Here is a 56687-nt window from a genome sequence, read left to right on the forward strand (position 1 = left end):
CGCAGGTCGGCGTCGACCAGTACGACACCCCAGCTCGCGTCCTCGAACAGCGCCTCGCTCAGCGCGATCGACCGCTCCAGGTCGATCTGCGCGTGCACCTCGCTGAAGGCGCAGTACACGCCTGCGGGCTTGCCGTCGGGCCCACGCACCGCGGCGGACTGCGTGCGCACCAGCACCCGCCCGCCGTCCTTCGTCAGCAGCGCGAACTCGTGCACCTGCCGTCCGGGGGCCTCCATGGCGGACATCAGCCGCGCCTCGACCTCCTGGGCGTCCGCCTCGCGCACCGCCCATCCGGCGAACCCGTGCCGCCCGACCGCCTCGGCGGCCGTCCAGCCCAGAATCCGCTCGGCCTCGCGGTTCCAGTGGGTCACCACACCGCCGGCGTCGAAGGCGCACAGCGCCGCGTCCATCCCGTCGAGCAGCGCGGCCAGCAGATCGGAGCCGTCAGGGCCCGCCGGACCTACCGGCTCGGGCTCGTCCGGCCCCAGCTCGTCGGTGGTCCCACTACGCCGGGAAGCACTCACCTGGACCCCCTGCCAAGCTGCGGCGTCCGCACCTACAGCGCGTCGGTTCGCTCACTTGCAATCATCCAACCTGAACGTGACACAGCACACACCGAGTTCCCCAAGATTGAAGGAATCGTTGCAACGCCGGCCACTCCTATGATCCGCCGTCCACCAGCCGAAGATCAATCCACAGATCGTCCTCGCCGTCCAGCACATACCGCTCGACCTCGACGAACCCATGCTTTTCGGCAAAGCGCAGGCCGTCCTCGTTGACCGCCAGAACGCATGTCTCGACCACGCCTGCCCGCAGCACGCGCGCGTAAGCGAGCCCCTTGAGGTAAAGCGCCGTCCCGAAGCCCCGCCTCCGGTACGCGGGCAGCACGCGCGCGATGACGGTCGCCACCGCGTCCGCGTCCCCGGGCGGCCGTACGGTCGAACAGCCGACGAGCTCGTCACCGACGTAGGCGTTCTCCAGCCGGTACCGCCCCGCCCGCTCCCGCACCTCGTCGAGGGACATCGCCGCGGGCGGCACGATCACGTTGTGCACATGCCGCCACTCCTCGAGCATGGCGTCCCCGGCCACCGGCTCCATCCGCAGACCGGTCACGCGGGCTCCCCGTTCCGCCGCGCGTACACCTCGATCTCGATCTTCATCCGGGGATCCGCGAGCCCGACGACCATCATCGTCGCGGCCGGCCGGACGTCCCCGAACACCCTCCGCAGGACCGGCCAGCACGGCTCGAAGTCGGCGCGCTCGGGCAGCAGATAACGCACCCGTACGACATCGCCGAAGCCGCACCCCGCCTCCGTGAGCGCCGTGCCGATGTTCCATATGCACTGCTCGGCCTGCTCGACCACGTCGTCGGAGATCGTCATCGTCGTGTAGTCGAACCCGGTCGTCCCGGAGACATGCACCCACTCCCCGTCCACCACGGCCCGGGCATACCCGATCTGCTCCTCGAAGGTCGACCCACTGAGGATCGCGCGTCGCTGCGTCATGGGCGAAACGCTAGGTCACGGGCCTGAGTCAAAAAAGAGGTTGATCGTGCGCCGAGCGGTTCTTAGGGTGTGGCGTACACGAGAAGGGAGGTGGTTCGGCAGATGTATGAATACCGGACGCGTGAGGTGGCTGCGGGCTAGCGGCTCGTCACCACATCCAGTGCGGTGCCGGACCAGCACGTGAGAGAAACGTGCAGCCGGCCCAATCCCAGCAGTCACCCGACCCGCGAGCTCGCCGGTACGTCCGGCCGGCTCCCTGCCGTAAGGCGGGGAACCCGAGCTCGCGGGTCGTCTGCGTTCCAGGAGCGTCCAGCGGCTCCTCAGGGACTGAGCCGCTCCACCTGCCAGCCGCCGTCCGCCCGCGCCACGTACCGCAGCCGGTCGTGCAGCCGGTTCTCGCGGCCCTGCCAGAACTCCACCGACTGCGGGGCGACCCGGAAGCCGCCCCAGTGCGGCGGGACCGGGACCTTCTCGCCCTCGGGGTAGCGCGCGGCCAGCTCGGCGTACGCGGTGTCGAGTTCGGTGCGGCCGGAGATCACGCTCGACTGGGCGCTGGCCCAGGCGCCGAGCTGTGAGCCGTGCGGGCGGGTGCGGAAGTAGGCGGCCGTCTCGTCGCGCCCGGTGCGGCGGGCGATGCCCGAGACGATGACCTGGCGTGCCATCGGGTGCCAGGGGAAGAGCAGCGAGACGTACGGGTTCTCCGCGAGGTCGCCCGCCTTGCGAGAGGCGTAGTTGGTGTAGAAGACGAAGCCCTGCTCGTCGAAGCTCTTCAGCAGTACGGTGCGCGAGCTGGGGCGGCCCTCGGCGTTCGCCGTGGAGACGACCATGGCGTTCGGCTCGAAGAGATGGGCCTCGGTCGCGGCCTGTCCGAACCAGCGGGCGAACTGGGCCACCGGGGTCGCGGGCAGGTCGGTCTCGGCGAGACCCTCGGCCCGGTACTGCCTGCGCATCGCGGCGGGGTCGAGGGGGACGGCGTCTCGGTCGGTCACGCGGTCATCTTGCCGTACGCGCGCGTGCCGTCCGGAGGGGTGTCCTTCATGATGGGAGAGTCGGAGGTGGCACTGAGTGCCGCGGAGTCTCCCCAAAACTGGCACTCGGAGATATCGTGCTGGTCCGTTCTGGTTGAGCGACCAGTCGTACGGGGCATCACCACCGTGGCCACCCAGGACCACGAGTCGCACGAGCGGCCGGGGATCCGGCGGTGGGCCGCCCCTTGAGTCGTGCATATCCGCCGTACACATCACGAGGAGCCGCCTGATGTCCGACTTCGTACCCGGACTCGAGGGAGTCGTCGCGTTCGAGACGGAGATCGCCGAACCGGACAAGGAGGGCGGCGCCCTTCGCTACCGGGGCGTCGACATCGAGGACCTGGTCGGTCACGTCTCGTTCGGCAATGTCTGGGGGCTGCTCGTCGACGGCGCCTTCAACCCCGGCCTGCCGCCCGCCGAGCCGTTCCCGATCCCCGTGCACTCCGGCGACATCCGCGTGGACGTGCAGTCGGCGCTGGCCATGCTGGCGCCGGTGTGGGGCCTGAAACCGCTGCTGGACATCGGCGCCGAACAGGCCCGCGCGGACCTGGCCAGGGCGGCCGTCATGGCGCTCTCCTACGTCGCCCAGTCCGCCCGTGGCCAGGGCCGGCCCATGGTTCCGCAGCGGGAGATCGACAAGGCCCACTCGATCACCGAGCGCTTCATGATCCGCTGGCGGGGCGAGCCCGACCCCAAGCACGTGGCGGCCGTCGACGCCTACTGGACCTCCGCCGCCGAGCACGGCATGAACGCCTCCACCTTCACGGCACGCGTGATCGCGTCGACCGGTGCGGACGTCGCCGCCGCGCTGTCGGGCGCCGTAGGAGCGATGTCCGGGCCACTGCACGGCGGCGCCCCCTCGCGCGTGCTGGGCATGATCGAGGAGATCGAGCGGACCGGGGACGCCGAGGCGTATGTGAAGCAGGCGCTGGACAAGGGCGAGCGCCTGATGGGCTTCGGGCACCGCGTCTACCGCGCCGAGGACCCCCGCGCGCGCGTGCTGCGGCGCACGGCCCGCGAGCTGGGCGCGCCGCGCTTCCAGGTGGCCGAGGCGTTGGAGAAGGCGGCTCTGGAGGAGCTGCACGCCCGCCGCCCGGACCGGGTCCTCGCGACCAACGTCGAGTTCTGGGCGGCGATCGTCCTCGACTTCGCCGAGGTCCCGGCCCACATGTTCACGTCGATGTTCACCTGCGCCCGCACGGCCGGCTGGTCGGCGCACATCCTGGAGCAGAAGCGGACGGGACGGCTGGTGCGGCCGTCGGCCCGGTATGTGGGGCCGTCGTCGCGGAGTCCGCAGGAGATCGTGGGGTACGAGGACATCGCCCGCTGAGGTGGACGGTGCGGGGATGTCGCTGCTCCGGTGCGCTCAGCCGAGTGCCTCGTCCAGCAGTGACGCCCACTGTGTGACCACCCGTTCCCGTCGCCCCCCGTCGTCCGTGAGCAGGTTCGCGAGGCCGAGGCCGCGGGCCATGTCGAGGAGGCCCTGGACGGTTTCGCGGACGCCGGGGCGGGACTCGTCGGCGGCGAGGAGGTCGACGGCTATGCGGTGGGTCTCGCGGCCGACGCGGGCCTCCAGTTCGGTGACGCGGGGGCGCAGCTGCTCCTCGTTGGAGGCGGCGACCCACAGGTGGAGCGCGGCCCGGAACAGGGGGCCCGTGTAGAGGTCGACGAGGGCGGTGACCACGGCGCGGCGGTCTCCGGACGCGCCGTCGGGGAAGAGCGCGCGCATCGCGGTGGAGCGTTCCTCGGCGACGTATTCGACCGCTGCCGTGAACAGGTCCTCGCGGGTGGGGAAGTGGTGCTGGGCGGCGCCGCGGGAGACGCCGGCGCGTTCGGCGACGACGGAGACCGTGGAGCCCGCCCAGCCGTGCTCGGCGAGACAGGCCACGGCGGCCTCCAGGAGCCGCTGCCGGGTGGCCCGGCTGCGGTCCTGCTTGGGCACGCGGTCGACCGAGGTCACGGCAGCCATCTCACAGCACCCATGTCGGATCCCGTCGTTCCAGGAAGGCGGTCATCCCCTCACGGGCCTGCGGGGAGGCGAACAGCCGGGCCGAGAGCGCGGTGAGATCGGCCGCGTCACGGTCGAATGTCTCGAGCACCTTAGCCGTGAGCAGCTGTTTCGTCTCGGCCAGCCCCTGGGGGGCGGACCGGCGCAGACCGTCGAGGATCGGGGCCAGGGCCTCGTCCACGTCCTCGCCGGCGACCGTCACCAGACCGATGCGGGCGGCCTCCGCGGCGTCGAAGCGCTCGCCGGTGAGGTAGTAGCGGGCCAGCGCGCGCGGGTCGGTGCGGGGCAGCAGGGGCAGGGAGATGACCGCGGGGGCCACTGCGATCCGGACCTCGGTGAAGGCGAAGGTCGAAGTGCTGGAGGCCGCCGCGATGTCGCATGCCGCGAGCAGGCCGAGGCCGCCGGCCCGTACGTGTCCGGTGACCCGGGCGACGACGGGTTTGGGCAGCGCGACGATCTGCCGGAGCACGCCCACCAGGGCGTCCGGGTGCGGCGGGTCGCGCAGGTCGGCGCCCGCGCTGAAGGTGTTGCCGGTGTGGGTGAGGACGACCGCGCGCACGTCGCCGTCCTTGGCGCACTCCGTCAGCGCGTCGGCCAGTTCTCCTACGAGTGCTGCCGACAGCGCGTTGCGGTTGGCCGTGGAGTCGAGGCTGAGCGTCTCGAGGCCACGCGCGCGCGTGCGTCCGATCAGGGTCACGTCTGCTCCCTCAGGGCCCGCAGTTCGCGGCGCAGGATCTTCCCGGAGGCGGCCCGGGGGACGCCGTCGATGAAGGTGACCTGGCGGACGCGCTTGTAGGGGGCGACGCGTTCGGCGACGTACATCATGACCTCTGACTCGGAGAGGCCGGCCGCGTTCGGCCGGCGCACCACGTACGCGTGCGGGACTTCGTTGTTGTCCTCGTTGTAGACGCCGATGACGGCGGCGTCGGCGATGCCGGGGTGGGTCAGCAGGAGGGCCTCGAGTTCGGCGGGGGCCACCTGGAAGCCCTTGTACTTGATGAGTTCCTTGACCCGGTCGACGACGAACAGCCAGCCGTCCTCGTCGACGTGGCCCACGTCGCCCGTGTGCAGCCAGTCCTCGGGGTCGATCATCTGGGCGGTGGCGTCGGGGCGGCCCAGGTATCCCTTCATGACCTGGGGGCCGCGGATGAGGATCTCGCCGGACTCGCCGGGGGGAAGGTCCTTGTCGGGGTCGTCGAGGGAGACGATGCGCATCTCGGTGCCGGCGATGAGCTTGCCGACGGTTCCGGGCGGCGCGTCGCGCATGGCCTCCAGCGGGACGACGTGGGTGCCGGGCGACAGTTCGGTCATGCCGTAGGCCTGGCCGACGGGCGGCAGGCCGAGGCGGTGGGAGCAGGCGGCGGCGAGGGCGGCGTCCAGGGGCGCGGCGGCGCTGACGATGTGGGTCAGCGACGACAGGTCGTACTGGGCGACCAGCGGGTGCTTGGCGAGGGCCAGGACGATGGGCGGGGCCACGAACAGGCCGGTGATGCGGTGGTTCTGGATGGCCGCGAGGAAGGTCTCCAGCTCGAAGCGCGGCAGCACGACGACTGTGGCGCCCTGCCTGAGGGGCGCGTTCATCAGGGCGGTGAGGCCGTAGATGTGGAAGAAGGGCAGGACGGCGAGGATGCGGTCGCCGGGGCCGGCCGGGATGAGCGGTTCGAGCTGGGCGAGGTTGGTGCCGATCTGGCGGTGGGTGAGCATCACGCCCTTGGGGATGCCGGTGGTGCCGGAGGAGTACGGGAGGGCGGCGACGTCCTCGGCGGGGTCGATGCCGATTTGGGGCTCGGGGGCGGCGGAGGCCAGCATGTCGATCAGCGACCGGTGTCCGGGCGCGCTGTCGCAGACGAAGATCTCCTGGACGCCGCCCGCGAGTTCGGCCGCGCGGCGGGCGGTTTCCAGCAGCGGGGACACGGTGACGATCCATCGGGCCGCCGAGTCCTTGAGCTGCTTGCCGAACTCCTCGGCCGTGGCCAGCGGGTGCACGGTGGTGACGGAGGCACCCGCGCGCGTGGCGGCGTAGAAGGCGGTCGGGAAGGCGATGGTGTTGGGGCTGTGCAGGGCCAGCACGTCGCCCTTGCGCACGCCCGCCTCGGCGAGCGCGGCCGCGATGCGCCGGTGGAAGCGGTCGAGTTGTTCGTACGACAGTGTGGTGCCGTCGGTCCCGTCGATCAGCGCGGGCGCGCCCCCGAACTCGGCGGCCCGGCCCAGGACCGCCTCGTGGATGGGGAGTTCGAGGGGCGGGACGTCGGCGTACTCGCTGCGGAACACGGTTCCTCCTAGGCGGCGAGGGGGTGTCTTCTGGACCAGGTCGGCCGTAGAGAACTGCGCGTTGCAGCCGACCCGAGCGGGGTCTGGTGCGTGCAGCGACAAGGCGGAGGAGGGCGTCGACGCGGAGCGTCGGCAACCGACGACAACGCGGCGGATGGGCGTGCCAGACCCCGCGACGCCGACATGGTCCCGAAGACACCCCCTCAGTACGACTTGGGCAGACCCAGGGTCTGGTGGGAGACGTAGTTGAGAATCATCTCCCGGCTCACCGGAGCAATACGAGCCACACGGGAGGCGGTTATCAACGAGCCGAGCCCGAATTCGCGGGTGAGGCCGTTGCCGCCGAGGGTGTGCACGGACTGGTCGACTGCCCGCACGCACGCCTCGCCCGCCGCGTACTTGGCCATGTTGGCGGCCTCACCTGCGCCGATGTCGTCCCCGGCGTCGTAGAGGTGGGCCGCCTTCTGCATCATCAGGCGGGCGAGTTCGAGGTCGATGTGCGCCTGGGCGAGGGGGTGCGCGATGGCCTGGTGGGCGCCGATGGGGGTCTTCCAGACCTGGCGGTCGCGCGCGTACTCGACGGCGCGGGAGAGGGCGTAGCGGCCCATGCCGATCGCGAAGGCGGCCGTCATGATGCGTTCGGGGTTGAGGCCGGCGAAGAGTTGCAGCAGGCCCGCGTCCTCGTCGCCGACGAAGGCGTCGGCGGGCAGCCGTACGTCGTCGAGCGTCAGCTCGAACTGCTTCTCGACGGCGCTGAGTTCCATGTCGATCGCGCGCCGGGTGAAGCCCTCGGCGTCGCGCGGGACGATGAACAGGCACGGCTTGAGGTTGCCGGTGCGGGCGTCCTCGGTGCGGCCGACGATGAGGGTGGCGTCCGCGAGGTCGACGCCGGAGATGAAGACCTTGCGGCCGGTGAGCAGCCAGTCCCCGGTCTCGGGGTCGCGACGGGCGGTGGTGGTGATGCGGTGGGAGTTGGAGCCGGCGTCGGGTTCGGTGATGCCGAAGGCCATGGTGCGGGTGCCGTCGGCGAGGCCCGGCAGCCACGCCTGCTTCTGGCTCTCGGTGCCGAAGCGGGCGATGACGGTGCCGCAGATCGCGGGGGACACGATCATCATCAGCAGGGGGCAGCCGGACGCGCCCAGCTCCTCCAGGACGATGGAGAGTTCGGCGATGCCGCCGCCTCCACCGCCGTATTCCTCCGGCAGGTTGACGCCGAGGTAGCCCAGCTTGGCGGCCTCGGCCCAGAGGGCTTCCCGGTCGTAGCCGCGGCCGTGGCGTTTGCCGAGGGCGGCGACGGCGGCGCGCAGCGCCTTGTGCTCCGCGGTTTCCAACGTGGCGCTCACTGGTCCTCCTGAGAGACCTCGACTACGGCGAGCAGGGCACCCACTTCGACCTGAGCACCGCAGGCGGCGTGCAGCGCCGTGAGCGTGCCGGTGACCGGTGCGGTGATCTTGTGCTGCATCTTCATGGCCTCCAGCCACAGCAGGGGCTGTCCGGCCTGTACGGCCGCCCCGGGTGCCAGGCCGTCGGCGATCTTCACGACGGTGCCGGGCATGGGGGCGAGCAGGGTGCCGGGCGCGTGCTGGGTGGTGGGGTCGGGGAAGCGGGGCAGGGCCGTCAGGGCGGTGGCGCCGACGTACACCTGGTCGCCGTACCGCGTCACCTCGAACTTCCGCTGCACGCCGTCCACTTCGAGGACGACGAGGCCGGAGGTGGCCCGCACCACGCGTACGCCGTCCGCCTCCAGGCCCGCGCGGGTGTGCCGGTAGCGGACCTCTTGCTCCTCGCCCGCCGTCGCGTACCGCTTCAGCTGCGGCTGGGCGGGCAGGTTGCGGTAGCCGCCGAAGCGGGAGACGCGGGTCTGCGCGTCGGCGAGGGCGGCGGCCAGCGGGGCGTACGGGTCGGGGGCCGGTTCGGTCAGTTCCGCGAGGTGGCGGTCGTAGAAGCCCGTGTCCATGCCGGCGCCGGTGAACTCCTTGTGCCGGAGGGAGCGGACGAGGAGGTCGCGGTTGGTGACCGGGCCGTGGATCGTGGCCCGCTCCAGGGCGCCCGACAGCCTGCGGACCGCCTCCGCGCGCGTGGGGGCGTGGGCGATCACCTTGGCGAGCATGGGGTCGTAGTGGACGCCGATGCCGTCGCCGTCGCCGTAGCCGGTGTCCAGGCGAACGTCGTCCGGGACGGTGAGACGGTGCAGCGTGCCGGTCTGCGGGGCCCAGTCCGCCGACGGGTCCTCGGCGTACAGGCGGGCCTCGACCGCGTGGCCACGCGCGCGTGGCGGGTCGCTTTCGAGAGCGTGGCCCTCGGCGACGCGGATCTGCCCGGCCACCAGGTCGAGGCCGAACACCGCTTCCGTGACGGGGTGTTCGACCTGGAGGCGGGTGTTCATCTCCAGGAAGTGGGCGCTGCCGGCCGAGGAGACGAGGAACTCGACGGTGCCGGCGCCGACGTAGTCGACGGCGCGGGCGGCGCGCACGGCCAGCGCGTGCAGTTCGTCCCTGAGCTCGCTGGAAAGGCCGGGTGCGGGCGCCTCCTCGATCACCTTCTGGTGGCGCCGCTGCAGGGAGCAGTCGCGGGTGCCCAGCGCCCACACCGTGCCGTGGGTGTCGGCGAGGACCTGCACCTCGACGTGCCGGCCGCCCTCCACGTACGACTCGACGAAGACCTCGCCGTCGCCGAAGGCGCTCGCGGCCTCGGCCCGTGCGCCCTCCAGCGCCCCGTCGAGGTCCGCGAGGCGGCGCACGATCCGCATGCCGCGCCCGCCGCCGCCCGCGGCGGCCTTCACCAGGACCGGCAGATCGGACTCGGTGACCCGGTCCCGGTCCAGGGACGGGATGCCCATCAGCTGCTTGGCGCGCGTCTTGGACGCCATCGCCTCGATCGCCTCGGGCGGCGGCCCGATCCACACCAGCCCGGCGTCGATCACAGCGCGGGCGAAGTCGGCGTTCTCGGAGAGGAAGCCGTAGCCGGGGTGGACGGCGTCCGCGCCGGAGGCGACGGCCGCCTTCACGATCAGGTCACCGCGCAGATACGTCTCCGTGGGCGCGGCACCCGGCAGCCGTACGGTCGTGTCGGCCACGCGTGCGTGGAGCGCATTCTCGTCGGCGTCGGAGTGCACGGCGACCGTCCGGATGCCCAGCTCCCGGCAGGTCCGGAAAATCCGGCAGGCGATCTCGCCGCGGTTGGCGACGAGCAGAGAAGTGATCACAGAAGCTCCTGTTGTCATCACGTGACCCCTCACATCCGGAAGACGCCGAAGCCGCCGCGTGCGCCCTCGTAGGGCGCCGTGTGGACGGCCGACAGGCACAGGCCGAGAACGGTGCGGGTGTCCCGCGGGTCGATGACGCCGTCGTCGTACAGCCGCCCGGACAGGAACTTCGGCAGCGACTCGGCCTCGATCTGCTGCTCCACCATGGCGCGCAGCCCGGCGTCCGCCTCGTCGTCGTAGGGCTGCCCCTTCGCGGCCGCCGACTGGCGCGCGACGATCGACAGGACGCCGGCGAGCTGCTGCGGGCCCATGACGGCCGACTTGGCGCTGGGCCAGGCGAACAGGAAGCGCGGATCGTAGGCCCGCCCGCACATGCCGTAGTGCCCTGCCCCGTACGAGGCACCCATGAGCACCGACAGGTGCGGGACCCGGCTGTTGCTGACCGCGTTGATCATCATCGCGCCGTGCTTGATGATGCCGCCCTGCTCGTACTCCTTGCCGACCATGTAACCGGTGGTGTTGTGCAGGAAGAGCAGCGGGATGTCGCGCTGGTTGGCGAGCTGGATGAACTGGGCGGCCTTCTGCGACTCCTCACTGAAGAGCACCCCCTGGGCGTTGGCGAGGATTCCGACGGGATAGCCGTGCAGGCAGGCCCACCCGGTGGTGAGGCTGGTCCCGTACAGCGGCTTGAACTCGTCGAAGTCGGAGGCGTCGACGATCCGGGCGATGACCTCGCGCGGGTCGAAGGGGATCTTGAGGTCACCGGGGACGACACCGAGGAGCTCCTCCTCGTCGTACTTGGGGGACGCCGCGGGTCCCGGATCCTCGTACGCCTTGCGGTGGTTGAGGCGAGCCACGACCCGCCGCGCCTGCCGCAGGGCGTCCGGCTCGTCCACGGCGAAGTAGTCGGCGAGGCCCGACACACGCGCGTGCATCTCGGCGCCGCCCAGCGACTCGTCGTCGCTCTCCTCGCCGGTGGCCATCTTCACCAGGGGCGGACCGCCGAGGAAGACCTTCGCGCGCTCCTTGACCATGATCACGTGGTCGGACATACCGGGGATGTACGCGCCTCCGGCGGTCGAGTTGCCGAAGACGACGGCGACGGTGGGGATTCCGGCGGCGGAGAGCCGGGTCAGGTCGCGGAAGATGGCGCCGCCGGGGATGAAGATCTCCTTCTGGGAGGGCAGATCGGCCCCGCCCGACTCCACCAGGCTGATGCAGGGCAGCCGGTTGGCGAGCGCGATGTCGTTCGCGCGCAGGGCCTTCTTCAGCGACCAGGGGTTGCTGGCGCCGCCGCGCACGGTCGGGTCGTTGGCCGTGATCAGGCACTCCACGCCCTCGACGACCCCGATGCCGGTGACGAGCGAGGCGCCCACGGCGTAGTCGCTCCCCCAGGCGGCGAGCGGCGACAGTTCCAGGAACGGCGTGTCCGGGTCGAGGAGCAGCTCGATGCGCTCGCGGGCGAGCAGCTTGCCGCGCCTCCGGTGCCGCTCGACGTACTTCTCGCCGCCGCCCGCGAGCGCCTTCGCGTGCTCGGTGTCGAGGTCGGCGAGCTTGGCGAGCATGGCCTCGCGGTGCTCCCGGTAGTCTGAACCGGCCGTGTCCAGGCTGGAGTTGATCACGGTCACTGCAGGTCCTCCGGGATGTCCAGATGGCGGGAGCGCAGCCATTCGCCGAGGGCCTTGGCCTGCGGGTCGAAGCGGTGCTGGGCGGCGACGCCCGCGCCGAGGATGCCCTCGACGACGAAGTTCAGCGCGCGCAGATTCGGCAGGACGTGCCGTACGACGGTCAGGTCGCCGGTCTCCGGCAGCAGTTCACGGAACCGGTCGACGGTGAGGGTGTGCACCAGCCACCGCCAGGCCTCGTCCGAGCGCACCCACACCCCGACGTTGGCGTTGCCGCCCTTGTCCCCGCTCCGGGCGCCTGCGACGCGGCCTAGAGGCGCACGCCGGGTGCGCGCATCCGGCAGCGGCTCGGGCGCTGCGGGCTCCGGCAGGTCTTCGAGTACGAGGCTGTCGTGGGCCGGCGGCACGGGAATGCGGCGCCCGTCGTCGAGCACCGCCACATGCCCGACGTCGCCCTGGGGGACGTGGACGGCCTCGAAGACACCGTAGGGCGCGCCCTTTCCGGGGGGCGCGAGCACATGGAAGCCGGGATAGCTGGCCAGTGCCAGCTCGATGGCGGCACCGCTCAGCGGCCACCCGACGACCGCCTGGTCGGGGTCCCGTACGACGAGCCGGAGCACGGCGCTCGCGGTCTCCTCGGTCCCGGCGTCGTCCTTGTCCGTGCGAACGAGGTCCCAACGCACCTCTGCAGGCGGGGATTTGGCGAGCGCGTCGGTCATCTGCTCCTGAACGAGCGCGGCCTTGGCCTCGATGTCGAGGCCGGTGAGGACGAAGGCGACCTCGTTGCGGAAGCCGCCGAGCCGGTTGAGGCCGACCTTCAGGGTCGGCGGCGGGGCCTCGCCGCGTACGCCCTCGACCCGGACGCGGTCGGGTCCGTCCTGGACCAGGCGGATCGAGTCGAGGCGGGTGGTGACGTCGGGGCCTGCGTACCGGGCGCCGCCTGTCTCGTACAGGAGCTGCGCGGTCACCGTGCCGACGTCGACGAAGCCGCCGGTGCCGGGGTGCTTGGTGATGACGCAGCTGCCGTCCTCGTGGACCTCGGCGAGCGGGAAGCCGGGCCGCCGGAGGTCACGCGCCTTCTCGCCGAAGAACGCGTAGTTGCCGCCGGTGGCCTGCGTCCCGCACTCGAGGACGTGCCCGGCGACGACGGCGCCCGCGAGCCGGTCGTACTCCCCCGGCCGCCACCCGAAGTGCGCGGCGGCGGGCCCGGTGACCAGCGCCGCGTCCGTGACACGGCCGGTCACGACGACGTCCACGCCCGCCCGCAGGCACTCGGCGATCCCGAACCCGCCGAGGTAGGCGTGGGCGGCGAGGCTGCCCGGGTGGGCGGCGGTGAGGTCGTCGCCCTCGACGTGGGCGACACGGACGGGGATGCCGAGGCGGTCCGCCAACTTCCGTACGGAATCGGCGAGTCCGGCCGGGTTGAGGCCGCCGGCGTTGGTGACCATGCGGACACCGCGCTCGTGCGCGAGCCCGAGGCACTCCTCCAGCTGGCGCAGGAAGGTGCGGGCATAGCCGGCGGCGGGGTCCTTCAGCCGGTCCCGGCCAAGGATCAGCATCGTCAGCTCGGCGAGGTAGTCGCCGGTCAGGACGTCCAGTTCACCGCCGGTGAGCATCTCGCGCATGGCGTCGAAGCGGTCGCCGTAGAAGCCGGAGGCGTTGCCGATGCGCAGGGCCGTCATGCGGCGCCTCCCTTCGGCGGGCGGCCGTCACCCGGCGGCCCGGCGAAGGCCTGGGCGATGTCCAGCCAGCGGTCGGCGTCCTCGCCCACGGCCTCGACGGCGAGGTCGGAGCGATGGGCGCGCTGGGTGACAAGGAGGCAGAAGTCGAGGGCGGGGCCGGTGACGCGGTTGTCGGCGTCCTCGGGGCCGTATGTCCACAACTCACCGGAGGGTGCGGTGAGTTCGATCCGGAACTCCTCGAACGGGACGGGCAGCCCGTGCACGCCGAAGGCGAAGTCGCGGGTGCGGACGCCGAGGCGGACGATGTGCCGGAGCCGGTCGGTGGGGGTGCGCTTCACGCCCAGCGCCTGCGCCACGTCCAGCCCGTGGGCCCAGGTCTCCATGAGGCGGGCGGTGGCCATCGAGGCGGTGGCCATGGGCGGCCCGTACCAGGGGAAACGGGCGCCGTCCGGCGCGGCCCGCAGCGCGTCGGCGAGCGCGGTGCGACCGGCCCGCCAGTCCGCGAGCAGCTGCGCGGGCGGTTTGCCTGCGCCCTCCTCCGCGCCGTTGTCCACGAAGTCGCCGGGCTGGGCGAGCGCCTTCTCGACCTCGCGGGAGAAGGCGTTCCGGTCCGTCACCGCCAGCACGGAGTGGTGGTCGGTCCAGGCCAGGTGCGCGATCTGGTGAGCGACGGTCCAGCCGGGAGCGGGGGTCGCGAGCGCCCACTGCTCCGGGCTCAACTCGGTCACGATGCGGTCGAGTTCCTCGCTCTCCGCGCAGAGATCGTCGATCACGGGCGTCGGGTCAGCCATGGGGCGAGCATGGCAGCGGCACCAGAAACAATCAAGCGTGCTTGCATTAATTTGTTTTCCACAGGAGGGGATCTCTGCGCGTCCGCTTGGCTACTCTCGGTGATGGGAGGTGGTGGCCGTGCACATCCGCGAACTTGATCCCAGCGGGTCGCCCTTGGACTACTACGGATACGAGCTGCGGCGGGCTCGGGAGGCAGCGGGGCTGACCCAGCAGGCGCTCGGTTCGATCGTGTTCTGCACGGGGTCGCTGATCGGCCAGATCGAAACGACGGTACGGGTGCCGACGCGGGAGTTTTCTGAACGCGTGGATGCGGCGCTGGGGACGGACGGGACGTTTTCGCGGCTGGTCGGGTTGGTGTTGCGCAGCCAGTTGCCGAGCTGGTTTCAGCCGTATGCGGAGATGGAGGGGAGGGCGGTGTACATCTCCACCTTTCAGGCGCAGTTGGTGGACGGCCTCCTCCAGACACACGGATATGCACGTGCGGTCCTGGGTCTCCGCGACGCCCGGGAGCTCGAGTCGAAGGTGGCGGCACGGCTGGACCGGCAGCGCGTGTTGAGCCGAGATCGTCCCCCGACGACGTGGGTGGTGCTCAGCGAAGCGGTGCTGCACCAGGAGGTCGGCGGTCGGGGGGTCATGCAAAACCAACTCTCCCACCTGTTGACCATGCGCAACCGGCCGTGGGTGAAGGTGCAGGTTCTGCCGTTCGAGGCAGGCGCGCACACCGGGATGATGGGCTCGTTCGCTCATCTGCGCTTCGACGGGGACCCCGACATCATCTACACCGAGGACTTCGTCCAGGGGCACATGACGGCCAATCCGGACGCCGTCCGGGAAGGGTCGCTCCGTTACGATCAACTCCAGGCCGCAGCGCTCTCCGTGGAGGATTCCGCGGCCCTGATCGCCCGCGTGATGGAGGAGCGTTATGGCAACGAACCCGAGCCTGCCGGGCGCGATATGGCGTAAGTCCTCGTACAGCGGCGACACCGGAGGTCAGTGCGTCGAGGTCGCCGACCTCACCCCCCACACAGCCATCCGGGACTCCAAGAACCCCGCCGGAGGCGTGGTCACCGTCTCCTCCGGCGCCTTCTCCTTCTTCCTCCGCGCCCTCCGCCGAGAAAATTGACGCGCGCCGGCCCGCGGCCGGCAGTACGGTCCTCCGGTGATCGATGAGGACGGATACTTCGGAGAGTCCGTTGCCGCGGGGTACGACGTGTCGTCGGCCGAGATGTTCGCGGCGGATGTCGTGAGGCCGGCCGTAGACCTGCTCGCGGAGTTGGCCGGGGACGGGCGCGCCCTTGAACTGGGCGTCGGCACGGGGCGGATCGCGTTGCCCCTGTCGGCCCGCGGAGTCGAGGTGCACGGGATCGACATGTCCCGCGCGATGGTGGAGCGGCTGCGGGCCAAGCCCGGTGGGGACACGATCGGCGTGACGATCGGGGATTTCGCGACGGCCAGGGTGGAGGGCGGGTTCTCCCTCGCGTACCTGGTGTTCAACACGATCGGAAACCTCACCACCCAGGACGCCCAGGTGGACTGCTTCCGGAACGTCGCCGACCATCTCGAACCGGGCGGCCGCTTCGTCGTCGAGGTCGGGGTGCCCGACCTGCGCCGGCTGCCGCCCGGGCAGAACGCGGTGCCGTTCCACGTGAGCGAGGGACGCCTCGGCTTCGACGAGTACGACGTCGCAACGCAGTCGATGACCTCGCACCATGTGCGGGTGCGGGGCGGTGACACGGAGTATTTCTCCGTCCCGTTCCGCTACGTATGGCCGTCCGAGCTCGATCTCATGGCCCGGCTGGCCGGGATGCGGCTGGTGGACCGCTGGGACGGATGGACCCGGGAGCCGTTCACGAGTGAGAGCCGGCAGCACGTGTCGGTCTGGCGGAAGCCGACCGGCTGAGCCGGCCGCTCCACCGGGCCGGTCAGGCTCCTGTCACGCCTCCGGAGGAAGCGTCACCTTGCGGCGGCCCACCTGCGTCCGCACCGCGCCCATGCTCGCCCCGATGACCATCGCGATCGCCGCGGCCTGCACGGCGGACAGGGCCTGGCCCAGGATCAGGAAGCCCGCCGTCGCGGCGAGGGCCGGTTCCAGGCTCATCATGATCGCGAAGGTGGACGCGGGGAGGCGGCGCAGGGCGAGGAGTTCGAGGGTGTATGGCAGCACGGACGACAGCACCGCGACGGCCGAGCCCAGCGCGATCGTCGTCGGGTCGGTGAGCTTCGAGCCCGACTCCGCGATCCCGAGCGGCAGCATCAGCAGCGCCCCGACCGTCATGGCCAGCGCCAGCCCGTCCGCCTGCGGGAACCGCCGGCCCGTACGCGCGCTGAAGACGATGTAGGCCGCCCACATGGCACCCGCGCCCAGCGCGAAGGCGACCCCGACCGGGTCGAGGTCTCCGAAACCGCCGCCGCTGAGCAGGACGACACCGCCGAGCGCGAGCGCCGCCCAGACCGCGTTGAGCGCGCGACGGGAGGCGAAGACCGAGAGTGCGAGCGGTCCGAGGACCTCCAGGGTGACCGCGGCGCCGAGCGGGATGCGGTCGGCCGCCTGGTAGAAGAGGCCGTTCATCGCACCCATCGCGACGCCGAAGACGACGACCGTGCCCCAGTCGGCGCGCGAGTGGCCGCGCAGCCGCGGCCGGCACACCACCAGCAGGACGACGGCCGCCGCGATCAGCCGCAGGGTGACGACACCGAGCGCCCCGGCCCTCGGCATCAGACTCACGGCCAGCGCCGCACCGAACTGCACCGAGAACCCGGCCCCGAGCACCAGTCCGACCGGACCGAGGGAGGTCCGGCGGTCCGGGGTGCCGGGGGTGTGCACCGCGGAGGGTGAGGAGGTGGTGGTGCTGCTGGGCGTGGTCACGGGCGGTCCAGGTGCTCGGCTCGAAGTTCGTTCATCACGGTGCACTGTCGAGTCCAGGGTAATGGACTCGGTCAGGCGTGTGAACCTGTTTTGCCACTGTCCCGCATGATGGACCCGAACACCGACTCGGATCCCGCCTCGGACCCCGCCTCAGATGCCCGGCCTTCTTGAGCGACCCCCGCCGAAGCTGAGAGTTCTCTTATGAAGCTGAGAGTGGGCTTATCAGAGCTGAGAGCCGGCTCGGTCTTCGTCCGGCACTTCGTCCAGCGCCTGAGCCAGCACCTCCGCCAGATGCCGTCCGCGCACACCGGCCAGCTGCTCCAGCTGGGTCCGGCAGGAGAAGCCGTCCGCGAGGACGACCGTCCCGTCCTGCGCGTCGCGGACCGCGGGCAGCAACTGGTCCTCCGCGCACGCCTTCGACACCTCGTAGTGCCCCTTCTCGAAGCCGAAGTTGCCCGCCAGTCCGCAACAGCCGCCCGCCAGCTCCCCGGTGAGACCGGCCGCTTCGCGCAGCCGGCGGTCGGCGGCGTCGCCGAGGACGGCGTGCTGGTGGCAGTGGGTCTGGCCGGTGACCGGGCGGTTCAGGGAGGGCGGCACCCAGTCGGGCGCGTACCGCTCCAGTGCCTCCGCGAAGGTCAGGACCGAGGCGGCGAGCCGGGCCGCGCGGGGGTCGTCGGCCAGCAGCTCGGGCAGATCGGTGCGCAGGGCGGCGGCGCAGCTCGGCTCCAGGACGACCAGGGGCATGTGGTTCTCCCCCAGCTCGGGACGCAGCAGCGGTTCGAGCAGGTCGAGCGTGTGGCGCAACACCGCACGAGCCCGGTCGAGTTGGCCGGTCGACAGATACGTCAGCCCGCAGCAGACCCGTCCCCTCATGGCCGGGCGCAGGCTCGGGCTGAACCATGTGCTGCCGTCCGCCTCCGTCGTCTCCCGCGCGATGCGCCGCATCCGCGGAATCGGCACCGGCCGCAGGCCGGCCGCCCCCAGGACCCGCAGCGCGGCCTTCCCGACCTCCGGCGAGAGATGCTCCGTGAAGGTGTCGGGCCACAGGAGGACGAGCTTGCCGTGCTCCATCTCCTCCTCGTACTCCAGACCCAACTCCCGGATCATCCGCCGCTCGTGCGCCCGCGCCCGGCGCCCGTACCAACCGGTGAAGGTCTCGGTCGCCACCCGCGGGATGCGTCGCTCCGGCGCGATCCCGCCGAGCCGCTTGGCGAGCGACGCCAACGGTCCTACGGAGGCCAGGGCGTTGACGACCGGCGCGGTGCGCGTACGGGCCACCCAGCGCAGCCACACCGGCAGCCGTCCCATGCTGTAGTGGGCCGCTGGGCGGCGCCGGCCCTCGTAGTGGTGGTGCAGGAACTCCGCCTTGTACGTGGCCATGTCGACCTCGACCGGGCAGTCGGAGCGGCACCCCTTGCAGGACAGGCACAGATCCAGCGCGTCCCGCACCTCGGTTGACCGCCAGCCGTCGGTCACCAGCTCCCCGGCGAGCATCTCGTGCAGCAGCCGGGCCCGCCCGCGCGTGGAGTGCTCCTCCTGGCCGGTCGCCCGGAAGGACGGGCACATCAAGGACGAGCCGGCCGCGGCTGTCGTACGGCACTTGGCGACCCCGACGCAGCGCCGCACCGCCGCCGAGAAGTCGCCGCCGTCCGCCGGGTAGCCGAAGGCCACCTCGACCGGCTTCCGGGGCAGCACGGAGAAGCGGAGGTTGCTGTCCAGAGGCGAAGGGCGCACCAGCATCCCGGGGTTGAGGAGGTCGTCCGGGTCCCAGACGCCCTTGGCGCGCTCGAAGAGGGCGACCATCTCGGGGCCGTACATCCTGGGCAGCAGTTCGGCCCGTGCCTGCCCGTCCCCGTGCTCCCCGGACAGCGAGCCGCCGTGCGCGACGACGAGTTCGGCCAGCTCCTCGGAGAAGCGGCGGAAGCGGCCGATGCCCGCCTGGGTCAGCAGGTCGAAGTCGATGCGGACGTGGATGCACCCGTCCCCGAAGTGCCCGTACGGAGTGCCGCGCAGACCGTGGGAGGCCATCAGGCCGCGGAAGTCCCGCAGATAGGCGCCGAGCCGCGCAGGCGGCACCGCGCAGTCCTCCCAGCCCGGCCACGCCTCGCTGCCGTGAGGCATCCGGGTCGCCGTCCCGCTCGCGTCCTCCCGGATGCGCCACAGCGCCCGCTGCCCGGCCGGATCGGTGACGATCAGCGAGTCCAGGACGTCGGCGGCCCGCACGACCGCCTCCGCACGCGCGCGTGCCTCCGCCTGCGACTCCCCTCCCGTCTCCACGAACAGCCAGGCCCCGCCCCGCGGCAGGGAGGCCGCGGACCGGACCAGGTCGGCCGCCATCCCCTCCACCGTGAGCGGCCCGTGCTCCAGCAGTCCCGCCGCGGCGTCGGCCGCGGCGCCCTCGTCGGCGTACGCCAGTACCGCCAGCGCACGCGCGCGTGGTGCCTCCACGAGCCGTACGGCCGCTTCGGTGAGCACGCCCAGCGTGCCCTCGCTGCCGCAGAAGGAACGGGCGACGTCGCCACCCTTCTCCGGCAGCAGTGCGTCCAGCGCGTACCCGGAGATACGGCGGGGCAGCTCGGGGAAACCGGTCCGCAGCCGCGCCAAATCCCCCTCCACCAGCGCCCGCAGACCCTCCGGCGCGCCGGCCCACTCCTGCCCGAGCCGCAGCCGCTCCCCGCGCGCGGTGACCACGCCCAGCTCCCGCACGCTGTCCGCGGTGGTCCCCCAGGCCACCGAGTGCGAGCCGCACGAGTTGTTGCCGATCATCCCGCCGAGCGTGCACCGGCCGTGTGTGGAGGGGTCGGGCCCGAACCGCAGGCCGTGCGGCGCGGCGGCCTCCTGGAGCCGGTCGAGGACGAGCCCCGGCTGCACGACGGCCGTACGCGCCTCCGCGTCGAGGGAGAGCAGCCGGTTCATATGACGGGTGAAGTCCAGCACCACGCCGGTGCCGGTGGCCTGCCCGGCGATCGAGGTGCCGCCGCCGCGCGCCACGACCGGGACCCCGCGCTCCCGGCACACCGCCAGCACGGCCGCCACGTCGTCCGCGTCCCTCGGCGCCACCACCCCCAGCGGAACCCGCCGGTAGTTGGAGGCGTCCATGGTGACCAGTGCCCGGGAGGTGACGTCGAAGCCGACGTCGCCCCGGACGGCCCTGCGCAGTTCAGCCTGGAGATCCGTCATGTTCCCAGCATGCATCCGGCCACCGACAGTCACGATGCCTCTGTCCACAGGCGCGCCGCAGCGTCCCCACCGGAACCTGTGAACGGATCCAGAACCTTCCCAATTCGATCACGAACTCCCATATAGTGACGGTCAGTTGGACAACAGGTGTCGCTTCGCGCGCAGGAACGACAGCTCTTCCCGACAGCCGCAGCTCTCGCCCAGGAACACCAGATCGCCCAGCAACGACAGCGGAACCCGATCAAGGACGACCGAGGCCCCTACCGAGGACCCGATTCATGACCGCCCCCCACGTGCCCGGCGAACGACCCACCTTCCGCACCGTCGCACCCGCCCCGCTGATCACGGCCCTCCTGGCCGCGCTCGCGGTCGCCGGCGCGGTCGCCCGCGTCCCCGAACGGGACCGCGCCCCGCTCGCCCTCGGCGCCGGCACGGGCGCACTGCTGCTGTGCACCGCCGTCGCGCTCGCCGCGTACGCGCTCCAGACGGCCCGGATCAGCCGCCGCCGGCTGGAGGTGGTCACCCAGGACGCCGGCCGGCTGCTGCAGGACCGGGTCCGCCAGAGCGCGCAGTTCGACCAGGAGCGGGTGCGCCTGACCGAGGAGCTGACCCACGAGCGGGCCCGGCACGCGGCGGAGCTCACCCAGGAACGGGTCCGGCTGACCGCGGGGTTCGAGCAGGACCGCGCCCGCCTCACCACCGACAACTCCCGCCTGGCCGAGCAGGCCCGCCGGGCCGGCCACGAGCGGGCCGCCGCGGTCTCCGCCACCGCCAACGCGGCGGGCCGCATGCAGGCGCTGGCCACCGGCATGCTCGCCGACCTGCGCGCCATGGAGGAGCGGCACGAGGACGAGGACGTCCTCGCCGACCTGCTCCACCTCGACCACCGCACCGCGCAGGCGGGCCGGCTCGCCGACTCCGTCGCCGTCCTCGCGGGCGCCCGCTCCGGCCGTCGCTGGGCCCGCCCCATCTCCATGGAGTCGATCCTGCGCGGCGCGATGGGCCGGATCGGCGGATACCAGCGCGTGCGTGTGCACTCCGCCGGCGAGGCCGCCGTCGCCGGGCACGCCGCCGAGGGCGTCATGCACGCGCTGGCCGAACTCCTCGACAACGCCGCGAACTTCTCGCCGCCGACCGCCGAGGTGCACGTCTACGTCGAGGAGGTGCCGGCCGGCGTCATCGTGTCCGTCGAGGACAGCGGCCTGGTGATGGGCGAGGTGCAGCTGCGCCGCGCCGAACAGGCGGTCTCCGGCGACAAGGCGGAGCTGGGCGGTCTCACCGGCACCCGGCTCGGCCTGGCGGTCGTCGGCCGGCTCGCCCGCAAGTACGGCCTCAAGGTGTCGTTCCGGCCGTCCGCACGCGGCGGCACCGGCGTCCTCGTGCTCGTCCCGCAGGACATCCTCGTGCCGGAGCAGTACGCCCCGCGGCCCCAGGACGCGCTGCCCCTGCCCGAGCCACGGGCCGACCGCCCGGAGCCGGCACCCACGACCGCGCCCGCCCCCGTACGTCCGGAACCGGTCGACGAGCACCCGCACAGGTCGTACGAGACCCAGCACACCACTCCGCACCAGGACACCGACGCCGCTCCCGATCACCATCACGATCACGTCGGCACCCGCCACCACGAGTCCGCCGGCCCGGACGCCGACGTGCTCACCTCGAACCTGCCCAAGCGCCGCCGGGGCCGGGCGCTCGCCGAGGCCGAGCGGGATCGGGAGCGCGCACGCGCGCGTGCGGCCGATTCCGGCACCACCGGGCCGGGTCCCGCGCCCGTCCCGCTGGACGACCCCCTCGCCCGCGCCGCCCGCTTCAGCAGCTTCCGCCGTGCCGTGCGCGGCTCCCTGTCGGACCAGGGCGCACCGGCGCCGGACGAGGACACCGCCGCACCCGCCGCCGCATCGCCGGCCACCCCTCACCCGCACCCGGACCCGGACCCGGAAGGCAACTCCCCGTCATGACCGGCACGACCACCGCCGACGCGAAGCTCACCTGGCTCATCGAGGGCCTCCTGGAGCGCACGCCGGGCGCGCGGCACGCGCTCGTGCTGTCCCGGGACGGTCTCAAGCTGTGCCGGACACCGGAGCTCACCGTCGACCAGGCCGACCAGCTCGCCGCGATCGCCGCCGGAATCCAGTCGCTGTCGCACGGCGCCTCGGTGGAGTTCGGAGACGGCACCGGAGGCGTGCGCTCGGCGATGACCGAATTCTACGGAGGAGTGCTGTTCATCGTGGAGGCGGGCGAGGGCGCGCACCTGGCCGTGGTGACCACGGAGGACGCCGACGCCGGGCTGGTCGGCCACAACATGAGCGAGCTGGTGGAACAGCTCGGCGCCCACCTGACCGCGCGGCCCCGGACCTCATGAGCCGCCCCGGCAGGGACGACTCACCCGACCGCCTCTACACCCTCACCGGAGGCCGTGCGCACTCCGCGCCGGACAGCCCCTTCGACCTGGTGACCCTCGTGGTCGCCGAGTGCGACCCGGCACCCGGCATGCAGTCGGAGCACACGGCTATCCTGCGGCTCACCCAACTCCCGACGGCGGTCGTCGAGTTGGCGGCCGAGCTGAAGCTCCCCGTGAGCATCACCAAGATCCTGCTCGCCGACCTCCTCGCGGCGGGCCGCGTCAGCGCCCGCCACCCGCGCAAGGCCGCCGTCCCCGACCCCGACGTCCTGGAACAGGTGCTCGTTGGACTCCGCAACCTCTGACGCGCGTATCCCGCTGCACGTCACGGCCGAGAACGGCCTGAAGATCGTGGTCGTCGGCGGCTTCGGCGTCGGCAAGACGACCCTCATCCGCTCGGTCAGCGAGATTCGTCCCCTGAACACCGAGGAGACGATGACCCGGGCGGGCGAGCGCGTCGACGACATCAGCGAGGTGCGCGACAAGAAGGCCACCACCGTCGCCTTCGACTTCGGCCGCATCACGCTCGACGCCCGCAACGTGCTGTACCTCTTCGGCGCGCCGGGCCAAGAGCGCTTCTGGTTCCTCTGGGACCGGCTCTTCTCCGGCACGCTCGGCGCGGTCGTCCTGGTCGACACCCGGCGTATCGACGACTCCTGGTACGCCATCGACCGGCTGGAACACCACGGCACGCCCTTCATCGTGGCCTGCAACGACTTCGGCGGCCCGGACCACGCCCCGCAGCGGATCCGCGAGGCGCTCGACCTTGATCCACACGTGCCGCTGCTCGACTGCGACGCCCGCTCCCGCGCCTCCGGCAAGCAGGTCCTGCTCACGCTGGTGGAGCACGTCGGCAGCCGGTACGCGGACCAACACCCCCGATCCACACAGGAGTTGGCACTGTGACCGCCCCCACCGCCCCCGTACCGCTCGGCGGACCCAGGTTCCAGACCGAACCCGCGCAGCTGTACCGGGAGATGCGGCGCGAGCACGGTGCCGTCACCCCGGTGGTGCTGGACGGCGACGTACCGGCCTGGCTCGTGCTCGGCTACCGCGAGCTGCACCAGGTCACCGGCGATCCCGTGCTGTTCAGCCGGGACTCCGACCTGTGGAACCAGTGGGAGCGCATCCCCGACGACTGGCCCCTGCTGCCCATGATCGGCCGCGGACAGCCCTCGATCCTCTACACCGTCGGGGAACGCCACCGCGAGCGCGCCGCGATGATCAGCGGCGCGCTGGAGGCGGTCAGCCCCTTCGAACTGCGCGGCTACGCCGAGAAGTTCGCCGACGAGCTGATCGACTCGTTCTCCGCCCGCGGCGAGGCGGACGTCGTCGCCGACTACGCCATGCTGCTGCCCGTGCGCGTCCTGGCCCGCCTCTTCGGCTTCCCGGACGAGCAGGGGCCGGGCCTGGTGACCGCGCTCAACGACATGATCGACGGGCGCGAGCGGGCGATCGCCGGACAGACCCATCTGGGCACGTCCATGACGGAGTTGCTGGCGCAGCGGCGGGCCGCGCCGGCCGACGACGTGATCTCGCGGATGCTCGCCGACCCCGGCGGCTTCAGCGAGGAGGAGATCGCCCAGGACCTGATGGTGATGATGGCGGCGGGCCATCAGCCCACCGCCGACTGGATCGGCAACTCACTGCGGCTGATGCTCACCGACGACCGGTTCGCGGCCTCGCTGTTCGGCGGCCGCAACAGCGTCGCCGACGCCATGAACGAGGTCCTGTGGGAGGACACGCCCACACAGAACGTGGCCGGCCGCTGGGCCGCCCGCGACACCCAGCTCGGCGGCCGCCGCATCCGCGCCGGCGACCTGCTGCTGCTCGGCCTCCAGGGCGCCAACTCCGACCCCCAGGTGCGCACCGACGGCTCCGCGCTCACCGGCGGCAACAGCGCGCACTTCTCCTTCGGGCACGGCGAGCACCGGTGCCCGTTCCCCGCTCAGGAGGTCGCCGAGGTCATCGCGCGCACCGCCATCGAGGTCGTACTGGACCGGCTGCCCGACATCGACCTCGCCGTACCGGCCGGGTCCCTGACGCGTCGGCCCTCGCCCTGGCTGCGAGGCCTGACCGAACTGCCCGTGCGGTTCGCCCCGAACCCGGCCCTTGGAGGCACCCCCGTATGACGACGAGCGGCACCGAAGAGACCCGTACGACCGGCGAGATCCGTACGACCGGCGCCCGTACTGCCGAAGAGGCCCGTCCGACCGAAGAGGCCCGTATCGCCCTCGACCCCTTCGTCGGCGACCTGGACGGCGAGAGCGCGCGGCTGCGCGCCGCGGGCCCGCTGGCCGCCGTGGAACTCCCCGGTGGGGTCCCCGTCTGGGCCGTCACCCGCCACGCCGAGGCGAAGCAACTCCTCACCGATCCGCGGCTGGTGAAGGACATCGAGATCTGGGGCGCCTGGCAGCGCGGCGAGATACCGGCGGACTGGCCGCTGATCGGGCTCGCCAACCCGGGCCGCTCCATGCTCACCGTGGACGGCGCCGATCACCGCCGGATGCGGACGCTCGTCGCGCAGGCGCTCACCCCGCGCCGGGTGGAGCGGATGCGCGAGCGGATCACCGAGCTGACCGAGGGCCTGCTGGACGGGCTCACCGGTGACGTCGTGGACCTGAAGGCGGCCTTCGCCTACCCCCTGCCCATGTACGTCATCGCCGGCCTGATGGGCATCGACGAGGCGCGACTGCCCCGCCTGAAGGAGCTGTTCGAGAAGTTCTTCTCGACGCAGACCCCGCCGGCCGAGGTCGTCGCCACGCTCACCGAACTCGCGGGCATCATGGCCGACACGGTCGCCGCCAAGCGCGCCGAGCCCGGCGACGACCTCACCTCCGCCCTGATCCTCGCCTCGGAGAACGGCGACCACCTCACCGACCAGGAGATCGTCTCCACGCTCCAGCTGATGGTCGCGGCGGGCCACGAGACGACGATCTCGCTCATCGTCAACGCCGTGCTCAACCTGTCACTCCATCCGGACCAGCGGACGCTCGTGCTGTCCGGCGAGGCGGACTGGTCGTCGGTGATCGAGGAGACGCTCCGCCACTCCACCCCCACCTCGCACGTCCTGATCCGTTTCGCCACCGAGGACGTCCAGGTCGGTGGCAAGGTGCTGCCCGCGGGCGACGCGCTGATCGTGTCGTACGCCGCCATCGGCCGCGACGAACAGGCCCACGGCCCGACGGCAGGCGACTTCGACATCACCCGCGCCTCGGCCAACCGCCACATCAGCTTCGGCCACGGCCCCCACGTCTGCCCCGGCGCGGCGCTGTCCCGACTGGAGGCAGGCGTCGCCCTCCCGGCCCTCTACGCCCGCCACCCCGGCCTGGACCTCGCGGTCCCGGCGGCCGAGCTGCGCCACAAGCCGGTGGTGACGCAGAACGACCTGTTCGAGCTGCCGGTACGGCTGTCGCCGCCGGTCTGATCGCACAGGTCCACGGCCGGAGGAGTCGTCTCATCGGACGGACACGTTTCCGGCGGGTTTCACCGAGGGGATACCCTCCGGCTCGTGGCTGAGATTCAGATTCCCGCTGACATCAAGCCCGCGGACGGACGTTTCGGCGCGGGTCCCTCCAAGGTGCGGACGGAGGCCCTGGACGCCCTCGCCGCGACAGGCACCTCTCTGCTCGGCACGTCACACCGCCAGGCCCCGGTGAAGAACCTGGTCGGCCAGGTGCGCGAAGGTATCTCCGACCTGTTCCAGCTGCCCGAGGGCTACGAGGTGGTCCTCGGCAACGGCGGCTCCACGGCGTTCTGGGACATCGCCACCCACGGCCTGATCGAGAACAAGTCGCAGCACCTCAACTTCGGCGAGTTCAGCTCCAAGTTCGCCAAGGCCGCCAAGCTGGCACCGTGGCTGGCCGAGCCCACCGTGATCGCCTCCGACCCCGGCACCCACCCGGAGCCGCAGGCCGAGGCGGGCGTCGACGTCTACGCCTTCACGCACAACGAGACCTCGACCGGCGTCGCCATGCCGATCAAGCGCGTGGCCGGTGCCGACGAGGGCGCCCTGGTCCTGGTCGACGCCACGTCCGGCGCCGGCGGCCTGCCGGTGGACGTGTCGGAGACGGACGTCTACTACTTCGCCCCGCAGAAGTCCTTCGCCTCCGACGGCGGCCTGTGGATCGGCGTCTTCTCCCCGGCCGCCATCGAGCGCGCCGAGCGGGTGCACGCGTCCGGCCGCCACGTCCCGGAGTTCTTCTCGCTCCCGACGGCGATCGACAACTCCCGCAAGAACCAGACGTACAACACCCCGGCCCTCGCGACGCTCTTCCTGCTCAACCAGCAGCTGGAGTGGATCAACGGCCAGGGCGGCCTCGACTGGTCGGTCCGCCGCACGGCCACCTCCTCGCGCACGCTCTACGGCTGGGCGGAGGACGTGAAGTTCGCGACGCCGTTCGTCACCGACCCGGCCAAGCGCTCCCAGGTCATCGGCACCATCGACTTCACCGACGAGGTCGACGCGGCCGCCGTCGCCAAGGTCCTGCGCGCCAACGGCATCGTCGACACCGAGCCCTACCGCAAGCTCGGCCGCAACCAGCTCCGCGTCGCGATGTTCCCGGCCGTCGACCCGGCGGACGTCGAGGCCCTGACGAAGTGCATCGACTACGTGATCGAGAAGCTGTAGCCGTCTCCACCACGACGGTGAAGGGGCGCCCCGCGAATCATCGCCGGGCGCCCTTTTCTCATCCCGCCGTACAACTCACACTCGGCGCCGCACCCCCGCCCGGCGCTCCCCCGAAGCCGAAGCTCGTCGAACCGCCCGCCGGCACACCGCCGTTGTGGGCCGCGTTCGTCGCGGTCACCGTCCGGCCGGTCTGGGTGTACGAGGCGTTCCACATGGAGCTGACCTTCTCGGAGCCGTCGAAGGTCCAGGTGACCTTCCAGGACGTGAGGGGGGCCGTGCCGGTGTCGGTGACCTTCACGTCCGCGTTGAAGCCGCCGCCCCAGTCACTGCTGACGGTGTAGGCGGCGCTGCACGCGGCCGTGCTCCCGCCGTCACCGCCGCCGCCCCCGCCGCCCGTCCCCGAGCCGGGGAACAGCGGTGCCTTGACGCTCGCCAGGTAGCCGTCCTTCACGGTGTCCACGGTCTGCCAGTCGTCCTTCAGGATCCCGCCCGTGTCACCGGAGTTGGGGTTCCACGACCAGAAGGTCCACTGAAAGGAGTCGCCGCCGTACGTCGAGGTCGGCCGCAGGTAACTCACCAGCGCCGACAGCCACTTCTGGTCCACCGTGGAGGCCAGCGTCGTACCGAACTCGCCCACCCAGACGGGCGCGATGTTCTGTTTGAAGATGTAGCCCCAGTACTTGTCCCAGACACCCGGCATGTTGCCGGGGAAGGACGGATCGCCGAACCAGGGCTGCTGCGCCACGCTGGTCGCGTAGTCGTGGGCGGAGTACACGACCCGGTTCGCCACGTCGAGCTGCACCGGGTACTGGCCCACGCCCATCAGGTTGCCGCCCCACCAGCCGGAGACGCCGGCGTACGTCTGCACGCCCTCGACGAAGATCAGCAGGTCGGAGTTGACGGACAGCACCGCGTCACCGGCCCGCTGGGCGGCCAGGCGCCAGTCGATGGCCGCGTCGCCGCAGCCCCAACAGGCGGGATCGTGGGGTTCGTTGTGCAGGTCGATGCCGATGACGGCGTCCTGGCCCCGGTAACGCGCCGCCAGGGCCTTCAGGTTGGCGATCCACGTCGCCTCCGGGACGGCCGCGGTGTACCAGAGCGCCGACTGCCCGCCGGAGTCCGGCCGGTGCCGGTCGAGGATGACCTTCAGGCCGTCCTGGCCGGCGTACGCGACGATCTTGTCCATGACCTGGAGGGAGGTGAGGCCCTGCAGGTCCGCGTTCTTGCCGCTGCTGAAGTCGATGCTGTTGGGGACGGTGCCGGACTTGAAGATGTCGTCGCTGTAGGGGAGCCGGATGGTGTTGTAGCCCAGCGACCTCATCTGGTCGATCATGGACCTGTAGTCGCGGGACCACAGGCCGTGGACCACGTGGTTGCCGGTCTCGAAGCCGAACCAGTTGATCCCGGCGATCCGGACCGGCTGCCCGGCCGCGTCGAGGATCTGACGGCCGCTGGTGTGCCAGTACCCGGCCCCGGGCGCCTCGGCCGCGTCCGCCGTGGTGACACCGGCCCCGGCCAGCGGTAACACGAGCGCCACGGCAACAGCGCACAGCGCTCTTCGCAGGCTGCGGAACATGTCGCTGCTTCCTCTCGGGAGGCGCGGGCCCGGAACGAGTGGGAGCGCTCCCACAACCCGGCGTCTTCATAGAAGCCGTAGCTACATGGACACGTCAAGCGCGCGGCGGCTGCTCAGTTGCGGCGCAGCAGGCGGCGGAAGCCGAAGATGACGGCCGCCGCGGCGGCGACGGCCAGTGCGCCGACCTTGAGGTTGCCGGCCGAGACGCCCCCACCGTTGTCGGAGCTCGCTGAACTCCCGCTCGACGAAGGGGACTTGGAGCCGCCCTTCGCACCCGGGGCGTCCTCCACCTGGACCGGGCTGTCGGAGCCCTCGCTGCCGTACAGGAGCCGCGTTCCGTCGATCGAGTAGGTGACGGACTCGCCCTGCCCCTGGAGCGGCACGTTCAGCCGGCCCGCGCGCTTGATCCTCCCGCCGTTCCAGTCGTAGTAGATCCCGCCGAAGTACCCGCGCACGGCGAGCTGTTGGTCGTCGGGCGAGATGGCCGCGTCGGTGGCCCAGAGGTCGACGGTGGCGACGGGCCGGAAGACGTTCGCGCCGGAGGAGGAGAGCTTGGCCGGTCCCTCGTACAGGTGCCCGCCGTCCTCGTCCTTGTCGATGATGTACGGCCGGCCGGTCTTCGGGTCGACGACCAGCGACTCGGCGTTGCGCGGCCCGTCCGCGTACTTCACGACGTACTGCGTGGCCCGGATCGTCCGGTCGACCAGCTTCTTCGGCTCGGGCAGCTGATAGATCCACACGTACGGCCATGAGCCGCCGAGGTTGTCGCCGATGTCGCCGACGTAGATCTGGTTGTCCGGGCCGATGGAGATGGCCTCGACGTCGCGGGGCCGGCCGACGCCGCTCAGCGTGATGCGGGCGACCGTCTTCCCGGTCGAGCTGTCCACCGCGTAGATGTACGGGCCGTCGTCGCTGTCGTTGTGCGTCCAGTAGATCCCGGGGTGCAGACGGGAAGCGGCGAGGCCGCTGGACTCGGTGATGCGCGGGTCCTTGATGGTGAACCCCCGGCCTCCGTCGTCGGCCGCGGCGGGCAGGGCGAAGATGCCCACGAGCAGGACTCCGGCGAGGAGGGCGAACGGTCGGCGCATGCACCAAGCCTGCCATCCCACCGAACGGTTGACCGCCCGCACCGGGTTCCCGACGCGCCCGACCGTGGCAGGCCTCACACCGCACCCGTCCCAATGATCCCCCGCGCATCGTCCATCATGAGCGGATGCTTAGGTTCATGCCGGTCGGCGACTCGATGACGATCGGGAGCGCGGGCGAACACACCTGGCGGTACCGGATGTGGCGGCACCTGCGGGACACGTACGGCGGCCCGTTCACCATGGTCGGCCCGCGCGAGGCGCTCTACGACAAGGCGACAGACACGCCGACGTCGTACGAGTACGCCGACCCGGCCTTCCCCTGCGCCCATCTGGCCGGCTGGGGCGAGGGCTGGCAGCACATGGTGCCGCTGATCGGCGAGGCGGTGCGCTCCTGCCGCGCGGACGTGCTGCTGGTCTCGCTGGGCCTGATCGACCTCGGCTTCTACACCGACGCGGACCAGACGGCGGAGAACGCACGGCGGTTCGTGGCTCAGGCGCGGGCGGCCGGGCCGCGCGTGCGGATCGCCGTGCTGCCGGTCATCCCGAACGTCCGCGCCGCCGCCGACGCGCCGTTCGCCGCCCAGGTGAGCCGCTTCAACGAACTGCTGGCGAAGGCGCTCGCCGACCTCGACGAGCCCCGCTCCCCCCTCCTGCTGGCCTCGCCCCCGCCCTCGTACGACATCAACCACGACACCTACGACGGCACGCACCCGAACGCGAGCGGCGAGCACAAGATCGCTGCGGCCTTCGCGGACGCGATGCACCAGGCGTGGGGAGTGGGCGAACCCTACGAGGTCTGAGTGCTCTCCCCTTGCCTAGAGCGCACTCCACGCCGTTGGCTGGGTGGTCATGAAGTACACGCAACTCGGACGCACGGGACTCAAGGTCAGCCGACTGGTCCTCGGCACGATGAACTTCGGACCGCAGACGGACGAGGCCGACAGCCACGCGATCATGGACGCGGCGCTGGCGGCCGGCATCAACTTCTTCGACACCGCCAACGTGTACGGCTGGGGCGAGAACAAGGGCCGTACGGAATCGATCATCGGCAACTGGTTCGCCAAGGGCGGCGACCGGCGCGACAAGGTCGTCCTCGCCACCAAGGTGTACGCCAACATGGCCGCCGACGGCGAGGCGTGGCCCAACCACGACAAGCTCTCCGCCCTGAACATCCGGCGCGCGGTCGACGCCAGCCTGAAGCGGCTGCGGACCGACCACATCGACGTCTACCAGTTCCACCACGTCGACCGGCGGACTCCCTTCGAGGAGATCTGGCAGGCGATCGACGTGCTGGTGCAGCAGGGCAAGATCCTCTACGTCGGGTCCTCCAACTTCCCCGGCTACAAGATCGCCCAGGCCAACGAGATCGCCGCGCGGCGCGGCGGCACCATCGGCCTCGTCAGCGAGCAGTGCCTGTACAACCTCGCCGAGCGGCGCGCGGAGATGGAGGTCATCCCGGCCGCGCAGGAGTACGGCCTGGGTGTCATCCCCTGGTCGCCGCTGCACGGCGGACTGCTCGGCGGGGTGATCAAGAAGGAGGTCGAGGGCGGGCGCCGGGCCAGCGGCCGGGCCGCGGACTCCCTCGCCAACACCACCATCCGCGCGCAGATCCAGGCCTACGAGGACCTGCTCGACAAGCACGGGCTGGAGCCCGGTGAGGCCGCTCTCGCCTGGCTGCTGACCCGGCCCGGCGTGACCGGCCCGATCGTCGGCCCGCGCACCGCCGAGCAGCTCGAGTCCGCCCTGCGCGCGGCCGAGCTGGAGCTGAGCGAGGATCTGCTGTCCGGGCTGGACGAGATCTTCCCGGGTCCGGGCCCGTCCCCGGAGGCCTTCGCCTGGTAGCGGACGAGCGGCGGCGGTCGGCTACCTTCCGATCGCCGCCGCGAACGCCACCACGACGAACAACAGCACCAGCGCACCGGCCATGATCCGGTTCCGAGTCTTCGGGTCCACGCCATCGAGCGTAACCGGCTCCGCGAAGTGCCCAACGGGCGGCCGCCCAATGGTGCGGCCGCACCCGCGCCCCGGCAGGCCGGCCTCCGCCGAACTTCGACCGGGCGCCCGCCTCGCACTACGCCCGCTCCCCGGCGCCGCGTTCCCGGCGCGTCCGCCGAGGCCCACGCCCGACCACCGATCCGGCCGCCCGACCACAGCGTCCCGCGGAGCGCAGCTTCCGAGCCACCGTCACCTCCGGCGGGCGGCCCTACCCCGCCCCGCCCAACGCCCACCGCGCGAGCGCCTCGTAGCGCGGCTGCTCGCCAGGTACTCCCGACTTCGGCAGGTTGCTGCGGATCAGGGCCAGGTCCGTCACCGTCCAGGTGGGGCCGGTGAAGGCTTCGAGGGGGGTCAGGTACGGGCGTACGTCGACCGCGTCGCGGCTGCGGGCCAGGGTCAGATGGGCCTTGTAGCGGCGGTGCTCGCCCATCGGTACGCCCGCCTTGCGGGCCGCCGCCTCGGCGCGGTCCGCGAGCAGGCGCAGGGCCGGCAGGTCGCCCACCACGCCGGCCCACAGCGCCCGCCCGTGCCCGAACTGGCCGCCGCCGCGGACGGTGAGGGCGAAGGGCCCGGTCCGGTGCGCGGCACGCTCCAGGCGGGCCGACAGCTCCGCTACAGCCTCGTCCTCGACCTCGCCGTAGAACGCGAGCGTGAAGTGCCAGCCGGGGCGGCCGGTCCAGCGCAGCCGCTCCGCGCCGGGCAGTGCCCGCAACTGGTCGACTTCCGCGGCGAGTTCACGCACGACGTCCTCGGGCGGCAGCACGGCGGCGAAGAGTCTCATGCGCACCACCCTGCCACCATGAGGGCATGGAGATCACGATCAGGGAAGGCGGGCCCGCCGACGTCCCCGCGATACTCGGCATGCTCGACAGCTGCGTGGAGTGGCTGGCGGCGCAGGGGCGGACCGAACAGTGGGGGTCCGAGCCGCTGTCGCAGCACGAGCGGACCGTCGAGTCGGTCGTCGGGTACATGGACGAGGGCATCACCTACATCGCCGAGGCCGACGGCGTACCCGCCGCCACCCTCACCCTCACGGACGCCCCCGGCGCCTACCTCTCCCACCTCGCGCCGCCCGGCGAGCCCGAGCGCTACATCCACTGGCTCGCCTCCGACCGCCGCCACAAGGGCCACGGCCTCGGCAGCGCCCTCCTCGCGCACGCCGCCGAGGAGACCAGGCGCGCCGGAATCACCCTGCTCCGCGTGGACTGCTACGCCGGCCGGGACGGCAGGCTCGTGCGCTACTACGAGGACAACGGCTTCACCCGCACCGAGACCTACGTCAGTGGCAGCGACTGGCGGGGACAGGTGCTGGCCCGGAGGCTGTGACCCCGGGCCGGCACCGTCCTCACGCCGCCGGCGCCAGCTGCTCCTGCACCTCGCGCGGTACGAACCGCAGGTGCGGATGGCCCCGGTTCCAGCCGACCGAGAGGCGGAGGTTGCCGACGCGGGCCAGGACCAGGCCGATCGCGATCGCCGCGGCCGCGGCGATCGCGCCGCCGACGGCGAGGCCCGCGCGGACCCCGTACGCGTCCGTGATCCATCCGGCGATCGGCGCACCGATCGGCGTACCGCCCATGAACACCATCATGTAGAGGGACATCACCCGCCCCCGCATGGCCGGGTCGGTGCTCACCTGGACGCTGGTGTTGGCGGTGACGTTGACCGTCATGCCGAACATCCCGATGGGGGCCATGATCAGGGCGAACAGCCACAGGGACGGTGCCGCGGCCGCCACCAGCTCCAGCCCGCCGAAGACCACCGCGGCCGCGATCATCACCCGCATCCGGGCCGTGCCGCGCCGGGCGGCGAGGAGCGCGCCCGCCAGCGAGCCGACCGCCATCAGCGTGTTGAAGAGGCTGTACGCACCGGCCCCGGCGTGGAAGACGTCGTCGGCGAAGGCGGACAGGTACACGGGGAAGTTGAACCCGAACGTGCCGATGAAGCCGACCAGGACGATGGTCCAGATCAGCTCGGGACGCCCGGCGACGTAGTGCAGGCCCTCCCGCAGCTGCCCCTTGCCGCGCGGGCTGCGCTCGACGACGTGCAGCTCACGCGAGCGCATCGCCAGCAGCCCCCCGATGGTGGCGACGAACGACAGGCCGTTGAAGAAGAACGCCCACCCGGTGCCCACGCCGGTGATCATCAGACCCCCGACGGCGGGCCCGATCAGCCGCGCCGACTGGAAGTTGGCGGAGTTCAGGCTGACCGCGTTCTGCAGCTGGTCCGTGCCGACCATCTCGGAGACGAAGGACTGGCGGGCCGGGTTGTCGACGACCGTGGCGAGACCCACGGCGAAGGCGGCGACGTAGACGTGCCAGACCTGGACGTCGCCGGAGAGCGTCAGCACGGAGAGCGCGACGGCGGTGACGCCCATCGCGGCCTGTGTGAACAGCAGGGTGCGCCGCTTGGGCAGGCGGTCGACGAGGACGCCGCCGTAGAGACCGAAGAGCAGCATCGGCAGGAACTGCAGGGCCGTCGTGACACCGACGGCCGTGGCGGAACCGGTGAGGCTGAGCACCAGCCAGTCCTGGGCGATGCGCTGCATCCAGGTGCCGATGTTGGAGACGACCTGGCCGACGAAGAACAGCCGGTAGTTGCGGACCTTCAGCGAGGCGAACATCGAGGACTTGCGGGCGGGTCGGGGGGTGGGCGGTGAGTAGTGGGTGGTCGGTGCGGGGGCGGAGTCTGCTCCGGATCCCGTACTCAAAAGGGTTCGCCTCCTCGTTGTGGCTTACAGATGAGCGAGCTTCTCCAGCACGGGGGCGGCGGCGCGCAGTTTCGCCCACTCGTCCTCGTCCAGGCCCTCGACCAGGCTGGCCAGGAAGGCGTTCCGCTTGGCGCGGCTCTCCTCGAGCATCGCCTCGGCCTGTTCGGTCTGGGTGACGACCTTCTGGCGCCGGTCCTCGGGGTGCGGCTCCAGCCGGACCAGCCCCTTGGCCTCGAGCAGCGCGACGATGCGGGTCATCGACGGCGGCTGCACGTGCTCCTTGCGGGCGAGTTCGCCCGGAGTGGCCTGCCCGCAGCGGGCCAGGGTGCCCAGCACCGACATCTCGGTGGGGCTCAGCGACTCGTCGACCCGCTGGTGCTTGAGCCGGCGGGACAGCCGCATCACAGCTGAGCGCAGGGAGTTCACGGCGGCAGCGTCGTCGCCATGGGTGAGGTCCGACATATCTTTAGAGTAACTCATTACCCTCCCTAAACAAGCTGGCGGGGCGCGCGGATTCCCGTGACTCCGGCCACTGAACCGCAGCATCACCCGTACGAGTGAGTCGGCGGCGGAAAGTGAACATCTCAGCGAGTGCGCCCGAGACCCTCGTGTTCATGGGGACCAGCGTGCTCAGCCTGCGGATCGACGGGGAGCTGCTCGAACGGCTCCGGCACCACGCCGCCAAACGAGGAATGAGCGTCCAGGACTACGTGGTCCGGACGCTCATTCGGGACGACTTCGACGAACGGTTCCACACCGCCGTCGAGGAGACGGAGAAGTTCTACGGGGTCACGTGAGCGCGCGGGCTCACGTGAGGCCGAGGGCCGGCATCAGGTAGTAGAAGGCGAAGACCGCCGAGACGACGTACATCGCCACCGGGATCTCCCTGGCCCGGCCGGCCGCGAGACGCAGCACCACGAAGGTGATGAAGCCCATGCCGATGCCGTTGGTGATCGAGTAGGTGAACGGCATCATCACCATCGTCACGAAGGCGGGGACGGCGATCGTGTGGTCGGCCCAGTCGATCTCCTTGACCGAGCCGGCCAGGATCAGGAAGCCCACCGCGAGCAGGGCGGGGGTGGCCGCCTGGGACGGGACCATGGTGGCGATCGGGGTGAGGAACAGGGCCACCGCGAAGAGCGCGCCGGTGACTACGTTCGCGAAGCCGGTGCGCGCGCCCTCGCCGACACCGGCCGTGGACTCCACGAAGCAGGTGGTGGCCGAGGAGGAGCTGGCGCCGCCCGCGGCGACCGCCAGGCCGTCGACGAAGAGGACCTTGTTGATGCCGGGCATCTGGCCCTGCGCGTCGGTCAGCTTGGCCTCGTCGCTGACGCCCATGATCGTGCCCATCGCGTCGAAGAAGCACGACAGCAGCACCGTGAAGACGAACAGGATGCCGGTCAGCACGCCGACGTGGGAGAAGCCGCCGAACAGGCTGACCTTGCCGATCAGGCCGAAGTCCGGGGTGGCGACGGGGTTGCCGGGCCACTTGGGCGTCGTCAGGCCCCAGCTGGGGATCTTCGCCACGGCGTCGATGATCACCGCGAGGGCCGTCATCGTGACGATCGAGATCAGGATCGCGCCGGGGATCTTGCGGACGATCAGCGCGAGGGTGAGCAGGGCGCCCAGGATGAAGACGAGCACCGGCCAGCCGTTGAGGTGGCCGTCGGCACCGAGCTGGAGCGGCACGGTGGTCTGCGCGGCGTCCGGGATGCGGGAGACGAAGCCGGAGTCGACCAGACCGATCAGCATGATGAACAGGCCGATACCGATGGCGATCGCCTTGCGCAGGCCGTAGGGGACGGCACTCATCACGCGTTCGCGCAGCCCGGTGGCGACCAGCAGCATCACCACGAAGCCGGCCAGGACCACCATGCCCATCGCGTCCGGCCAGGACATCCGGGGCGCGAGCTGGAGCGCGACGACCGAGTTCACGCCGAGACCGGCGGCGAGCGCGATCGGGACGTTGCCGATGACGCCCATGAGGAGCGTGGTGAAGGCGGCGGTCAGCGCGGTCGCGGTCACGAGCTGACCGTTGTCCAGCTGATGCCCGTACATGTCCTTCGCGCTGCCCAGGATGATCGGGTTCAGCACGACGATGTAGGCCATCGCGAAGAAGGTGGCGAAACCGCCGCGGATCTCGCGCGGGAGCGTGCTGCCCCGCTCGGAGATCTTGAAGTAGCGGTCGAGCGCGCCCTGGGCGGGCGCCTGCCCCGGCTGGCCGGGGGTGGGGACCTTGGCGGGAGCCGAGGTGGACATTGGATGTTCCTACGAGCAGAAGTGGACAAACGCAAACAGTTTCAGTATGAACATATGAAACCTGTAAACGCCATCTCCGCGCGTAGACCTGATCGCCTCGTAAGCTGTCCCCCATGGCGAAGTGGACACCGAAGCACGAGGCGCCGGAGCCCCTGGAGGGCCCCGTCGTCGCCACCATCACGGGCGGCACGATCCTCTGGTTCGTCCTCTTCCTGGCACAGCTCCCCTTCTACGGCTGGTTCGAGGACCACGGCCACACCTGGTGGCTGTGGACCTGCCTGACCGGAGGCGTGCTCGGTCTGTACGGCGTCTGGTTCGTCAGGAAGCGGGACGCGGCGATCAAGCGCGCGACGGCGGCGCAGCAGCCGGCCGCCGAGTAGGCCGTCCGCGAGCGGTGCGTACTACCACCGCACGAGGCAGGTCCTCCCCTGGTCGGATCTTCCGGGCACTCGGCGGGTGAAGCCGCATACCGGCACGTACCGTCGGATGCATGCAGCACATCGACGCCGGCGCCGAGCTCGACCCTGTGCATCCCGTACCCGTCCCGGTCAGCACGCACGGCCTGACGGCGGCCGAAGTCGCGGAGCGGGTCGCGCGCGGGCAGGTCAACGACGTTCCGGTGCGCAGCAGCCGGTCGATGGGCGAGATCGTCCGGGCGAACGTCTTCACCCGGTTCAACGCGATCATCGGTGTGCTCTGGCTGATCATGTTCTTCGTCGCGCCGATCCAGGACAGCCTCTTCGGCTTCGTCATCCTCGCCAACACCGGCATCGGCATCGTCCAGGAGTGGCGGGCGAAGAAGACCCTCGACTCCCTCGCCGTGATCGGGGAGTCGCGGCCGACGGTCCGGCGCGACGGCACCGCGGCCGCGGTGAGCACCTCCGAGATCGTGCTGGACGACCTGCTGGAGATCGGGCCCGGGGACAAGGCCGTCGTCGACGGGGTGTGCGTCGAGGCCGACGGGCTGGAGATCGACGAGTCGCTGCTCACCGGTGAGGCCGACCCCGTGGTCAAGAGGCCCGGGGACCCCATCATGTCGGGCAGCTTCGTCGTCGCCGGCGGCGGCGCCTTCAAGGCCACCAAGGTGGGCCGCGCGGCCTACGCCGCCCAACTGGCCGAAGAGGCCTCCCGCTTCACCCTCGTCCACTCCGAACTGCGCTCCGGCATCTCCACGATCCTCAAGTACGTGACCTGGATGATGATCCCGACCGCGATCGGCCTGGTCATCAGCCAGTTCGTCGTCAAGCAGCACGGGTTCAAGGACTCGGTCGCGCGCACGGTGGGCGGGATCGTGCCGATGGTCCCGGAGGGGCTGGTCCTGCTGACCTCCGTGGCCTTCGCGATAGGCGTGATCCGGCTTGGCCGAAAACAGTGCCTGGTCCAGGAACTTCCCGCCATCGAGGGACTCGCCCGCGTCGACACCGTCTGCCTCGACAAGACCGGCACCCTCACCGAGGGCGGCATGGACGTCACCGAACTCCGGCCGCTGCAGGGCGCCGAGGAGTCGTACGTGCGCAAGGTGCTCGGCGCGCTCGGCGAGTCCGACCCGCGTCCCAACGCCTCGCTCCAGGCGATCATCGACGCCTACCCGGACGTCGAGGACTGGCGCTGCACGGAGTCCCTGCCCTTCTCCTCCGCCCGCAAGTACAGCGGCGCCACCTTCAGCGAGGGCAACGGCGAGTCCGGTACGTGGCTGCTGGGGGCGCCCGACGTGCTGCTGGCCGGCGACGACCCGGTCCTCGCGGAGACCGGCCGGCTCAACGAGCAGGGGCTGCGGGTGCTGCTGCTGGCCCGGTCCGGCCGGGACCTCGACGACCCCGAGCCCGCGCGGGGAGCCCGGCCCACCGCCCTGGTCGTCCTCGAGCAGCGGCTGCGGCCCGACGCCGCCGACACGCTGCGCTACTTCGCCGAGCAGGACGTCCACGCCAAGGTCATCTCGGGCGACAACGCCGTGTCCGTGGGTGCGGTGGCCGGGAAGCTGGGCCTGACCGGGCAGACCGTCGACGCCCGCCGCCTCCCCGCCGAGCCGGCGGAGATGGCGCGGGCGCTGGAGGAGGGCACGGTGTTCGGGCGGGTCACGCCGCAGCAGAAGCGGGAGATGGTGGCCGCGCTGCAGTCCCGCGGGCACACGGTCGCGATGACCGGCGACGGCGTGAACGACGTACTGGCCCTGAAGGACGCCGACATCGGCGTCTCGATGGGCTCGGGCTCGGAGGCCACGCGCGCGGTCGCGCAGATCGTGCTGCTCGACAACAGCTTCGCGACGCTGCCGTCGGTGGTGGCGGAGGGCCGGCGGGTCATCGGCAACATCACGCGGGTGGCGACGCTCTTCCTCGTGAAGACGGTCTACTCGGTGCTGCTCGCGCTGCTGGTGGTGTGCTGGCAGGTCGAATACCCCTTCCTGCCCCGCCACCTGACCCTGTTGTCCACCCTGACGATCGGCATCCCGGCCTTCTTCCTCGCCCTGGCCCCCAACAAGGAACGGGCCCGCCCGCACTTCGTACGCCGGGTCATGCGGTACGCGATCCCGGGCGGCGTGGTGGCGGGTGTGGCGACCTTCGTCACCTACCTGATGGCCCGGCACCACTACACGGGTCCGGGCCAGCTGGACGCCGAGACCAGCGCGGCGACCCTGACCCTGTTCCTCGTCTCGATGTGGGTCCTGGCGATCATCGCCCGCCCCTACACCTGGTGGCGCATCGCCCTCGTCGCCGCGATGGGCGTGGCCTTCCTCTTCGTCCTCGTCGTGCCGTGGCTCCAGCACTTCTTCGCGCTGAAACTGGTGGGCGTGACGATGCCGTGGCTCGCGGTCGCGGTGGCAGCGGTGGCGGCGGCCGCCCTGGAACTCCTGTGGAGATGGGTCGACCGCCGCTTCCCGACCTAGGCCCGCCGCGTCATGGGGACCGGGTGCTGATTACTGCACGTCGACGTAGTCACCCGCGGCGCTGACCGCCGGAGTCGTCGTCGTGCCCGCGAAGCTGTAGCGGTAGTAGCCGTCGACCGTCGCCGTGGCCGTCGTCTTCAGGGTGCCGGTGGTGCTGGTCTTGATGGTCTTCAGCGTGGTGTAGGTGCTGGAGCTCTTCTTGCGGAACTGCAGCTTGACCGACTGGGTGCTGTAGCCGTGGTACTGGCTGTCGTCCCAGTTGGCGCGCGACAGCTTGCCGGTGACGGTGACGGTCTTGCCCTTCTTGACCGGCTCCGGCGCGGCGTTGACCGTCAGCTTCGAGTAGCGCTGGAGGTTGAAGGCGGCGGCCTTGTCGGTCACGGCGACACCGACGTTGTCCAGGTTCGGGTTCGTCTGGTCCTCGCCGTTGAAGGCGACGGCGAAGCCGGCGGCCTTCCAGGAACCGGCGTCCTCGTTCAGCAGCTCCACCGGGTCGATCTGGACGGTGGCGGTGCAGGAGGCGGCCGTCGCGGAGGAGTCGGTGCAGTGCGCGGCGTCGCTGTCGAACCACCAGAGCTCGTCGTCGAACGAGGTGCCGCGGTACAGCTCGATGCCGGCGACGAAGTCGGCCGCGTGGATGTTGACGTCCGTGCCGTGGTTCAGCGTGAAGGAGACCGGCACCTTCACCACGTTGGTGGTGCCGACGGCGATGTTCTTGCCGCTGTTGACCTTGACGTTCGAGAAGGAGGCGTTGAGGGCGTAGGGAGTGCCGGTGGCCTCGGTGCTGAACGCGGTCCTGCCGGAGCCGGAGTGGAGGGCGTCCACGGCGGCGGCGACGTCGGCGGGGGCCTTCGGAGTGTCGGCGGCCTGCGCGGCCGGCACGGCGAGGGCGGAGAGGGCCAGGGCGCCGGAGACGGCGGCCACGGTGGCTCGTATGCGCATGCGATCCCCAAGTGGAGAAAGTGATCAGTGAGCCTGGTTGGCTCACTGATCAGATTCACGACACATGCGATTGGTTGTACGACTGGTGAAATATTTGTGTCACTCAGTCGAACCAGCGGTCCCGGGCCAGTTCACCGGTGCGCGACGGGTCCTCCAGCAGGGCCGCGACCTCGAAGCGGCGGGGCCACTGGCCGGCCGACCAGGCGAGGCCCGCGGCGACGCCTTCCAGGGTGGCGGCGTGCAGGGTGCCGTCGGAGGTGAGGCGCCAGTCCAACTCCACGCCGTCGACGACCAGTTCCTCGTGCTCGACGTAGGTCGAGGGGGTCCGCGCGCCGAGGAGGACCCGGACCGGGTCCGGTACGTCGTGCTCGGCGCCCTCGGAGTTCACCTCGCCGGTGACGGACTCGCTCAGGCGCCGCACCTGGAAGAGCTCGGCCAGTTCGGCGGCACGGGCCGGGCGTACCGGCAGCAGGGGGACGCCCTGGGTGAAGGGCAGCAGGTCGGGCGAGTCGACGACGACGGCGTCGGCGGCGTCCACCACCTCGACCCGGCCGTCGACGACGGCCCGCAGGTCGTCCGGCAGGGTCACCTGCTCGGGGTCCAGGTCGGCCAACGCGCCGTACAGGGCGTGCAGTTGGGCGGCGGTGACCGTCCGGTCGGGGTCGGCCAGCCGGTCCAGCAGCTCGGCGGCGCCGCCCGGCTCGTCCAACAGCGCGGACACGGACGTCCGTACGCCGAGCGCCCGCAGCACCTGCTCGTCCTCGAACCCGGTCGCGTCGGCCTCGTCGTAGAGGCCGCGCAGCAACGGGTCGCCGCCGGAGGCCAGCAGTCCGGCGGGGCGGCGTCCGTCCAGCACCGGGTGCCCGCGCAACCACCAGGCGGTGTAGGGCCGTACCGCCTCGTGCGTGCCGTCGGGCAGCAGGATCCGCACCGGCTGGATGAGTGCGTCGCGCAGCGGCGGCTGCGCGAGCAGGGCGAGCGCCTGCGGCCATTTGTCGTCATCGACGAGATCCAGGTCCCGTACGGCGATCAGCTCGGTGGCGACGGGCGGCACGGGCGTGTCCGGGAACCGGTCGAGGACGTCCTCGCTCCACACGTCCACCGCGTCCAGCAGCCCGGGGTCGTCGGGCTCGGCGAAGTCCCCTTCGCGGGGCTCCAGTTCGTCCGGGTCGAGGACGACGTCGGTGGCCCGTACGAGCGCGAAGTCGGCGAGCACGCCACAGGCGGCCAGCGGCTGCCGCCCCCATCTCTCGGCCAGCTCGGCGTCGACGGTGGCGAGTTCGCCGTCCCGCATCACCTGGTGGAAGGGGCTGCCGGGGAGGACCAGTTCACCGGCGGGTGCCGGCTCCCCGTCCTCGTCGGGCAGGGCGAGCGCGCCCAGCCAGGGCTCGTCGCCGGGATCCAGCGCGGCGTCCCGCACGAGCGCGAGGACGGTGTCGGCAAGCTCCTCGGCGTCCGGTGTGTCCTGCTCCCAGTCGAGCCCGCCGTCGTCGTCGAGGGAGGCGGCGACGGCCGTACGCACCTGGGCTGTGGTGAGTACGGCGCGGGGCGTGGCGGGCAGCGCGCCGAGCTTCTCCAGCAGGGGGTGTGCCGCGTCCGGGTGGGCGACCTTCAGGCCGAGCCGGGCGAGTACCTCGGGGTCGATGCGCGCGGCGTCGTCCGGCGTCGGCAGCAGCACCTGCCGGGGTCCGATGGTGGTCCGTCCGTCGGCCAGCGGCACGGGCAGCCCGGAGAGCCGGTCCGGATCGACTCCGGCGAGGCTGTCGTAGAGCCGCCGCCACCAGCCGGGGTCCTTCTCCAGGCCGGCCAGGCGGTCCACGGCGTCGGTGAGCGGGACGCGGGCTACGCCCAGGGTCCGCAGCTCCACCCGCCGTTCCAGCCCGGCGGGCAGCAGGGTCGGCAGCACCTCGGCGAGTACCCGCACGGTGTCCGCGCCCGCCCCCTCGACGACCTCCGCGTCACGGGGCCGCAGGGACTCGGGGAGGTCCGGGTCCTCGTCGTCGCCGGAGCCGGGCACGGCGGCAGGCGGGAGGAACGCAGTGCGCGGCAGCCGTTCGAGGATCGCCTGCCGCAGGGCCCCGTCCAGCTCGCCCTTGCCCAGCGGGCCGGGGACCAGGCCGATGATGCCCTCGGTCACCGGGCTCCACCCGGCGAGCAGTTCGGCGTACGCGTCCGCCGCGCGCTGCACGAGGAAGTCGGTGAGGGGGCCGGGCGCCGCGTGCCGGCGCGTGGTGTCCAGCGGGAAGGAGGCGATGAGGAGGGCGGGCGCGCCGAGCGGCTCGTCGCTCGGCGTCGGGGCGTGCACGACGGGGCTGGTGCGCGGGCGGTCGGGGCTGCCGTCGGGGGCGGCGGGCACGGCCCAGGTGACGGACCAGTGGGGGCGTAGCCGCTCCTCCACGGGCCGGTCGGCGAGCAGGTCCGGGGTGAGCGCTCCGTGCGCGGCGGACGTACGCCAGCGCGTGGTGCCGTGCCGCGTGTCCTCCACGACGGTGAAGGGACCGTCGGCGCTGCGGCGCAGCGTGCGCGGGGCGCCGCCGTCGATCTCGACCACGACTTCCTCCAGGCCGGGAAGGGCCAGGAGGAGGGCGTCGTCCACGGCGCCGAGGAGGCGTTCGGCGAGGTCGGCGGCGGCCGTGTCGCGCAGCGGGAGGATGACGGCGGTGTCGTACGGGGCGGGGGCGGTGCCCTCGGCGGCGAACGGCAGCCTCAGGAGCGGGACGTGTCCGTCCCGGCGCCGGATCTCGTCGCCCAGCTCCTGGTTGTTCCGTGCGGTCTCGGCGGCCTGCTCCCGGGCCTCGGCCAGCGACCAGCGGACGCCGCCGTGGCGGCCGACCACCGCGGGCTCGTCGGTGACGGCGAGCACGGCGGCGAATCCGACGCCGAAGCGGCCGATCGCCGTCTCCCGGACGTCGCGCTTCGCGGAGGCGCGCAGGGTGGCCAGCGACTCGACGCCGGCCGCGTCCAGGGGGGCGCCGGTGTTGGCGGCGACGAGCACGGCGTCGCGCAGGGTGAGGCGGAGGCGGCCGGGTACGCCGGCCCGGGCCGCGGCGTCCGCGGCGTTCTGGGCGAGCTCGACGACGAGGCGGTCGCGGTACCCGCCGAGGACGAGGTCCTCCTCGGCGTTGGCGTCCTCCCGGAACCGGGCGGGGCTGGCGGCCCAGGCGTCGAGCACACCCCGCCTGAGACGGGCGGTCCCGAAAGCGTCCGCACCCTCGGCTGCGGGCCGCACGAACTTGCTCACGTTGCTTCTCCTCATCGGCCCTCGACGTGAGCACGAAGGTACCGCGACTCCGCTCGGTTCATTTCAGCCCGTCCGGGGGCGCAGCACCGAGGGACGCGCACCCCCACGGACCGCGGACCTACGAGTGCCCCAGCTCCGCCGCGGACTCGTCGGAGACCACCGGTACGGAACCGGAGTCGGCCGCCGGACGCAGCGGGAACGGATCCACCCGCGTCTCGTCGATCACGGGCGCGGCCGGCTGCGGCGGCTTCGGCATGACCGCCGCCTCGGAGTGCCCCCCGCAGCCGTAGGCGAGGGAGACGATCCGCCCGTCGGCGGGCGAGAACTCGTTGGCGCAGACACCGAACGCCTGGCCCAGCGAGCCGCCGATCGGCTGGAGGAAACCGCAGCTGACGCAGGACGCGGGCGCCGCCTGCGCCATCGGCGTCTTCGAGCCGTACGCCTCCTCCCAGCGGTCCGCGGCGACGTGCAGCCCGTAGCGGGACAGGACCCGGGAGCGGCGCATGCCCAGTTCCTCGGCGACGGCCGCGATGGAGCCGCGGGTGGGGACGATGGGCAGGCTCGCGGGCGCGCCCACGGTGACCTCCGCGTCCTCCGCCTCCACCAGCTCCGCCATCTCCTCGGAGACGGGCGAGTCCGGCGCCGGCTGGTCCTCGCCGGAGTACCCGGGCTCCAGCCGGAGGTCCTCCGCGTCCGTCGGCAGCAGATCGCCCGGCCCCATGTCCCCGGGCCGCAGCCGCTCGCTCCACGGCACCCACTCGGGCGCGAGCAGCGCGTCCGCGCCGGGCAGCAGCACGACCTCGTCCAGCGTGACGACCTTGGCCCGGGAGGCGCGCGCGACCGTCACGGCCCAGCGCCAGCCCCGGTAGCCGAGCTCCTTGCACTCGAAGAAGTGCGTGACAACGCGGTCGCCCTCGGACTCCAGTCCCGCGTGCTCGCCCACCACCCCGGGTGCGGCAGCCTCCTCGGCTGCGGCGCGGGCGAGGTCGACGGCCTCGGCGCACAGGCGGTCGGGGGTGCGGCTTCGCGTTGTCGCTGCGCTCACAGGTATCGCTTCTCTCCTACGCCGTCACTCGGGTGCGCCGGCCTGAAGGCGGTGGGTGCGGACGGAGCGGACCGAGGGACCGCGTCGACGTCCACACCCGATCGCACTCGGGCGCACCTCATACATCCATTCTGCTGGATGTCCGTAAGGCGCGCGGCCGAGAACGTTCGCCACGACGCGCTACGCACGCTACCTTCTCGCGACCGCTCGGCCTACACCGACGGGACGTTTCCCGTGCCTGAAACCGTCCGCGGACCGATCAACTCGCCAAGTACGCGCCCATACGCGCGGTAACCGCACTACACACAGGTTTCTCGGGGCACTATGACGGAGTGGCAGCCGCAAGGACTCCTCCTGGGGCCACCGGAGTCGGTGGGATCAAGGGCAGCGGGCGTGGTGGCGGTTCGGGCCGGTTCGGCGGGTCCGTCCGCGCGGTCGGCCGTGCCCTGCACTTCCCGGTGACCGGAACCGCCCGCGGCATCAGAAAGGCCACCCACGCCCACGGCGCCGGGGAATCCGGCCTCGGCAAGCTGATCGAACTGCACGCGGTGAACGGCGCGGGCGACGTCATGATCACCGTCGCCCTCGCCTCGACCGTCTTCTTCTCCGTGCCGACCGACGAGGCCCGCGGGCGCGTCGCGCTGTATCTGGCGATCACCATGGCGCCGTTCACGGTCCTGGCCCCGGTGATCGGCCCGCTCCTGGACCGCCTGCCGCACGGCCGCCGCGCCGCGATGGCGGGCTCGATGCTGGCCCGCGCCCTGCTCGCGCTGATCATCTCCGGCGCCGTCTCCACCGGCAGCCTGGAGCTGTATCCGGCGGCGCTCGGCGTGCTCGTCGCGTCCAAGGCGTACGGCGTCGTACGCAGTGCCGTGGTGCCCCGGCTGCTGCCACCCCGCTTCTCCCTGGTGAAGGCCAACTCCAGGGTCACGCTCGGGGGGCTCCTCGCCACCGGTGTCGCGGCCCCGATCGGGGCCGGCCTGCACGCGATAGGACCGCGCTGGCCGCTCTACGGCGCCTTCGTGATCTACATCTGGGGCATGTTCCTGTCCTTCTCCCTGGCCCCGAAGGTCGACTCGGCCAAGGGCGAGGACGTCGCGCTGCTCGCCTCCGACGAGGAGCATCTGCACGGGCCGCACCGCAAGCCGCTCAAGCGCCCGGGCCTGCGAACCGTGGGCAGCGCCGTCACCCACGCACTCGGCGCCAACGCCGCCCTGCGCTGGCTGTCCGGATTCCTGACCTTCTTCCTCGCCTTCCTGCTGCGCGAGCACCCGTTGACCGGCTCCAGCGCGGCCGTGTCGCTGGGCATGGTGGCCGTCGCGGCGGGCGCCGGGAACGCGCTCGGCACGGCCGTAGGCTCGTGGCTGAAGCAGAAGGCGCCGGAGATCATCATCGTGACGGTCGTCGCGATCGTGCTGGGCGCGGCGATCGTCGCGGCGATCTTCTTCGGCGCGTTCCTGGTGGCCTGTCTGGCCGCGGTCGCCGGGTTCTCGCAGGCCCTGGCCAAGCTGTCCCTGGACGCGCTGATCCAGCGGGACGTGCCGGAGCTGGTGCGCACGTCGGCGTTCGCGCGCTCGGAGACCATGCTCCAGATGGCGTGGGTGCTGGGCGGCGCGATCGGCATCGTGATGCCGCTCAACGGCACGGCGGGGCTGTGCCTGGCCGCCGTCGTGCTCACGCTGGGCCTGTTCACCACGGCCCGCGGCCTGCTCAGCTCGGCCCGGCACGGCGGCGCCGCCAAGCCACGCGTGGCGTAACACAGGGGCACGCCGCACCCCACGTAAAGGAGTGGCCCAAGGCGCCAGATAGCCTTTCGCCATGACCTCGATGCCACGCGGCGGAGCCGCAGATGTCACCGCCGCCGTGCGACGCCGTCGCGCCGTCGCCGCCGCCGGCGCCGTATCGGCCGGACTGCTCGTGCTGTCGGCCTGCGACAAGCCGACGCCGCTGTCCACGATCACGGTCGGCCGCTCCTCCGTCAGCTCGGAGGCCTCCTGCGGTGGCGAGGGCAAGACCCTGCAGACCGCCGACCTGACCAAGTGCCTGCAGGACAAGGACATCAAGTCGATCAAGGTCGACCCCGACGAGACCGTCCGCTTCGGCGTCGACCCGAAGATCGCGGACAAGCGCTGGACGATCCTGATGAACGGTCAGCCGCTGACCGAGGACAGCGACAAGACCTACCGCACCGTCCCGGGCAGCGTCTTCTTCAACGCCCAGTACGGCGCCCAGGGCAACTCCACCGTGGTCTCCATCAAGGCGGCCGACGGCAAGAAGGGCGGCACCACGGTCACCGGCCTGTGGAACTTCAAGTTCAAGAAGGACGACTGACGGCGTCGTCCATGGCCTCCCTCCATGTCCTCGTCGCCACCGCGGTCCCCGCCGAACGGGACGCGGTGGCCGAGGCGTTCGCCGGGGAGGGCCACACCGTGATCGCGGCCGGGGTGGGTCCCGCCCTCGCCGCCGCGTCCACGGCCACCGCCCTGACCACCGCCGCCCTGGAGGGCAGCCCCTACGGCCTGGTGGTCTCGGCCGGGATCGCCGGCGGCTTCCAGCCCGAGGCCCCCGTCGGCTCCCTCGTCGTCGCCGACGAGATCACCGCGGCCGATCTGGGCGCCGAGACGGCGCAAGGATTCGTACCGGTCACCGAACTCGGCTTCGGGACCGTCACCCACCGTCCGCCGAATGCACTCGTACGAGATCTCGTGGCCGCGACCGGCGCGCGCGCCGGAGCCGTACTGACCGTGTCCACCGTGACCGGGACCGCCGAGCGCGCCGCCGTGCTGCGTGCCCGCCACCCCCGTGCACTCGCCGAGGCCATGGAGGGCTTCGGGGTGGCCGAGGCCGCCGCCGCGCACGGCGTGCCCGTGCTGGAGATCCGCGCGGTGTCCAATCCCGTCGGCCCGCGCGACCGCGCCGCCTGGCGCATCGGCGACGCCCTCGCCGCGCTGACCGGTGCCTTCGGGAAGCTGGCGCCCGTCCTTGGGAGTTGGAACCCGTATGACCAGTGAGCAGCCTCTGCAGATCGCGTACTCGCCCTGCCCGAACGACACCTTCGTCTTCGACGCCCTCGCCCACGGCCGCGTGCCCGGGGCGCCCGCGCTCGACGTGACGTTCGCGGACATCGACATCACCAACGGCATGGCCGAGCGCGGCGAGTTCGACGTACTGAAGGTGTCGTACGCCGTGCTGCCGTACGTCCTTCGCGAGTACGCGCTCCTGCCCTGCGGGGGCGCGCTGGGCCGGGGCTGCGGGCCGCTGGTGCTGACCCGGGGGGCGGGGGCCGACCTCAATGGCCGTACCGTCGCGGTGCCGAGCGAGAAGTCGACCGCCTACCTGCTCTTCCGCCTCTGGGCGGCGGACACGGTCCCCGGCGGGGTCGGCGAGATCGTCGTCATGCCCTTCCACGAGATCATGCCGGCCGTGCGGGACGGGAAGGTCGACGCCGGCCTCGTCATCCACGAGGCGCGCTTCACGTACCAGAACTACGGGCTGCACAAGCTCGCGGACATGGGCGAGCACTGGGAGAGCACGACCGGGCTGCCGATCCCGCTGGGTGCGATCATCGCGAAGCGGTCACTGGGCGAGCGGACGCTGACGGCCCTGGCCGACGCGATCCGCACCTCCGTGCGCGCCGCCTGGGACGACCCCGAGGCCTCCCGCCCCTACGTCATGGAGCACGCCCAGGAGATGGACCCGTCCGTCGCCGACCAGCACATCGGCCTGTACGTCAACGAGTTCACCGCCGACCTCGGCGAGAACGGCTATGCCGCGATCCGCGGCCTGCTGACGCGTGCGGCGGCCGAAGGACTCGTACCGGCACTCGAGCCCGACGCCCTGTCCTTCCCCTGAGCAGCGGCCGACGGACGGAGTCCGGCGCAGCCGCCCGCAGCCCGCGCAGCGGCGCAAGGGCCGCAGAAAGAGGTGCCACGTGCGGCGGCCGAGGAGCTTGTACCGCCCCTCGGCCCGGATGCGCTGGAATTCCCGTAAACGGGCGCTTATACGTCGAGTTGGTCGGCGACCGCGCGCAGCAGACCGGCGATCTTCTTGCCCGAGGTCTTCTCGGGGTAGCGGCCCTTCTCGAGCATGGGCGTGATGTTCTCGAGGAGGGTCGTCAAATCCTGCACGATGGAGGCGAGTTCGTCGGGCTTCTTACGGGTCGCGGCCGCGACCGAGGGGGTCGGATCCAGAACGGTGACCGAAAGTGCCTGGTCACCACGCTGTCCGGCGACAACGCCGAACTCCACGCGCTGACCCGGCTTGAGCGCATCCACTCCGGCGGGCAGGACCGAGGAATGGACGAAGACGTCACCGCCGTCGTCACGGGAGAGAAAGCCGAAGCCCTTCTCGCTGTTGAACCACTTGACCTTGCCGGTAGGCACGTCTGTCCTCGTCCTCGTACTCGTCGGAAAACTGCTTCGGAAACTGCTCTTGATAGCAGTGGGGCGGGCCGTCACGGACCCGCCGGTACCAAGGCTAATGCTCTTCAGGCCGGTGACAAGACGTCGCCGGGTTGTTCCTTCGGGCAGGGAACTACCCTGGTCCGGTGCGTGACAAAACCCAAACGAATTCCGCCGAGCCAGGTGACCGACTGATCCGTGCCGGTGTCATCGTGTTCTTCCTCGGTGCGGTGGCCACACTCGTCACAGTGGCTCCGCTGTTCTTCCATGCGAAACCATTTCCGAGCTACATGTTCGGCCTCTGCATGCTCATGGGGATCGGCTTCCTCATGGCGGGTGCCGGACTGCTCCGGTCGATGGCGGCGGGCCGCCGTCAGGCGCGCGCCGGGCGGTAGTCCGCGAGCCAGGCCGGGAACAGCGTGAGGTCGTCGAGGACGACGTCCGCGCCGGCCGCCCTCAACTCGTCGGCGCTGCACGGTCCCGTGGCCACGGCGAGGGCCAGCGCCTCGGCCTTGCGCGCGCCGCGCACGTCGCCGAGGTGGTCGCCGACGTAGACGCTCGCGCCGTGCTCGCGCAGCGCCTCCGCCTTCTGCTCGGCCCACAGGTTGCCGACGACCTCGTCGGGGTGGATGCCGAGGTGCTCCAGGTGCAGCTTGGCGTTCGGCTCGTACTTCGCGGTCACGACGATCGCGCGTCCGCCGGCCGCCTTCACGGCGTCCACGGCCTCACGGGCGCCGGGCATCGCGGGCGTCGCGGCGATGGCGATCGAGGGGTACATCGAGCGGTACAGGTCGGCGATCTCCGCCAGCCGGTCCTCGGGGAACCAGTTGATCAGCTCCTCGGCGAGCGGCGGCCCGAGCCGGGTGACCGCGAGGTCGGCGTCGATGTAGGTCCCCGTCCGCTCCGCCAGCGCCTGGTAGCAGGCGCGGATGCCGGGGCGGGAGTCGATGAGGGTCATGTCGAGGTCGAAGCCGACGGTCAGGGCGGGGGCAGTCGTAGAGGCCATATCGGCCATTGTGCCCAGGCGGCATGACGAAAAGGCGTCCGGCAGGTGTGACCTACATCTTTCCCGCGGGACGTGGATTCCGCCTCTTCGGCCGGACTACAGCCTGCGCTGCGAGCGCCACACCACGTACAGCGCCGACAGCACCGCCGCGCCGCGCACCACCCAGGGCCAGGTTCCGGCGATCGCGTCGTTCATGTGGCCGTGCGCGATGGGGGTGCCCCAGCGGCCGTCGTTCCTGCCCCACAGCCAGACCAGCCCGGCCGCGACCGCGAGGCCCGGCATGCCGACGACCGCCCACTTCGACTCGTTCGGGGTGAGCCGGCGGGAGGCGTAGGCGATGAGCCAACCGAGCAGCAGGGCGAACCAGTTGCCGAGGACCGCGCCGACGACGAGCAGTGCCGCGGCGATCAGCAGCAGCGGGTTGCTCCAGCCGCCGGCCGGGAGCCGGATTCGGCGGCGACGGGCCACGGGGGCCTCGACGACCACGTCCTCCTCCTCGGCCGCCACGGCCTTCCCGGTGGCCGGCGCCTCCTCCGGCTTCTCCGGCTCCTTCGGCGGTGGCGGCCTGAGCAGCTCCGGGATCTCCACGCCGCCGGTGAAGCCGGGCACGCTCTCGCCGAACGGAGTCGTCTCGACCCGCCACCAGTCGGGCTGGATCGCACTGCCGCCGAGCTCCGCGGCGCTCGCCAGGTGGGGCGGCGCGGGGCCGGCGTCGGCGGTGGACGGCCCGGGCTGCGCGGGGCGCGGGCGCGGCACCGCACGGCGCAGGCTCTTCGGCAGCCGCCTGCCGGTGTCCGCCGGTTCGTCGTCCCGCTGCACCGGCAGATGGGCGGGGGCCTGCGCCGGCGCGGCGGACGTGCCTGCCCCGGAGGCCGCACCGCCGGCGGCGGCGACCACCTCGTCGGGGCTGCCGAGCCGGGAGAGGATGCGGCGCACCGCGGCGGGGCTGTCGACGGTCGTCTTCGCCCGCCGCCGGTCGATCTCGTTGCGCAGCTCCGACACCAGCCGCATCCGCGCGGCGGACGGCAGCTGCCGCTGCTGCGCCACGTCTCCGACGCGGCTCAGATACTCGTAGACGACCTTGTCGCTCTCGATCCCCAACGAAGTCCCCTCCGGGGTCGGGCTGTTGAAAACCCCGCGTGACGAAGGTAGCGCAGGGTGGAGCCGACCAGCCCGCACGGGGACGCCGACTGCGGCTCAGGGCAGCCGCTAACGTGGGGCAGATGAGCACCCCGGCCCCGCGTTCCCTCGCAGAGGCACTCCGGCTAAGGGACGACACCTCCCTGGCGGAGCTGCTGCGCAGCCGTCCCGACCTCATCACCCCCGTTCCCACCGATCTCACCCAGCTGGCGACGCGGGCCGGGACGCGGGCCTCGGTGGTGCGGGCCCTGGAGCGGCTGGACCGGTTCGCGCTCCAGACGGCCCAGGCGCTGGCGGTGGCCGCGGACCCGTGCGGGTACGGCGACCTGCTCGGGCTGATGGGCGGCGACGAGGGCGAGGCGGCGGTCGAGGCGGCGCTCCCCCGCGCGCTCGGCACGCTGCGCGAGCAGGCCCTGGTGTGGGGCGGCGACGACCGGCTGCGGCTGGTGCGCACGGCCCGGGAGCTGCTCGCGCCGTCGCCGCAGCACCCGTCGCCGACCGGGCTCGGGCCGACGGTGCAGGAGGCGACGGCGGGCATGTCGCCCGGGCGCATCCAGGAGATCGTCGCCACGGCCGGGCTGCCCTCGACGCACGACTCGGTCTCCGCCGTCACCGCGCTCACCGGCCTGTTCGGCGACCGCGCCCGGATGACGGCACTGCTGGCCGGGGCGTCCGAGGAGTCGCGGGAGGTGCTGGACCGGCTGGTGTGGGGGCCGCCGTACGGCCAGGTCACCGCCGATCCGGCGCCCCGGCTGCGCTGGCTGCTCGACCGCGGGCTGCTGCTGCCGACGGCGCCCGGCACCGTCGTACTGCCGCGCGAGGTGGCCCTGCATCTGCGCGGCGGCCGGGCGCACCGCACCACCAAGCCGCTGCCGCCCGGTCTGGAGGTGACCGGCACGCACCGTCCACAGGTTGTGGACGCGACCGCGGCCGGCCAGGCGTACACGGCGCTGGCGACGGTGGAGGAGCTGCTGAAGGACTGGGACGAGGGCGGGCCGGCGGTGCTGCGGGCCGGCGGCCTGAGCGTGCGCGACCTCAAGCGCACCGCCGTGGCGCTCGACGTCACCGAGCCCGTCGCCGCCTTCTGGGTCGAACTCGCCTACGCGGCAGGGCTGCTGGCCTCCGACGGGGAGGCCGACGAGCGGTACGCGGCCACCCCCTTCTACGACGAGTGGCTGGAACTGCCGGCCGCCGAGCGCTGGGCGCAGTTGGCCGAGGTGTGGCTGACCGCGACCCGGACCGCGGGCGTGGTCGGCGGGCGGGACGCGAAGGACCGCACGTTGTCGGCGCTCGGGCCGGGGCTCGACCGCAGCGCCGCGCCCCAGGTGCGCCACCGGGTGCTGACGCTGCTGGCCGGGCTGCCCGAAGGGGCGTCGCCGTCCGCCGCGTCCCTGCTGGCCCGGCTGCGCTGGGAGCGGCCGCTGCGCGGGGCCCAGCAGGACGACGACCTGCGCGGCCGGCTCGCAAGATGGACGCTCTCGGAGGCGGAGACGCTCGGTGTGACGGGGCGCGGCGCGCTGTCGGAGCACGGGCGCGCCCTGCTGGGGGCGCCCGCGCGCAAGGCCGCCCCGGAGCCGTCCGGCGGCCCCGCCGCGTCGGGCCCCGGCGACAAGCTCCCCGTCCACCACGTGCACGTCACCCTGGAACCGCTCACTCCCGCCGAGCAGGCCACCGCCTCCGCCGCGGCCGCCCGTCTGCTCGCCCCGCTGCTGCCCGAGCCCCTGGACCACGTTCTGCTGCAGGCCGACCTGACGGCGGTGGCGCCCGGCCCGCTGCGGCGCCCGCTGGCCGACATGCTGGGCGTGCTCGCGGACGTGGAGTCGAAGGGTGGGGCGACGGTCTACCGCTTCACGCCGGGTTCCGTGCGCCGGGCCCTGGACGCCGGGCGCGCCGCCTCCGACCTGCACGCCTTCCTGACCGCGCACTCCCGAACGCCCGTACCGCAGCCGCTGGCGTACCTGATCGACGACGTGGCCCGCAGACACGGGCATCTGCGGGTCGGGGCGGCCTCGGCGTACGTGCGCTGCGACGACGACGCGATGCTGAACGAGATCCTCGCCGACAAGCGCGCCGCGGGCCTGCGGCTGCGCCGCCTCGCCCCCACCGTCCTCGCCACCCAGGCCGACCCGGCGACCCTCCTCGACGGGCTGCGCGCGATGGGCTACGCACCGGCCGCCGAGTCGGCGGAGGGCGACGTCCTGATCACCCGCGCCGACGCCCACCGCACCCCGCCCCGCACCGCCCCCGAGCCGGTCCCGGAGGGCCCGCCGACCCCCGACGCCACGCTCCTCGCGGCCGCGATCCGCGCGATCCGGGCCGGCGACCGGGCCTCCACGACCCCGCGCAAGGAGGCACCATCGGCGGGCGGCGACCTCCCGCGCACCAGTTCCGCCGAGACCCTCGCCACCATGCAGGCCGCCGCCCTCACCGGCGTGGCCGTCTGGATCGGCTACGTCAACGCCGAGGGCGCCGCCAGCCAGCGCGTCATCGCCCCCATCCGCGTCGAGGGCGGCTTCGTGACGGCGTACGACCACACCGCGGACGAGGTACGGACGTATCCGCTGCACCGGGTGACGGGCGTCGCGGAGCTCGCGGAGGACTGATCCCGGACCGGTCACGACCCGCGGTGATCACAGGGCCATAGGGCACACTGGACGTTTGGCCTCACCTTTGGCCTGAAGAAGGGGTGCCCCGCGTGAATGGTCCACTCATCGTCCAGTCCGACAAGACGCTGCTGCTCGAGGTCGACCACGAGCAGGCGGGCGAGTGCCGCCGTGCCATCGCGGTCTTCGCGGAGCTGGAGCGGGCGCCCGAGCACATCCACACCTACCGGGTGACGCCGCTGGGACTGTGGAACGCGCGCGCGGCCGGGCACGACGCCGAGCAGGTCGTGGACGCGCTGGTGACCTACAGCCGCTACCCCGTGCCGCACGCCCTGCTGGTCGACATCGCCGACACGATGGACCGCTACGGCCGCCTCACGCTCTCCAAGCACCCCACGCACGGCCTGGTCCTGACCACCACCGACCGGCCGGTGCTGGAGGAGATCCTGCGCTCGAAGCGGGTCGCACCGCTGGTCGGCGCCCGTATCGACCCCGACACCGTCGCCGTGCACCCCTCCGAGCGCGGGCAGATCAAGCAGACGCTGCTCAAGCTGGGCTGGCCCGCCGAGGACCTCGCGGGGTACGTGGACGGCGAGGCGCACCCGATCGAGCTGAACGAGGACGGGTGGGCGCTGCGCCCGTACCAGAAGCAGGCGGTGGAGAACTTCTGGCACGGCGGCTCCGGGGTCGTGGTGCTGCCCTGCGGCGCCGGCAAGACGCTGGTCGGCGCCGGCTCCATGGCGCAGGCCAAGTCGACCACCCTGATCCTCGTCACCAACACCGTCTCCGCCCGGCAGTGGAAGCACGAGCTGGTGAAGCGGACCTCGCTGACCGAGGAGGAGATCGGTGAGTACAGCGGGACGCGCAAGGAGATCCGACCGGTCACCATCGCCACGTACCAGGTGCTGACCACGCGGCGGAAGGGCGTCTACCCGCATCTGGAGCTCTTCGACTCCCGCGACTGGGGCCTCATCGTCTACGACGAGGTGCACCTGCTGCCCGCGCCGGTCTTCAAGTTCACCGCGGACCTCCAGGCCAGGCGCCGGCTGGGGCTGACAGCGACGCTGGTCCGGGAGGACGGGCGGGAGTCCGACGTCTTCTCCCTCATCGGCCCCAAGCGGTTCGACGCGCCGTGGAAGGAGATCGAGGCGCAGGGGTACATCGCGCCCGCCGACTGCGTGGAGGTGCGGGTCAACCTCACCGACTCGGAGCGGCTCGCCTACGCCACCGCCGAGACCGAGGAGAAGTACCGCTACTGCGCGACGACGGAGACCAAGCGCAAGGTGACGGAGGCGATCGTGCGCAAGTTCGCCGGGCAGCAGATCCTCGTCATCGGGCAGTACATCGACCAACTCGACGAGCTGGGCGAGCACTTGAACGCGCCGGTCATCAAGGGCGAGACCTCCAACGCGCAGCGCGAGAAGCTCTTCGACGCGTTCCGGGAGGGCGAGATCAGCGTGCTGGTGGTGTCCAAGGTCGCGAACTTCTCGATCGACCTGCCGGAGGCGACGGTCGCCGTGCAGGTGTCGGGCACCTTCGGCTCACGTCAGGAGGAGGCCCAGCGCCTTGGCCGGGTGCTGCGTCCGAAGGCCGACGGCCATCAGGCCCACTTCTACTCCGTGGTCGCCCGCGACACCCTCGACCAGGACTTCGCCGCCCACCGCCAGCGCTTCCTGGCGGAACAGGGATATGCGTACCGGATCGTGGACGCGGACGAGATCCTGTCGGGCGACGGGCAGGAGGGATAGGGGTCCGCCGTCACTTACGGCGTACGCCCGCTTCCTCGCCGTACTCGCCGAGGACGACGACGTCGAACGCGGCGCCCACGAACACCTTCACCGCACGCAGCGCGTCGCCGAAGCGGTGACGGTGGCTGCCGAGCACGGGTGTTGCGCCGGGCGGACGACCGGGGGCCGGGGTGATGGTTGCTGCACTCATGTCTCCATGGTCCGTCGTGAGGCATAAGGAGAACATCGGCCTCCGGTCCGAACCTGCTTCGCCATGACGTACGACTCCGGGCAGGGCCCTCCCTCCGGGGTACGACAGGGGCGTCCCCTAGGGGGAGGAAAAACCGTTGGCTCCCGCCTGGGCCGCCCGTCTACAATCTCCGCTCTTGCCCGCCTCCCCCGTGGAGCGCTGCCGCCCGGACGGAAACCGGCCGGCCCTCTCAGCCACCTGCTCGTAGGTCTCCGGAGGCATCCCCTTGTCCACGCCCGTCGACGACCCCCTCGAACCACTCTCCCGAGAGCGCTCCCACCTCGCCTCCTCGCGGGCCGCGCTGCGCGCCATGCGCGAGGACGTCGAGTCGCTCGACATCAGCGACGTCACCGCGAACTGGGTCAACGCCGAGGTGCTGGCCCGCCAGATCGACGAGCGCATCAAGGCGCTGGCCGACCTCAGCGACACCCCGCTCTTCTTCGGCCGCCTCGACTACCTGCACGCTCCCGGCGCCGACCAGGCCGAGGGGGCTGACGGCGAGCGCTTCTACATCGGGCGCCGGCACGTGCACGACGACGACGGCGATCCGATGGTCATCGACTGGCGCGCGCCGGTCTCGCAGCCGTTCTACCGGGCGTCCAAGAAGGACCCGCTGGACGTCTCGCTGCGC

At 71.8% G+C, this 56687-nt stretch carries 52 protein-coding genes (2 of these 52 running past the window's edge); 25 read left to right on the plus strand and 27 right to left on the minus strand.

The annotated features are described in order from the left end of the window. The 4 genes from ACGFYN_RS28645 to pdxH all read right to left on the minus strand — a co-directional run. Positions 1-524, minus strand: the 5' portion of a protein-coding gene (locus tag ACGFYN_RS28645) for a PAS domain-containing protein (protein ID WP_393868767.1). 883 nt of this gene lie to the left of the window's left edge; the window shows 524 of its 1407 coding nt (coding positions 1-524); its start codon is at positions 522-524; its stop codon lies off the left edge, out of view. A gap of 136 nt (positions 525-660) precedes the next feature. Beyond that, positions 661-1098, minus strand: coding sequence for a GNAT family N-acetyltransferase (locus ACGFYN_RS28650; RefSeq protein ID WP_393868892.1), 438 nt, complete (start codon positions 1096-1098; stop codon positions 661-663). An 11-nt stretch (positions 1099-1109) separates the two neighbouring features. After that, complete coding sequence (locus ACGFYN_RS28655) at positions 1110-1505, minus strand: RidA family protein (RefSeq protein ID WP_393868768.1); 396 nt, start codon at positions 1503-1505, stop codon at positions 1110-1112. Positions 1506-1825: 320 nt separating this feature from the next. After that, positions 1826-2494, minus strand: coding sequence for a pyridoxamine 5'-phosphate oxidase (gene pdxH, locus ACGFYN_RS28660; RefSeq protein ID WP_393868769.1), 669 nt, complete (start codon positions 2492-2494; stop codon positions 1826-1828). Positions 2495-2762: 268 nt separating this feature from the next. Here pdxH and ACGFYN_RS28665 point away from each other — a divergent pair, with 268 nt between their 5' ends. After that, complete coding sequence (locus ACGFYN_RS28665) at positions 2763-3863, plus strand: citrate synthase 2 (protein WP_393868770.1); 1101 nt, start codon at positions 2763-2765, stop codon at positions 3861-3863. Between the two features lie 36 nt (positions 3864-3899). Here ACGFYN_RS28665 and ACGFYN_RS28670 read toward each other — a convergent pair whose 3' ends face one another. The 8 genes from ACGFYN_RS28670 to ACGFYN_RS28705 form a co-directional block, all read right to left on the minus strand. Then, positions 3900-4502, minus strand: coding sequence for a TetR/AcrR family transcriptional regulator (locus ACGFYN_RS28670; RefSeq protein WP_393868771.1), 603 nt, complete (start codon positions 4500-4502; stop codon positions 3900-3902). Between the two features lies 1 nt (position 4503). Then, positions 4504-5238 (minus strand): enoyl-CoA hydratase family protein, encoded by a 735-nt coding sequence (locus tag ACGFYN_RS28675; RefSeq protein WP_393868772.1) that lies wholly within the window; start codon positions 5236-5238, stop codon positions 4504-4506. Next, positions 5235-6812 (minus strand): 4-coumarate--CoA ligase family protein, encoded by a 1578-nt coding sequence (locus ACGFYN_RS28680; RefSeq protein WP_393868773.1) that lies wholly within the window; start codon positions 6810-6812, stop codon positions 5235-5237. Before ACGFYN_RS28680 ends, ACGFYN_RS28675 begins: the two co-directional genes overlap by 4 nt. A gap of 203 nt (positions 6813-7015) precedes the next feature. Next, a complete protein-coding gene (locus tag ACGFYN_RS28685) occupies positions 7016-8155 on the minus strand; it encodes an acyl-CoA dehydrogenase family protein (RefSeq protein ID WP_393868774.1) in 1140 nt (379 codons plus the stop codon). Then, positions 8152-10017 carry an acetyl/propionyl/methylcrotonyl-CoA carboxylase subunit alpha gene (locus ACGFYN_RS28690; RefSeq protein ID WP_393868775.1) on the minus strand — a complete coding sequence of 622 codons (1866 nt, stop codon included), beginning with the start codon at positions 10015-10017 and terminating at the stop codon, positions 8152-8154. The genes ACGFYN_RS28685 and ACGFYN_RS28690 overlap by 4 nt, the downstream gene beginning before the upstream one ends. Positions 10018-10046: 29 nt before the next feature. Then, the gene (locus ACGFYN_RS28695) at positions 10047-11687 is read right to left on the minus strand and encodes an acyl-CoA carboxylase subunit beta (RefSeq protein WP_393868776.1); all 1641 of its coding nucleotides are present in this window, start codon (positions 11685-11687) and stop codon (positions 10047-10049) included. Continuing rightward, complete coding sequence (locus tag ACGFYN_RS28700; protein WP_393868777.1) at positions 11642-13324, minus strand: acyclic terpene utilization AtuA family protein; 1683 nt, start codon at positions 13322-13324, stop codon at positions 11642-11644. The genes ACGFYN_RS28695 and ACGFYN_RS28700 overlap by 46 nt, the downstream gene beginning before the upstream one ends. Further along, positions 13321-14115, minus strand: a complete 795-nt coding sequence (locus ACGFYN_RS28705; protein WP_393868778.1) for a TIGR03084 family metal-binding protein — start codon at positions 14113-14115, stop codon at positions 13321-13323. Before ACGFYN_RS28705 ends, ACGFYN_RS28700 begins: the two co-directional genes overlap by 4 nt. Positions 14116-14233: 118 nt before the next feature. Between ACGFYN_RS28705 and ACGFYN_RS28710 the strand changes: the two genes are divergently transcribed. The 3 genes from ACGFYN_RS28710 to ACGFYN_RS28720 are packed head-to-tail and all read left to right on the plus strand — an operon-like array spanning position 14234 to position 16016. Beyond that, entirely contained in the window at positions 14234-15079 is an 846-nt protein-coding gene (locus ACGFYN_RS28710) for a Scr1 family TA system antitoxin-like transcriptional regulator (protein WP_393868779.1), read from the plus strand. After that, positions 15039-15239 (plus strand): DUF397 domain-containing protein, encoded by a 201-nt coding sequence (locus tag ACGFYN_RS28715; protein ID WP_393868780.1) that lies wholly within the window; start codon positions 15039-15041, stop codon positions 15237-15239. Before ACGFYN_RS28710 ends, ACGFYN_RS28715 begins: the two co-directional genes overlap by 41 nt. A 36-nt stretch (positions 15240-15275) precedes the next feature. Further along, positions 15276-16016: a class I SAM-dependent DNA methyltransferase gene (locus tag ACGFYN_RS28720; RefSeq protein WP_393868781.1), complete on the plus strand. Its 741-nt coding sequence runs from the start codon at positions 15276-15278 to the stop codon at positions 16014-16016. Positions 16017-16049: 33 nt separating this feature from the next. Here the strand turns inward: ACGFYN_RS28720 and ACGFYN_RS28725 are convergent, their stop codons facing one another. After that, on the minus strand, positions 16050-16982 hold the full coding sequence (locus tag ACGFYN_RS28725) for a DMT family transporter (protein WP_393868782.1): 933 nt from the start codon (positions 16980-16982) through the stop codon (positions 16050-16052). Between the two features lie 222 nt (positions 16983-17204). After that, positions 17205-20162, minus strand: coding sequence for an FAD-binding and (Fe-S)-binding domain-containing protein (locus ACGFYN_RS28730; RefSeq protein WP_393868783.1), 2958 nt, complete (start codon positions 20160-20162; stop codon positions 17205-17207). 278 nt (positions 20163-20440) lie between these two features. Here ACGFYN_RS28730 and ACGFYN_RS28735 point away from each other — a divergent pair, with 278 nt between their 5' ends. The 7 genes from ACGFYN_RS28735 to serC all read left to right on the plus strand — a co-directional run bounded on the left by ACGFYN_RS28735 (position 20441) and on the right by serC (position 27193). Then, positions 20441-22120 carry a sensor histidine kinase gene (locus ACGFYN_RS28735; protein ID WP_393868784.1) on the plus strand — a complete coding sequence of 560 codons (1680 nt, stop codon included), beginning with the start codon at positions 20441-20443 and terminating at the stop codon, positions 22118-22120. Next, a complete protein-coding gene (locus ACGFYN_RS28740; RefSeq protein WP_393868785.1) occupies positions 22117-22524 on the plus strand; it encodes a roadblock/LC7 domain-containing protein in 408 nt (135 codons plus the stop codon). The genes ACGFYN_RS28735 and ACGFYN_RS28740 overlap by 4 nt, the downstream gene beginning before the upstream one ends. Further along, positions 22521-22868: a DUF742 domain-containing protein gene (locus ACGFYN_RS28745; protein WP_393868786.1), complete on the plus strand. Its 348-nt coding sequence runs from the start codon at positions 22521-22523 to the stop codon at positions 22866-22868. Before ACGFYN_RS28740 ends, ACGFYN_RS28745 begins: the two co-directional genes overlap by 4 nt. Continuing rightward, positions 22849-23469: an ATP/GTP-binding protein gene (locus tag ACGFYN_RS28750; protein ID WP_393868787.1), complete on the plus strand. Its 621-nt coding sequence runs from the start codon at positions 22849-22851 to the stop codon at positions 23467-23469. Before ACGFYN_RS28745 ends, ACGFYN_RS28750 begins: the two co-directional genes overlap by 20 nt. Further along, a complete protein-coding gene (locus ACGFYN_RS28755; protein WP_393868788.1) occupies positions 23466-24695 on the plus strand; it encodes a cytochrome P450 in 1230 nt (409 codons plus the stop codon). The genes ACGFYN_RS28750 and ACGFYN_RS28755 overlap by 4 nt, the downstream gene beginning before the upstream one ends. Then, positions 24692-25990: a cytochrome P450 gene (locus ACGFYN_RS28760; protein ID WP_393868789.1), complete on the plus strand. Its 1299-nt coding sequence runs from the start codon at positions 24692-24694 to the stop codon at positions 25988-25990. Before ACGFYN_RS28755 ends, ACGFYN_RS28760 begins: the two co-directional genes overlap by 4 nt. An 84-nt stretch (positions 25991-26074) precedes the next feature. Then, positions 26075-27193 carry a phosphoserine transaminase gene (gene serC / locus ACGFYN_RS28765; RefSeq protein ID WP_393868790.1) on the plus strand — a complete coding sequence of 373 codons (1119 nt, stop codon included), beginning with the start codon at positions 26075-26077 and terminating at the stop codon, positions 27191-27193. Between the two features lie 58 nt (positions 27194-27251). Here serC and ACGFYN_RS28770 read toward each other — a convergent pair whose 3' ends face one another. Further along, entirely contained in the window at positions 27252-28769 is a 1518-nt protein-coding gene (locus ACGFYN_RS28770; RefSeq protein WP_393868791.1) for a cellulase family glycosylhydrolase, read from the minus strand. 113 nt (positions 28770-28882) lie between these two features. Further along, the gene (locus ACGFYN_RS28775) at positions 28883-29857 is read right to left on the minus strand and encodes a WD40 repeat domain-containing protein (RefSeq protein WP_393868792.1); all 975 of its coding nucleotides are present in this window, start codon (positions 29855-29857) and stop codon (positions 28883-28885) included. 125 nt (positions 29858-29982) lie between these two features. On the opposite strand from ACGFYN_RS28775, the gene ACGFYN_RS28780 reads away from it, so the two are divergent. Beyond that, positions 29983-30657 carry a GDSL-type esterase/lipase family protein gene (locus tag ACGFYN_RS28780; RefSeq protein ID WP_393868793.1) on the plus strand — a complete coding sequence of 225 codons (675 nt, stop codon included), beginning with the start codon at positions 29983-29985 and terminating at the stop codon, positions 30655-30657. A gap of 49 nt (positions 30658-30706) precedes the next feature. Next, complete coding sequence (locus ACGFYN_RS28785) at positions 30707-31699, plus strand: aldo/keto reductase (RefSeq protein ID WP_393868794.1); 993 nt, start codon at positions 30707-30709, stop codon at positions 31697-31699. 361 nt (positions 31700-32060) lie between these two features. Here the strand turns inward: ACGFYN_RS28785 and thpR are convergent, their stop codons facing one another. Beyond that, positions 32061-32633 (minus strand): RNA 2',3'-cyclic phosphodiesterase, encoded by a 573-nt coding sequence (gene thpR, locus ACGFYN_RS28790; RefSeq protein WP_393868795.1) that lies wholly within the window; start codon positions 32631-32633, stop codon positions 32061-32063. A gap of 26 nt (positions 32634-32659) precedes the next feature. Here thpR and ACGFYN_RS28795 point away from each other — a divergent pair, with 26 nt between their 5' ends. Further along, positions 32660-33178, plus strand: a complete 519-nt coding sequence (locus ACGFYN_RS28795; protein ID WP_393868796.1) for a GNAT family N-acetyltransferase — start codon at positions 32660-32662, stop codon at positions 33176-33178. A gap of 19 nt (positions 33179-33197) precedes the next feature. On the opposite strand, the gene ACGFYN_RS28800 is transcribed toward ACGFYN_RS28795, so the two are convergent. Both ACGFYN_RS28800 and ACGFYN_RS28805 read right to left on the minus strand, forming a co-directional pair. Next, positions 33198-34559 (minus strand): MFS transporter, encoded by a 1362-nt coding sequence (locus tag ACGFYN_RS28800; RefSeq protein WP_393868797.1) that lies wholly within the window; start codon positions 34557-34559, stop codon positions 33198-33200. A gap of 24 nt (positions 34560-34583) precedes the next feature. Next, the gene (locus ACGFYN_RS28805) at positions 34584-35021 is read right to left on the minus strand and encodes a MarR family winged helix-turn-helix transcriptional regulator (protein ID WP_393868798.1); all 438 of its coding nucleotides are present in this window, start codon (positions 35019-35021) and stop codon (positions 34584-34586) included. Positions 35022-35173: 152 nt separating this feature from the next. Between ACGFYN_RS28805 and ACGFYN_RS28810 the strand changes: the two genes are divergently transcribed. Then, positions 35174-35356: a ribbon-helix-helix protein, CopG family gene (locus ACGFYN_RS28810; protein WP_361956987.1), complete on the plus strand. Its 183-nt coding sequence runs from the start codon at positions 35174-35176 to the stop codon at positions 35354-35356. Positions 35357-35366: 10 nt separating this feature from the next. Here ACGFYN_RS28810 and ACGFYN_RS28815 read toward each other — a convergent pair whose 3' ends face one another. After that, entirely contained in the window at positions 35367-36818 is a 1452-nt protein-coding gene (locus tag ACGFYN_RS28815; protein ID WP_393868799.1) for an NCS2 family permease, read from the minus strand. A gap of 113 nt (positions 36819-36931) precedes the next feature. Between ACGFYN_RS28815 and ACGFYN_RS28820 the strand changes: the two genes are divergently transcribed. Further along, positions 36932-37198 (plus strand): DUF2530 domain-containing protein, encoded by a 267-nt coding sequence (locus ACGFYN_RS28820; RefSeq protein WP_393868800.1) that lies wholly within the window; start codon positions 36932-36934, stop codon positions 37196-37198. Positions 37199-37308: 110 nt separating this feature from the next. Beyond that, positions 37309-39702: an HAD-IC family P-type ATPase gene (locus ACGFYN_RS28825; RefSeq protein WP_393868801.1), complete on the plus strand. Its 2394-nt coding sequence runs from the start codon at positions 37309-37311 to the stop codon at positions 39700-39702. Positions 39703-39732: 30 nt separating this feature from the next. Here ACGFYN_RS28825 and ACGFYN_RS28830 read toward each other — a convergent pair whose 3' ends face one another. The 3 genes from ACGFYN_RS28830 to ACGFYN_RS28840 form a co-directional block, all read right to left on the minus strand. After that, positions 39733-40644, minus strand: coding sequence for a hypothetical protein (locus ACGFYN_RS28830; protein WP_393868802.1), 912 nt, complete (start codon positions 40642-40644; stop codon positions 39733-39735). A gap of 103 nt (positions 40645-40747) precedes the next feature. After that, the gene (locus ACGFYN_RS28835; RefSeq protein WP_393868803.1) at positions 40748-43885 is read right to left on the minus strand and encodes a sacsin N-terminal ATP-binding-like domain-containing protein; all 3138 of its coding nucleotides are present in this window, start codon (positions 43883-43885) and stop codon (positions 40748-40750) included. A 118-nt stretch (positions 43886-44003) separates the two neighbouring features. Further along, on the minus strand, positions 44004-44930 hold the full coding sequence (locus ACGFYN_RS28840) for a DUF3027 domain-containing protein (protein WP_393868804.1): 927 nt from the start codon (positions 44928-44930) through the stop codon (positions 44004-44006). 332 nt (positions 44931-45262) lie between these two features. On the opposite strand from ACGFYN_RS28840, the gene ACGFYN_RS28845 reads away from it, so the two are divergent. From ACGFYN_RS28845 to ACGFYN_RS28860, 4 genes are all read left to right on the plus strand, one after another. Further along, positions 45263-46687: an MFS transporter gene (locus tag ACGFYN_RS28845; RefSeq protein WP_393868805.1), complete on the plus strand. Its 1425-nt coding sequence runs from the start codon at positions 45263-45265 to the stop codon at positions 46685-46687. Positions 46688-46748: 61 nt separating this feature from the next. Then, entirely contained in the window at positions 46749-47261 is a 513-nt protein-coding gene (locus tag ACGFYN_RS28850; RefSeq protein ID WP_393868806.1) for a DUF2771 domain-containing protein, read from the plus strand. An 11-nt stretch (positions 47262-47272) separates the two neighbouring features. Beyond that, positions 47273-47941, plus strand: a complete 669-nt coding sequence (locus tag ACGFYN_RS28855; RefSeq protein ID WP_393868807.1) for a futalosine hydrolase — start codon at positions 47273-47275, stop codon at positions 47939-47941. After that, positions 47931-48782 (plus strand): 1,4-dihydroxy-6-naphthoate synthase, encoded by an 852-nt coding sequence (locus ACGFYN_RS28860; RefSeq protein WP_393868808.1) that lies wholly within the window; start codon positions 47931-47933, stop codon positions 48780-48782. Before ACGFYN_RS28855 ends, ACGFYN_RS28860 begins: the two co-directional genes overlap by 11 nt. A 146-nt stretch (positions 48783-48928) precedes the next feature. Here ACGFYN_RS28860 and ACGFYN_RS28865 read toward each other — a convergent pair whose 3' ends face one another. Next, positions 48929-49312, minus strand: coding sequence for a cold-shock protein (locus tag ACGFYN_RS28865; RefSeq protein ID WP_393868809.1), 384 nt, complete (start codon positions 49310-49312; stop codon positions 48929-48931). Between the two features lie 164 nt (positions 49313-49476). Here ACGFYN_RS28865 and ACGFYN_RS28870 point away from each other — a divergent pair, with 164 nt between their 5' ends. Next, the gene (locus ACGFYN_RS28870) at positions 49477-49725 is read left to right on the plus strand and encodes a hypothetical protein (protein WP_393868810.1); all 249 of its coding nucleotides are present in this window, start codon (positions 49477-49479) and stop codon (positions 49723-49725) included. Here ACGFYN_RS28870 and ACGFYN_RS28875 read toward each other — a convergent pair. Both ACGFYN_RS28875 and ACGFYN_RS28880 read right to left on the minus strand, forming a co-directional pair. Continuing rightward, positions 49704-50345, minus strand: a complete 642-nt coding sequence (locus ACGFYN_RS28875) for an HAD family hydrolase (RefSeq protein ID WP_393868811.1) — start codon at positions 50343-50345, stop codon at positions 49704-49706. The genes ACGFYN_RS28870 and ACGFYN_RS28875 overlap by 22 nt on opposite strands. 87 nt (positions 50346-50432) lie before the next feature. After that, the gene (locus ACGFYN_RS28880) at positions 50433-51437 is read right to left on the minus strand and encodes a hypothetical protein (protein WP_393868812.1); all 1005 of its coding nucleotides are present in this window, start codon (positions 51435-51437) and stop codon (positions 50433-50435) included. A 122-nt stretch (positions 51438-51559) separates the two neighbouring features. On the opposite strand from ACGFYN_RS28880, the gene ACGFYN_RS28885 reads away from it, so the two are divergent. Both ACGFYN_RS28885 and ACGFYN_RS28890 read left to right on the plus strand, forming a co-directional pair. After that, the gene (locus tag ACGFYN_RS28885; protein WP_393868813.1) at positions 51560-54079 is read left to right on the plus strand and encodes a helicase-associated domain-containing protein; all 2520 of its coding nucleotides are present in this window, start codon (positions 51560-51562) and stop codon (positions 54077-54079) included. A 92-nt stretch (positions 54080-54171) separates the two neighbouring features. Next, entirely contained in the window at positions 54172-55827 is a 1656-nt protein-coding gene (locus ACGFYN_RS28890; RefSeq protein ID WP_393868814.1) for a DNA repair helicase XPB, read from the plus strand. Positions 55828-55837: 10 nt separating this feature from the next. Here the strand turns inward: ACGFYN_RS28890 and ACGFYN_RS28895 are convergent, their stop codons facing one another. Beyond that, a complete protein-coding gene (locus ACGFYN_RS28895) occupies positions 55838-56017 on the minus strand; it encodes a hypothetical protein (RefSeq protein WP_393868815.1) in 180 nt (59 codons plus the stop codon). 265 nt (positions 56018-56282) lie between these two features. On the opposite strand from ACGFYN_RS28895, the gene ACGFYN_RS28900 reads away from it, so the two are divergent. Then, positions 56283-56687, plus strand: the start of a protein-coding gene (locus tag ACGFYN_RS28900; RefSeq protein ID WP_393868816.1) for a HelD family protein. Its footprint extends 1650 nt past the window's final position; only the first 405 of its 2055 coding nucleotides appear in the window; its start codon is at positions 56283-56285; the stop codon falls past the right edge of the window.

The sequence above is a fragment of the Streptomyces sp. NPDC048419 genome, assembly GCF_043200415.1.
In the GTDB taxonomy this organism is placed as follows: domain Bacteria; phylum Actinomycetota; class Actinomycetes; order Streptomycetales; family Streptomycetaceae; genus Streptomyces.

Coding starts and splice junctions, on each gene's coding strand:
- ACGFYN_RS28795 (WP_393868796.1), top strand. CDS start 32,660: ATGGAGATCACGATCAGGGAAGGCGGGCCCGCCGACGTCCCCGCGATA.
- ACGFYN_RS28655 (WP_393868768.1), bottom strand. CDS start 1,505: ATGACGCAGCGACGCGCGATCCTCAGTGGGTCGACCTTCGAGGAGCAG.
- ACGFYN_RS28850 (WP_393868806.1), top strand. CDS start 46,749: ATGACCTCGATGCCACGCGGCGGAGCCGCAGATGTCACCGCCGCCGTG.
- ACGFYN_RS28740 (WP_393868785.1), top strand. CDS start 22,117: ATGACCGGCACGACCACCGCCGACGCGAAGCTCACCTGGCTCATCGAG.
- ACGFYN_RS28715 (WP_393868780.1), top strand. CDS start 15,039: ATGGCAACGAACCCGAGCCTGCCGGGCGCGATATGGCGTAAGTCCTCG.
- ACGFYN_RS28805 (WP_393868798.1), bottom strand. CDS start 35,021: ATGTCGGACCTCACCCATGGCGACGACGCTGCCGCCGTGAACTCCCTG.
- ACGFYN_RS28735 (WP_393868784.1), top strand. CDS start 20,441: ATGACCGCCCCCCACGTGCCCGGCGAACGACCCACCTTCCGCACCGTC.
- ACGFYN_RS28665 (WP_393868770.1), top strand. CDS start 2,763: ATGTCCGACTTCGTACCCGGACTCGAGGGAGTCGTCGCGTTCGAGACG.
- ACGFYN_RS28780 (WP_393868793.1), top strand. CDS start 29,983: ATGCTTAGGTTCATGCCGGTCGGCGACTCGATGACGATCGGGAGCGCG.
- ACGFYN_RS28820 (WP_393868800.1), top strand. CDS start 36,932: ATGGCGAAGTGGACACCGAAGCACGAGGCGCCGGAGCCCCTGGAGGGC.
- ACGFYN_RS28875 (WP_393868811.1), bottom strand. CDS start 50,345: ATGGCCGATATGGCCTCTACGACTGCCCCCGCCCTGACCGTCGGCTTC.
- ACGFYN_RS28895 (WP_393868815.1), bottom strand. CDS start 56,017: ATGAGTGCAGCAACCATCACCCCGGCCCCCGGTCGTCCGCCCGGCGCA.
- ACGFYN_RS28705 (WP_393868778.1), bottom strand. CDS start 14,115: ATGGCTGACCCGACGCCCGTGATCGACGATCTCTGCGCGGAGAGCGAG.
- ACGFYN_RS28700 (WP_393868777.1), bottom strand. CDS start 13,324: ATGACGGCCCTGCGCATCGGCAACGCCTCCGGCTTCTACGGCGACCGC.
- ACGFYN_RS28860 (WP_393868808.1), top strand. CDS start 47,931: ATGACCAGTGAGCAGCCTCTGCAGATCGCGTACTCGCCCTGCCCGAAC.
- ACGFYN_RS28825 (WP_393868801.1), top strand. CDS start 37,309: ATGCAGCACATCGACGCCGGCGCCGAGCTCGACCCTGTGCATCCCGTA.
- ACGFYN_RS28670 (WP_393868771.1), bottom strand. CDS start 4,502: ATGGCTGCCGTGACCTCGGTCGACCGCGTGCCCAAGCAGGACCGCAGC.
- ACGFYN_RS28770 (WP_393868791.1), bottom strand. CDS start 28,769: ATGTTCCGCAGCCTGCGAAGAGCGCTGTGCGCTGTTGCCGTGGCGCTC.
- ACGFYN_RS28650 (WP_393868892.1), bottom strand. CDS start 1,098: ATGGAGCCGGTGGCCGGGGACGCCATGCTCGAGGAGTGGCGGCATGTG.
- thpR (WP_393868795.1), bottom strand. CDS start 32,633: ATGAGACTCTTCGCCGCCGTGCTGCCGCCCGAGGACGTCGTGCGTGAA.
- ACGFYN_RS28695 (WP_393868776.1), bottom strand. CDS start 11,687: ATGGCTGCGCTCCCGCCATCTGGACATCCCGGAGGACCTGCAGTGACC.
- ACGFYN_RS28855 (WP_393868807.1), top strand. CDS start 47,273: ATGGCCTCCCTCCATGTCCTCGTCGCCACCGCGGTCCCCGCCGAACGG.
- ACGFYN_RS28815 (WP_393868799.1), bottom strand. CDS start 36,818: ATGTCCACCTCGGCTCCCGCCAAGGTCCCCACCCCCGGCCAGCCGGGG.
- ACGFYN_RS28885 (WP_393868813.1), top strand. CDS start 51,560: ATGAGCACCCCGGCCCCGCGTTCCCTCGCAGAGGCACTCCGGCTAAGG.
- ACGFYN_RS28785 (WP_393868794.1), top strand. CDS start 30,707: ATGAAGTACACGCAACTCGGACGCACGGGACTCAAGGTCAGCCGACTG.
- ACGFYN_RS28810 (WP_361956987.1), top strand. CDS start 35,174: ATGGGGACCAGCGTGCTCAGCCTGCGGATCGACGGGGAGCTGCTCGAA.
- ACGFYN_RS28830 (WP_393868802.1), bottom strand. CDS start 40,644: ATGCGCATACGAGCCACCGTGGCCGCCGTCTCCGGCGCCCTGGCCCTC.
- ACGFYN_RS28760 (WP_393868789.1), top strand. CDS start 24,692: ATGACGACGAGCGGCACCGAAGAGACCCGTACGACCGGCGAGATCCGT.
- ACGFYN_RS28745 (WP_393868786.1), top strand. CDS start 22,521: ATGAGCCGCCCCGGCAGGGACGACTCACCCGACCGCCTCTACACCCTC.
- ACGFYN_RS28730 (WP_393868783.1), bottom strand. CDS start 20,162: ATGACGGATCTCCAGGCTGAACTGCGCAGGGCCGTCCGGGGCGACGTC.
- ACGFYN_RS28775 (WP_393868792.1), bottom strand. CDS start 29,857: ATGCGCCGACCGTTCGCCCTCCTCGCCGGAGTCCTGCTCGTGGGCATC.